General features: G+C 53.0%; 51 protein-coding genes and 5 tRNA genes (2 of these 56 cut by a window edge). 42 read left to right on the forward strand and 14 right to left on the reverse strand.

The genetic code is table 11. From position 1 onward, the window contains the following. The 9 genes from D6M16_RS19305 to wrbA form a co-directional block, all read left to right on the forward strand. Nucleotides 1-391 carry the final stretch of a hydroxymethylglutaryl-CoA synthase gene (locus D6M16_RS19305; RefSeq protein WP_120513550.1) on the forward strand. The gene continues 818 nt to the left of window position 1, outside the view, so the window shows 391 of its 1,209 coding nt (coding positions 819-1,209); its start codon lies beyond the left edge, outside the window; it ends in the stop codon at nt 389-391. Nucleotides 392-455: 64 nt separating this feature from the next. After that, nucleotides 456-2,402 (forward strand): asparagine synthase (glutamine-hydrolyzing), encoded by a 1,947-nt coding sequence (asnB, locus tag D6M16_RS19310; protein WP_120513551.1) that lies wholly within the window; start codon nt 456-458, stop codon nt 2,400-2,402. Then, a complete protein-coding gene (locus D6M16_RS19315; protein ID WP_120513552.1) occupies nt 2,402-3,526 on the forward strand; it encodes an FAD-dependent oxidoreductase in 1,125 nt (374 codons plus the stop codon). The genes asnB and D6M16_RS19315 overlap by 1 nt, the downstream gene beginning before the upstream one ends. Nucleotide 3,527: 1 nt before the next feature. Beyond that, the gene (locus tag D6M16_RS19320; protein WP_120513553.1) at nt 3,528-4,655 is read left to right on the forward strand and encodes an acyl-CoA dehydrogenase family protein; all 1,128 of its coding nucleotides are present in this window, start codon (nt 3,528-3,530) and stop codon (nt 4,653-4,655) included. Nucleotides 4,656-4,664: 9 nt separating this feature from the next. Further along, the gene (locus D6M16_RS19325) at nt 4,665-5,144 is read left to right on the forward strand and encodes a PaaI family thioesterase (RefSeq protein WP_120513554.1); all 480 of its coding nucleotides are present in this window, start codon (nt 4,665-4,667) and stop codon (nt 5,142-5,144) included. After that, entirely contained in the window at nt 5,141-5,491 is a 351-nt protein-coding gene (locus D6M16_RS19330) for a hypothetical protein (RefSeq protein WP_162941112.1), read from the forward strand. The genes D6M16_RS19325 and D6M16_RS19330 overlap by 4 nt, the downstream gene beginning before the upstream one ends. Beyond that, nucleotides 5,491-5,724 carry a hypothetical protein gene (locus tag D6M16_RS19335; protein ID WP_120513556.1) on the forward strand — a complete coding sequence of 78 codons (234 nt, stop codon included), beginning with the start codon at nt 5,491-5,493 and terminating at the stop codon, nt 5,722-5,724. The genes D6M16_RS19330 and D6M16_RS19335 overlap by 1 nt, the downstream gene beginning before the upstream one ends. Nucleotides 5,725-6,257: 533 nt before the next feature. Then, nucleotides 6,258-6,878, forward strand: coding sequence for a DsbA family oxidoreductase (locus D6M16_RS19340; RefSeq protein ID WP_120513557.1), 621 nt, complete (start codon nt 6,258-6,260; stop codon nt 6,876-6,878). Between the two features lie 68 nt (nt 6,879-6,946). Then, nucleotides 6,947-7,549, forward strand: coding sequence for an NAD(P)H:quinone oxidoreductase (wrbA, locus tag D6M16_RS19345; RefSeq protein ID WP_120513558.1), 603 nt, complete (start codon nt 6,947-6,949; stop codon nt 7,547-7,549). Between the two features lie 2 nt (nt 7,550-7,551). Here the strand turns inward: wrbA and D6M16_RS19350 are convergent, their stop codons facing one another. After that, nucleotides 7,552-8,322 carry an enoyl-CoA hydratase-related protein gene (locus tag D6M16_RS19350; protein WP_120513559.1) on the reverse strand — a complete coding sequence of 257 codons (771 nt, stop codon included), beginning with the start codon at nt 8,320-8,322 and terminating at the stop codon, nt 7,552-7,554. Between the two features lie 206 nt (nt 8,323-8,528). On the opposite strand from D6M16_RS19350, the gene D6M16_RS19355 reads away from it, so the two are divergent. After that, complete coding sequence (locus D6M16_RS19355) at nt 8,529-9,437, forward strand: LysR family transcriptional regulator (RefSeq protein ID WP_240435662.1); 909 nt, start codon at nt 8,529-8,531, stop codon at nt 9,435-9,437. 132 nt (nt 9,438-9,569) lie between these two features. After that, on the forward strand, nt 9,570-11,018 hold the full coding sequence (locus tag D6M16_RS19360) for an ATP-binding cassette domain-containing protein (RefSeq protein ID WP_120513560.1): 1,449 nt from the start codon (nt 9,570-9,572) through the stop codon (nt 11,016-11,018). Nucleotides 11,019-11,681: 663 nt separating this feature from the next. On the opposite strand, the gene rimK is transcribed toward D6M16_RS19360, so the two are convergent. The 4 genes from rimK to epmB form a co-directional block, all read right to left on the reverse strand. After that, nucleotides 11,682-12,581: a 30S ribosomal protein S6--L-glutamate ligase gene (gene rimK, locus D6M16_RS19370; protein WP_120513562.1), complete on the reverse strand. Its 900-nt coding sequence runs from the start codon at nt 12,579-12,581 to the stop codon at nt 11,682-11,684. A 238-nt stretch (nt 12,582-12,819) separates the two neighbouring features. Continuing rightward, nucleotides 12,820-14,052 (reverse strand): alanine racemase, encoded by a 1,233-nt coding sequence (gene alr / locus D6M16_RS19375; protein WP_120513563.1) that lies wholly within the window; start codon nt 14,050-14,052, stop codon nt 12,820-12,822. A gap of 25 nt (nt 14,053-14,077) precedes the next feature. After that, nucleotides 14,078-15,706: a methyl-accepting chemotaxis protein gene (locus D6M16_RS19380; protein WP_120513564.1), complete on the reverse strand. Its 1,629-nt coding sequence runs from the start codon at nt 15,704-15,706 to the stop codon at nt 14,078-14,080. A gap of 287 nt (nt 15,707-15,993) precedes the next feature. After that, on the reverse strand, nt 15,994-17,016 hold the full coding sequence (gene epmB / locus D6M16_RS19385; RefSeq protein WP_120513565.1) for an EF-P beta-lysylation protein EpmB: 1,023 nt from the start codon (nt 17,014-17,016) through the stop codon (nt 15,994-15,996). A 33-nt stretch (nt 17,017-17,049) separates the two neighbouring features. On the opposite strand from epmB, the gene efp reads away from it, so the two are divergent. Further along, nucleotides 17,050-17,616 (forward strand): elongation factor P, encoded by a 567-nt coding sequence (gene efp, locus D6M16_RS19390; RefSeq protein ID WP_027254071.1) that lies wholly within the window; start codon nt 17,050-17,052, stop codon nt 17,614-17,616. Between the two features lie 103 nt (nt 17,617-17,719). Then, complete coding sequence (epmA, locus tag D6M16_RS19395; RefSeq protein ID WP_120513566.1) at nt 17,720-18,691, forward strand: elongation factor P--(R)-beta-lysine ligase; 972 nt, start codon at nt 17,720-17,722, stop codon at nt 18,689-18,691. A gap of 22 nt (nt 18,692-18,713) precedes the next feature. On the opposite strand, the gene D6M16_RS19400 is transcribed toward epmA, so the two are convergent. The 5 genes from D6M16_RS19400 to rsgA all read right to left on the reverse strand — a co-directional run bounded on the left by D6M16_RS19400 (nt 18,714) and on the right by rsgA (nt 25,482). Continuing rightward, on the reverse strand, nt 18,714-19,601 hold the full coding sequence (locus D6M16_RS19400) for a DMT family transporter (RefSeq protein ID WP_120513567.1): 888 nt from the start codon (nt 19,599-19,601) through the stop codon (nt 18,714-18,716). Nucleotides 19,602-19,749: 148 nt separating this feature from the next. Then, nucleotides 19,750-21,633, reverse strand: a complete 1,884-nt coding sequence (locus tag D6M16_RS19405) for a methyl-accepting chemotaxis protein (RefSeq protein WP_120513568.1) — start codon at nt 21,631-21,633, stop codon at nt 19,750-19,752. 174 nt (nt 21,634-21,807) lie between these two features. Then, nucleotides 21,808-23,229, reverse strand: a complete 1,422-nt coding sequence (locus D6M16_RS19410) for an SLC13 family permease (RefSeq protein WP_120513612.1) — start codon at nt 23,227-23,229, stop codon at nt 21,808-21,810. A gap of 145 nt (nt 23,230-23,374) precedes the next feature. Continuing rightward, entirely contained in the window at nt 23,375-24,277 is a 903-nt protein-coding gene (asd, locus tag D6M16_RS19415; RefSeq protein WP_120513569.1) for an archaetidylserine decarboxylase, read from the reverse strand. 152 nt (nt 24,278-24,429) lie between these two features. Beyond that, nucleotides 24,430-25,482, reverse strand: coding sequence for a small ribosomal subunit biogenesis GTPase RsgA (gene rsgA / locus D6M16_RS19420; RefSeq protein ID WP_120513570.1), 1,053 nt, complete (start codon nt 25,480-25,482; stop codon nt 24,430-24,432). Between the two features lie 80 nt (nt 25,483-25,562). Here rsgA and orn point away from each other — a divergent pair, with 80 nt between their 5' ends. From orn to D6M16_RS19450, 6 genes are all read left to right on the forward strand, one after another. After that, nucleotides 25,563-26,108, forward strand: a complete 546-nt coding sequence (gene orn / locus D6M16_RS19425; RefSeq protein WP_120513571.1) for an oligoribonuclease — start codon at nt 25,563-25,565, stop codon at nt 26,106-26,108. Between the two features lie 130 nt (nt 26,109-26,238). Continuing rightward, a tRNA-Met gene (locus D6M16_RS19430) sits at nt 26,239-26,315 on the forward strand. 40 nt (nt 26,316-26,355) lie between these two features. Beyond that, a tRNA-Gly gene (locus D6M16_RS19435) sits at nt 26,356-26,431 on the forward strand. 58 nt (nt 26,432-26,489) lie between these two features. Next, a tRNA-Met gene (locus tag D6M16_RS19440) sits at nt 26,490-26,566 on the forward strand. A 22-nt stretch (nt 26,567-26,588) separates the two neighbouring features. After that, nucleotides 26,589-26,664 (forward strand) — tRNA-Gly (locus D6M16_RS19445). A 53-nt stretch (nt 26,665-26,717) separates the two neighbouring features. Further along, nucleotides 26,718-26,808: transfer RNA gene (locus tag D6M16_RS19450), tRNA-Gly, on the forward strand. A gap of 785 nt (nt 26,809-27,593) precedes the next feature. Here D6M16_RS19450 and queG read toward each other — a convergent pair. Beyond that, entirely contained in the window at nt 27,594-28,724 is a 1,131-nt protein-coding gene (gene queG, locus D6M16_RS19455; protein ID WP_120513572.1) for a tRNA epoxyqueuosine(34) reductase QueG, read from the reverse strand. Between the two features lie 195 nt (nt 28,725-28,919). Between queG and D6M16_RS19460 the strand changes: the two genes are divergently transcribed. The 18 genes from D6M16_RS19460 to rplI all read left to right on the forward strand — a co-directional run bounded on the left by D6M16_RS19460 (nt 28,920) and on the right by rplI (nt 47,265). After that, complete coding sequence (locus D6M16_RS19460) at nt 28,920-30,425, forward strand: NAD(P)H-hydrate dehydratase (RefSeq protein WP_120513573.1); 1,506 nt, start codon at nt 28,920-28,922, stop codon at nt 30,423-30,425. Nucleotides 30,426-30,439: 14 nt separating this feature from the next. After that, nucleotides 30,440-30,904 carry a tRNA (adenosine(37)-N6)-threonylcarbamoyltransferase complex ATPase subunit type 1 TsaE gene (gene tsaE / locus D6M16_RS19465; RefSeq protein ID WP_120513574.1) on the forward strand — a complete coding sequence of 155 codons (465 nt, stop codon included), beginning with the start codon at nt 30,440-30,442 and terminating at the stop codon, nt 30,902-30,904. 4 nt (nt 30,905-30,908) lie between these two features. Then, entirely contained in the window at nt 30,909-32,621 is a 1,713-nt protein-coding gene (locus D6M16_RS19470; RefSeq protein ID WP_120513575.1) for an N-acetylmuramoyl-L-alanine amidase, read from the forward strand. A 14-nt stretch (nt 32,622-32,635) separates the two neighbouring features. Continuing rightward, nucleotides 32,636-34,735 carry a DNA mismatch repair endonuclease MutL gene (gene mutL, locus D6M16_RS19475; protein ID WP_120513576.1) on the forward strand — a complete coding sequence of 700 codons (2,100 nt, stop codon included), beginning with the start codon at nt 32,636-32,638 and terminating at the stop codon, nt 34,733-34,735. Then, nucleotides 34,728-35,663, forward strand: coding sequence for a tRNA (adenosine(37)-N6)-dimethylallyltransferase MiaA (miaA, locus tag D6M16_RS19480; RefSeq protein ID WP_120513577.1), 936 nt, complete (start codon nt 34,728-34,730; stop codon nt 35,661-35,663). The genes mutL and miaA overlap by 8 nt, the downstream gene beginning before the upstream one ends. Before the next feature lie 86 nt (nt 35,664-35,749). After that, nucleotides 35,750-36,016: an RNA chaperone Hfq gene (gene hfq / locus D6M16_RS19485; protein ID WP_027254057.1), complete on the forward strand. Its 267-nt coding sequence runs from the start codon at nt 35,750-35,752 to the stop codon at nt 36,014-36,016. 25 nt (nt 36,017-36,041) lie between these two features. Beyond that, nucleotides 36,042-37,331, forward strand: a complete 1,290-nt coding sequence (hflX, locus tag D6M16_RS19490) for a ribosome rescue GTPase HflX (protein WP_120513578.1) — start codon at nt 36,042-36,044, stop codon at nt 37,329-37,331. A gap of 54 nt (nt 37,332-37,385) precedes the next feature. Then, complete coding sequence (gene hflK, locus D6M16_RS19495; RefSeq protein WP_046222547.1) at nt 37,386-38,540, forward strand: FtsH protease activity modulator HflK; 1,155 nt, start codon at nt 37,386-37,388, stop codon at nt 38,538-38,540. Between the two features lie 2 nt (nt 38,541-38,542). Then, nucleotides 38,543-39,541: a protease modulator HflC gene (gene hflC, locus D6M16_RS19500; RefSeq protein ID WP_046222548.1), complete on the forward strand. Its 999-nt coding sequence runs from the start codon at nt 38,543-38,545 to the stop codon at nt 39,539-39,541. A gap of 91 nt (nt 39,542-39,632) precedes the next feature. Continuing rightward, entirely contained in the window at nt 39,633-39,827 is a 195-nt protein-coding gene (locus D6M16_RS19505; RefSeq protein ID WP_120513579.1) for a DUF2065 domain-containing protein, read from the forward strand. A gap of 122 nt (nt 39,828-39,949) precedes the next feature. Beyond that, nucleotides 39,950-41,248, forward strand: coding sequence for an adenylosuccinate synthase (locus D6M16_RS19510; RefSeq protein ID WP_120513580.1), 1,299 nt, complete (start codon nt 39,950-39,952; stop codon nt 41,246-41,248). Nucleotides 41,249-41,435: 187 nt separating this feature from the next. Continuing rightward, entirely contained in the window at nt 41,436-42,062 is a 627-nt protein-coding gene (gene motX, locus D6M16_RS19515; RefSeq protein WP_120513581.1) for a flagellar protein MotX, read from the forward strand. Between the two features lie 259 nt (nt 42,063-42,321). Then, nucleotides 42,322-44,865, forward strand: a complete 2,544-nt coding sequence (gene rnr, locus D6M16_RS19520; protein WP_120513582.1) for a ribonuclease R — start codon at nt 42,322-42,324, stop codon at nt 44,863-44,865. Further along, nucleotides 44,865-45,602: a 23S rRNA (guanosine(2251)-2'-O)-methyltransferase RlmB gene (rlmB, locus tag D6M16_RS19525; RefSeq protein ID WP_120513583.1), complete on the forward strand. Its 738-nt coding sequence runs from the start codon at nt 44,865-44,867 to the stop codon at nt 45,600-45,602. The genes rnr and rlmB overlap by 1 nt, the downstream gene beginning before the upstream one ends. A 230-nt stretch (nt 45,603-45,832) precedes the next feature. Next, the gene (rpsF, locus tag D6M16_RS19530) at nt 45,833-46,222 is read left to right on the forward strand and encodes a 30S ribosomal protein S6 (RefSeq protein WP_120513584.1); all 390 of its coding nucleotides are present in this window, start codon (nt 45,833-45,835) and stop codon (nt 46,220-46,222) included. Nucleotides 46,223-46,229: 7 nt separating this feature from the next. Beyond that, nucleotides 46,230-46,532, forward strand: a complete 303-nt coding sequence (gene priB, locus D6M16_RS19535; RefSeq protein WP_120513585.1) for a primosomal replication protein N — start codon at nt 46,230-46,232, stop codon at nt 46,530-46,532. Nucleotides 46,533-46,548: 16 nt separating this feature from the next. After that, the gene (gene rpsR, locus D6M16_RS19540) at nt 46,549-46,776 is read left to right on the forward strand and encodes a 30S ribosomal protein S18 (protein WP_002539422.1); all 228 of its coding nucleotides are present in this window, start codon (nt 46,549-46,551) and stop codon (nt 46,774-46,776) included. Between the two features lie 36 nt (nt 46,777-46,812). Further along, entirely contained in the window at nt 46,813-47,265 is a 453-nt protein-coding gene (rplI, locus tag D6M16_RS19545) for a 50S ribosomal protein L9 (RefSeq protein WP_027254046.1), read from the forward strand. 87 nt (nt 47,266-47,352) lie between these two features. Here the strand turns inward: rplI and D6M16_RS19550 are convergent, their stop codons facing one another. Further along, nucleotides 47,353-48,120 (reverse strand): DUF481 domain-containing protein, encoded by a 768-nt coding sequence (locus tag D6M16_RS19550; protein WP_240435664.1) that lies wholly within the window; start codon nt 48,118-48,120, stop codon nt 47,353-47,355. Between the two features lie 255 nt (nt 48,121-48,375). Here D6M16_RS19550 and D6M16_RS19555 point away from each other — a divergent pair, with 255 nt between their 5' ends. The 3 genes from D6M16_RS19555 to D6M16_RS19565 are packed head-to-tail and all read left to right on the forward strand — an operon-like array spanning nt 48,376 to nt 52,247. Then, complete coding sequence (locus D6M16_RS19555; protein ID WP_120513586.1) at nt 48,376-49,776, forward strand: replicative DNA helicase; 1,401 nt, start codon at nt 48,376-48,378, stop codon at nt 49,774-49,776. A 25-nt stretch (nt 49,777-49,801) separates the two neighbouring features. Then, entirely contained in the window at nt 49,802-50,881 is a 1,080-nt protein-coding gene (gene alr, locus D6M16_RS19560) for an alanine racemase (protein WP_120513587.1), read from the forward strand. A 16-nt stretch (nt 50,882-50,897) separates the two neighbouring features. Next, nucleotides 50,898-52,247, forward strand: coding sequence for a BamA/TamA family outer membrane protein (locus tag D6M16_RS19565; RefSeq protein WP_120513588.1), 1,350 nt, complete (start codon nt 50,898-50,900; stop codon nt 52,245-52,247). A gap of 210 nt (nt 52,248-52,457) precedes the next feature. On the opposite strand, the gene D6M16_RS19570 is transcribed toward D6M16_RS19565, so the two are convergent. Beyond that, nucleotides 52,458-53,924 (reverse strand): RimK family protein, encoded by a 1,467-nt coding sequence (locus D6M16_RS19570; protein ID WP_120513589.1) that lies wholly within the window; start codon nt 53,922-53,924, stop codon nt 52,458-52,460. Between the two features lie 75 nt (nt 53,925-53,999). On the opposite strand from D6M16_RS19570, the gene D6M16_RS19575 reads away from it, so the two are divergent. After that, nucleotides 54,000-55,085 (forward strand): GNAT family N-acetyltransferase/peptidase C39 family protein, encoded by a 1,086-nt coding sequence (locus D6M16_RS19575; protein ID WP_120513590.1) that lies wholly within the window; start codon nt 54,000-54,002, stop codon nt 55,083-55,085. Nucleotides 55,086-55,142: 57 nt separating this feature from the next. On the opposite strand, the gene D6M16_RS19580 is transcribed toward D6M16_RS19575, so the two are convergent. Next, nucleotides 55,143-55,739: an NADPH-dependent FMN reductase gene (locus D6M16_RS19580; protein WP_120513591.1), complete on the reverse strand. Its 597-nt coding sequence runs from the start codon at nt 55,737-55,739 to the stop codon at nt 55,143-55,145. A gap of 586 nt (nt 55,740-56,325) precedes the next feature. On the opposite strand from D6M16_RS19580, the gene pgi reads away from it, so the two are divergent. Next, on the forward strand, nt 56,326-57,671 hold the 5' portion of the coding sequence (pgi, locus tag D6M16_RS19590; protein ID WP_120513593.1) for a glucose-6-phosphate isomerase. The gene runs 307 nt beyond the window's last position; only the first 1,346 of its 1,653 coding nucleotides appear in the window; it begins with the start codon at nt 56,326-56,328; its stop codon lies off the right edge, out of view.

Here is a 57,671-nt window from a genome sequence, read left to right on the forward strand (position 1 = left end):
CCAGCAATACGGACGTGAAATTGGCAATACCTACACTGCCAGCCTCTACATCGGCCTGTTGTCTCTGCTGGATAACGCTGATCAGGATCTGACGGGACAGACAATCGGTTTCTTCAGCTATGGCTCCGGTGCTGTGGGTGAATTCTTCTCTGGCACAGTGAATAAGCATTACCGCAACGCTATCAATACCCTGGAGAACCAGCAAAAGCTGGCTGCGCGAACAGCGCTCAGCTATGACACCTATTGCCAGTATATGTATCAACTGCGCGACTACGATCAGGCCAACATTCGCTATAACCCGACGTCCGGTTCGAACTTCAGGCTGGCTGCGATTCACGACAACAAGCGTGTCTATGAACGTGTGCTTGAGCCAATGAGCAAAGCGGCTTAAGGCCAGATACCGCTACTTTGAATATCAAACCAATATAACCAATTGTTTAATAAGGAAGAGTAACATGTGCGGCTTTGTAACGGTTTATAGTGCGAATCCTCTTAATCAGATCAAACCTGCTCAGATTGAGCAGGGTCTAAAATCTATCATCCACCGTGGTCCCGATGAAGGGCGGGTCTGGCAGTCCAATGACCAGCGAATGATCATGGGCCATACCCGGCTGAGCATTATCGGCCTGGATAACGGCATTCAGCCTATCCACAGTACCGATGGTGCCCTGCACATTGTGGTGAATGGTGAATTTTATGACTTTGAGAAAATCCGCTATGAGCTGACCCGCCAGGGCTGCAAGTTTGTGACCCAGTCGGACAGCGAGATCGCGCTGCACCTGTATCAGCTTTACGGTACCAAAGGGCTGGAAAAACTGCGGGGTGAGTTCTCTCTGGTGCTGTTTGACCAGCGCCAGAACCTGGTGATTGCGATGCGTGACAGAGCCGGGGTGAAACCTTTGTTTGTGGCTGAAGATCAGGGCCGCTATTATTTTGCCTCTGAAATCAAAGCCATTATAGATTCCGGTGTCCGCGCTGTCTGGGATGAGGCGTCCTACAACACCCGCGCGTTTTATCTCAAGAATAATACTCTGTTCCAGAATGTGCAGTCGGTGCCGGCTGGTCACATGATGACCCTGACGCCTTCCGGCGTGACACAGCAGTGTTACTGGGATATTGATTACCCGACTGCGGATACGCTCAATGCCAGTACCCTGTCAGATGCCGATGCCATCCAGCAGGTACACGATGCGATTGAAGAGTCAGTGAAACTGCGTCTGAGAGCGGACGTACCGATTGGGGTATACCTGAGCGGGGGCGTGGATTCCTCGGCCATCCTGGGGATGGCCACTCAGCTGGCGGGCAAACCGTTTGATGCCTATAACCTGTCTTTTGGTGAAATGGAAGATTACGACGAAAACCGTTTTGCCCGCCTGGCGGCGGAAAAGAACGGTGCCCGTTTCCATACTGTGCCTGTGACACAAAAAGATCTGGCCGATAATTTTGAAAAAGCTGTCTGGCACAACGAAACTCCGTTTTTTAATGCCCACGGCGTAGCGAAATATATCCTCAGCGGCATAGTGCAGGATGCCGGTAATAAAGTGGTGCTGACCGGGGAAGGGGCGGACGAAGTCTTTGGCGGTTACCCGCACTTCAAGCGCGACATGGCGCTGTTTAACACTCAGGGCCAGAACCCGGCCGATGTTCAGGCTATCTTACAGAAAATGAAAGGAAATCAGGCGGGCTATACCCAGCAAGGTATGCCGTCGGACGTTGAGTGGCTGACGCAGCAGCTGGGGCACGGCGTATCTTGGCTGGATAATCAGGCGGGCTGGTTCAAAGAGCTGCAGAACGTCTATGCCGACAGCCAGATCGACCGATTTGGTGATGTTGAACCCTACCGTATCTTCTTCAATCAGCTTGATCACCGCAAGCTGGCAGGGATCGACCCGGTACACCGTTCTATGTATCTGTGGGCCAAGTCTTTCCTGCCGAACTTTGTGCTGACCACGCTGGGTGACCGGATGGAAATGGCCCACAGTGTGGAAGGGCGTGTGCCTTTGCTGGACCACCGGGTGATGGAGCTGGCGGCGACCTTGCCTGTGCATCTGAAAGTGCGCGGTAATACCGAAAAATTTGTGTTCCGTGAAGCCATGAAGCCTTACCTGCCTGAAGAACTGTATAAGCGTAAAAAACATTACTTCCGTGCTCCGCCTTCCACACTGATGCAGCAGGGACCGTTATTTGAACTGGTTAATGACACCCTGAACTCGTCCAGCTTGGATGCACTGCCTTTCTTCGACAGCAAGAAAGTACGCCGCCTGCTGGCAGAGATGCCGAAAATGTCCCCTCAGCGTCTGGCCCTGCTCGACCCTATGCTGATGGAGCTGACCAGCCTGTGCATCTTGCAGCGTAAGTTCAACCTGGCATCGACACCGTCTGTGTATAAGGAAGCGGCATAATGAAGATCGGTATTGTTGGCGCAGGATTGAACGGACTGGCCTGCGCGCTGCTGCTGAAAAAGTTCGGTCATGAGGTCACTGTCTTTGAGCGCAGTGAGCAACCGCGAGATTCAGGCACAGGGATCTACGTCTGGCCGCAAGGAGTACAAATCCTGCGCTTCATTCTCAATGACAACAGCTTCCTCAATGAAGGGCAGCCGATAGATTCGCTGGTGACCCTGGATCGCCACGGTAAAGAAGTGCACCGCCAGCTGGTTCAGATGCCGGGGCATGATTTTCCGGCACCGGCTGTGATGTTTGAACGTCAGCGCCTGTTTAATCTGCTGAAACAGGAGCTGGGCCCGGATGACATCCGCTACGGGGCAGCCTGTACCAGGGTGATCAACACCCGCGAAGAGGCAAAGATTGAAATCAACCACGGTGAGTATGCTTCTTTTGATCTGGTTGTCGGCACCGACGGTATCTCATCCAAGGTCAGGGAATATGTCTGCGACAGCCAGCCGCACTACACCGGGGTGATCGCTTCCCGTGGCGTGACCTGCTTTGACTGCGACATTCTGGAAGAGAACGCGTGCCAGATTTTCGCCCATGATCAGGCCCGGCTGGTGACTTACCCGCTCGATAACAGCACCCGCTTCCGTTACTGGTTCGTGGCGTACCAGCACGACCTGAATCAGCCCACTCTGGACAGAAGCGAAATGGCGCAGCGCCTGGAAGGGCTGCCGGCACCGCTGCTGGAGATGATCGAGAACACGCGGGAAGACAACATACTGACTTTGCCGCTCAACGCCATCACACCTGGCCACCAATGGTACAACGGCCGTTGTGTGCTGCTGGGTGACAGTATTCACGGCATGTTACCGACCTTGGGTTACGGGCTGACACTGGGACTGGAAAACTGCTTCATGCTGGCTCAGGCGCTGAACGGCAGCTGTTTTGATGATATCCAGCCGGCCCTCAAGCGCTATCAGACCCGGGTGGCACAGCGTTCCTGTCAGTTAATCGAGGTAATGGAGCAGCTGACAGACTTGTTTTATTTCCAGAAAGAAACCGTGCAAAAACAGCAGCGTCTTGGCGAAGTGATGGGACGCTTCCACGAACTGGCCCGAACAACGGCATTTTAACATGATGATGAACCAATCTTTTGTCACCGAACTCAACCACTTTGCGGACCACTACATCAAACCCTATATCGGGCAATGGGAAGCCGCAGGTGAGTACCCGCAGGAGTTGCACAGTATGGCGGGCAACGAAGGGCTATTGCGGTTAGGCCATAGCGATACAGACAGCCTCTTTCGCGATACCGACAGTGCCGTGACCCTGGTGGAAACCCTGACCGCCAGCGGCAGCCAGGGCCTGGCCATGGGGTTGGCGTCTTACCTGGTGAGCTTAAGTGCGCTGCACCAGCATAACCATGGCCGGTTTGATGCCGTGATTGAACAGGTACTCAATGGCGACGCGACCATTTCGCTGGCGATTACCGAGCCTCAGGCCGGCTCAGATATTGCTGCGATCACCACTCAGGCGGTGCCGTCGGCGCATTCGGATGAGTACCTGATTACGGGAGAGAAAAGCTATATCTGTGGCGGTTTGCATGCGAACTATTTTGTGGTGCTGGCAAAGTACGGCGAGCGTGAAACAGGCCTGCAGGAGATGGGGTTATTCCTGGCAGAACGGGAGCCCGGCACTGTGTCCGGAGAGCGAATTCCCACTTTGGGTTGGCAATGTCTGGATGTGTCTACCGTCAGACTGGAGATGGCCAGAGGCCGTCTGATCGCCGGCAGTCAGGCCTGCTTCGACACGCTGAAGATGATGCTGAAAAGGGAGCGGGTTAATCTGGCTGTTATGGCAAACAGTGATGCCAGAAGCCTGCTGGATGACAGTCTGATCTTCGCCCACAAACGCCAGGTGCATGGCGCGCCGCTGCACAATAAGCAGGCGATATTGCACCATCTGGCCGAGATGCAATTGCACATTTCAGCCACCAGCGCCCTGGTCGCGCAAAGTGTGGTTGCGCTCAGCCAAGGGCAACTGACGGATGAGGCCGCCTGCATCACCAAAGTCAACGCCACCCGCGCTCTGGATTTGGTGTCCAGCCTGGCAGTGCAGATTTTCGGCGCCCGGGGCTGTGAAAGAGGGTATTTGCCGGAACGGGTTTTTCGCGACGCCAAAATCCTCTCTTTAGGCGGCGGCACCACGGAAGTGTTACAGAACATCATAGGTAAATCACTGATCCACTCTCTGACCAAATAGGAAAGAATCATGACGTATTCTGCACAATCGGCGCCATTGAGTGCCTATTCTCAGCTGTTGACTGAGGCGTTAATTAATCACAACTACCAGCAGTTCTGCGGTATTGAGGTGGTCATACAGACTCCTGAGTACTGCAAAACGCGGCTGACTGTGACCGAACAGATAGATAACCTGAGCCAGACCCTGCACGGTGGGGTGATCTACTCCATGATGGATGTCACCAGCATGCTGGCGACCATCGCCACCCTGGATGACGGAGAGTACGCCATCACCAACAATTTTTCGGCCAATATCATGTCAGCGACACAGCGCGGCGAAACGGTTGAGTTTGAAGCCCGTATCACCCGCAATGGCCGCAACCTGCTGTTCAGCCACTGTGAGGCTTACAAAGTGAACGCATCGGGTGCGCGCAGTCTGATAGCGACGGCCCAGCTCAGCAAGTTCAAGCGTCGTCAGGCTTTGACCACAACAGCAGAGGTGGCGGCATGAAGCAAAGGATTCTCTCTTTGGGCATTCTGGCCGGCGCGCTGGCGGCAACGCTCAGCGCAGGCGTGGTTACCGCTCAGGCTGCGCCACTAGCCTCACCATCTATTGGTGTGATCCAGCTGATCGACCCGCTGGACAGACCGAAAGACGGCTTTTGCCTGGATGTGATCGGCTACAGCCCTTATGAGCGGCTGGATCTGCCTCTGATAGCCCATAACTGCAAAAACGGTTTGTTCAGGGATCAGGCGATGTCATTGCTGAAAAGCGGCGAAATTTTTCTGCCGGCCTATAAAAAGTGCCTCACGGCCATTGCGCCCCCCATACTCAGGCACTGCCGGGCACCGCCCTGATGGCGCGAGATTGCGGCGAACATTCCGATTTCTTACAGGCGCAACCTTTGCAGAAATTTCAGTGGAGCGGCGATGGGGAAGTCCGGCTTAAAGGCTCTGAACTGTGCCTTGCCGTGGGAGAGCAATCCGATCAGACTTCATCTCCACTGCATCGCTGGCGGGCGCTGTCACTGCAGTCCTGTCAGCTCAAAGACACCCGACTGGCCCGCTGGCAGTTTATTGACAAGTCATGAGGCGGCTTCCCCAGTGGTGGCTTGTGCTGTGTCTTATCTTTCTGTCTTCCTTTCTATCTATCTCTCTTTCTACCTTTCCCCGGGCTGGGCTGCGGTTACCTGCAGCGCTGGCCCGATACTGTTTTAACCGCCCATCTAGCCTGTTGCCACGATGTCCTCCCGACTGGCTGAGCTAACCCCGTTCACTCGTCTGTTGCCCTGTGTTTTCTGCCGGCGACAAAGCGCGGCTGACAAAGCAAAATTCGCAAGTCTGACTGGCCGCGAATTAGGTATTTTGGTTGGCCTGCAAGCTCTTTCATGACTTTTTTTGCATTCTTTTTACGCTTGTTTCTGGCAGGGTTGAAAATTTAAACTGTTAAAAATCAGTGATTTATGTTGTTGTTTGAATTAATTCGATATCAATGCGCCACTCTTTTCAATTTTTTTATCAGGCGGGGGCTCCTACTATCAGTGTCGAGCTTAACGAACAGCAAGCAGTGCCTGGCCAGGCTTTAGAGAACAGTTAGCAAAATCACCCAAAAGGAAACAAAGCTATGTCTAAAGTAACGATTGAATTTTTTCACGATGCAGTCTGTGGCTGGTGTTATGTCCTGAGCCCACGGCTTCGCAAGCTGGTTGAACGTGCCGATGTCGAAGTCAAACAGCGCTGCTTTGTCCTGCAACGTAATGATGAGGAAATGGTACAGCGCTTCGGCTCTCTGGCGGCGGCCAAGTCTGAAATTCTCAACCACTGGGTTGCCTGCCAGCAAAGAGCGGATGATCCAACCCGCTTTAATATTGAAGGCATGCGCGCTCAGCCATTTTCTTACCCGAGCGGTTATCTGGCGGCACTGGGCGCCAAAGCGGCCGAGTTGCTGGGTGATTCCGACACCCACTGGGATTACTTCGATGAAATTCAGCGCCTGCACCTGAAAGTGAATGACAACATTGGCGATCGTGACGTCATCATCGCCGCCGCAGGCAATATCGGACTGGATACGGCAGCCTTTACCAAAGCGCTGGACAGCGATGAAGTCCGCCAGGCGGTAGAAGCCGATCTCAAACGTGCCCGGGAGTTTAACCTGCGCAGTATTCCAAGCCTGATTATCAACGGCGAGCACGTGGTGACCGACACCCTGACCAACGAACAAATTGATCAGCTGTTTTTGCAATAACACCAGATGTAGTCCGGATAACCGGAAAACATGACCCATTTCTGATGACATTTAAGTGAGATAACACAATGACGACAAAAGTACTGGTTCTTTATTATTCAAGCTATGGCCATGTTGAAACAATGGCACACGCAGTGGCAGAAGGGGCCAAGAGTGTCAGTGATGTGCAGGTCGATATTAAGCGCGTCCCTGAACTGGTGCCGGAAGAGATTGCCAAGCAATCCGGTATTCAGCTCGATCAGCAGGCCCCGATTGCCGAGCCTGGCGAACTGGCAAATTACGATGCCATTATCTTTGGTACGCCGACCCGTTTCGGTAACATGGCGGCCCAGATGCGTAACTTCCTCGATCAAACCGGCGGGTTATGGTTTGAGAAGAAGCTGGTTGGCAAAGTCGGCAGCGTGTTTACCTCAACCGGTACCGGCGGTGGCAATGAAACCACGTTGCAGTCATTCCATACCACTTTGTTTCACCATGGGATGGTGGTGGTTGGTCTGCCTTACACGGCCTCTGAGCTGACTGACCTGTCGGAAGTCAAAGGCGGTTCTCCGCTGGGTGCGGCCTGTATCGCAGGCGGGGACGGCTCACGTCAGCCTTCGTCCAAGGAACTGTCAATGGCACAATTCCAAGGCCAGCATGTGGCTCAGCTGGCCAAGAAACTCAGCCAGTAATCTTAACTGACCCAGGATGGCGGCCGCTTGTCAAAAAAGGCGGCCAGCCCCTCCTGTCCTTCCTCTGAAACGCGAATTTCGGCAATGCGCTGCGCGGTATCTGCAATCAGTGCAGCATCAATCGGACGGCCGGAAACATCGGAAATCAACTGTTTGGCCGCTATCAATGCCTGAGGTGAATTCTTCAGGATCTGATCCAGCAATTGCTCAGCCACCTGTCCCGGTTCCTCGCTGATCTGGTGAATCAGGCCCAGCCGCAGGGCATCCTCAGCATCAAACACTTCGGCAGTCAGGAAATAACGACGGGCCTGCGATTCCCCCATTGCCCTGATCACATAGGGACTGATCACTGCCGGAATCAGGCCCAGTTTCACTTCACTGAGACAAAAGGAAGCATTGCCGGACGCAATCACAATATCGCTGCAGGCGATCAGTCCCAGTGCGCCGCCGTAGGCTGCGCCCTGTACCACAGTGAGCACCGGCATCGGGGCGCGATTGAGCGCACTCATCAGTGCTGCGAGCTGTGCTGAATCTGCCAGGTTCTCTTCCCGCGTGTTACCGGCCATCGACTTCATCCAGGCGAGATCCGCACCGGCTGAAAAATGTTTGCCCCGGCTGGATAAAACAATGGCTTTTGCCTTTTCCAGCCGGGCCCGCTCAATCAGTGCGATCAGATCGGCAATCACCTGATCGTTCAGGGCATTGTGGACCTGTTCGCGGCTCAGCTGGATGCGGGCACAGCCACGGTGGTCAAGGTTATACTCAATACTCATGTTTTCTCCCTTTTATAATGTTTTTCTTTCCATGTCTTGCCCGCATCAGATGCTGTGGCTGCATAGATCGAGTTCACAATTTCATTTTTATTCATTGTGTTGCTAATCATTAAGTTGCAGTATAACTTAGCTTTTAGTCAATGGTCAGCTTGTGTTCAGCAAATAAAAAAACATATTGAGAGTGTGTAGTTAGAGGGATAACCATCATGTCAGCGCGCGTAACCTTAGAAATGTGGCGGGCTTTTATCGCGATTGCCGAGCAGGGCAGCGCGATGAAAGCGGCCCAGAAATTGAATAAAAGCCAGTCGGCCGTGTGTCACAGCATTAAGAAAATGGAGTCCTTGCTGGGGCATTCACTGTTTATTGTCGAAGGCAGAAAATCTACCTTGACGGATCTGGGGCACAGTCTGTTGCCGCGGGCCCAAAGTTTACATAACAATGCCACCCAGATTGAAGCGCTTGCCTCTAAATACCAGGGACAGCTGATGACAGAAATCAATGTGGCTGTTGATGTATTGCTGCCGTTTGATTTTATTCAGCGCGTGTTTGAGCGCTTTTATCAGGCCTATCCAACGGTGTCGATACGGGTATTTGAAACCTCGTTATCCGGGGCCGGGCAACTGATGGAGTCGGGCAGTGTGTCGCTGGCCATTGCCGGCCGTCTGCCCAAAGAAACCGTGCTGGAACCGTTAGCAGAAATTGAGCTGCTTTGCGTCTGCGCCCCTTCGTTCCCGCTGGCCACTGAAACCCAGGTGTTTCAGCCGGAACTCAAACGTTACCGCCAGGTAGTGATCCGTGATTCGGGCAATCAGAATGTGGACAGCGGCTGGCTGGGATCCCACCAGCGACTGACGGTCAGCAGCCTGACGGCAGCCATGGCGTCGGTCGAGCAGGGACTGGGTTTCGGCTGGTTACCCGCGCACAGTATTGCCGATAAGCTGGAGGACGGTGATTTGGTGCCGGTTGATCTGACAAAGGGTAAAAGCCGGGTTGTCAGGTTGCAGCTGGGGATGAGCCCGGATCAGGCCCATGTGGGGGAAGTGAATACCTTGTTTGAGCTGTTCAGTAGCCTGAAAACCATGGTTGAGTCCCCTCCAAGTCCTGCCTTGGTCTGAGCAGTCGCGGTTTGTGAATAACTGGCTGACGTGCAAACGTCGGCTTTTTTATTGTCTTAACAGTCAGGAACGCATAGAAATCAGACAATAAGTTATGCACTATGGAGGGATGAGAGACTAAGGAAAGTTGATATGCATATTCAGGATTTAAAACACCACACCGAGTCGGCATCACTGTCTATCGAGAGCTGGCACATTGAACCGGGCCAGCACTGGGGGATATTTTCCACCCACAGTCATGCCGCCTCGCTGCTGGTCAGAATTTTCAGTGGCGAACTGGCTCCGGAACAAGGTCAAATTCATGGTCTGCCGCCAGCGATTGCCTGTATCTCATTGCATGAACAGCAACGGCTGCTTGATCTGGAGCTGGACAAAGACGAGACCGATTTTACCGACAGCATAGACTACGGCACGACGGTCGAAGCGCTGGTGCTGGAAGCCGGGTGCAGCCCAGCGGAGCTGGATGCATTGCTGGCAAAGACGGATCTCACCAGGCTCAGACAGCGGGGATTTCGCCAGTTATCGACCGGTGAGACCCGCAGGGTGATGCTGGCTCGCGCGCTGGCGACTCAGCCTGCGTTGCTGATTTTAGATGAGCCCTATGCCGGGCTGGATATTGAGCATCGTCAGGCTTTATCGCTGTTGTTGAATGAGCTGTCGCAACGTATGCAGCTACTGATAGTGACATCCCGTGAAGATGAGCTGCCGCCTTTTATCAGCCATGTCGCTTTGTTTGACGAGAAACAACTGTCGCAGGTGCTCAGCCGTGAAGCGTGGCTGTCGCACCCTGTCATGGCACAGATGAAAGCCCTGTCCGAGCAAAAAAGTGACGCCATGCTGGCCTTATTACAAGCTCATCAGGCGGAGCATGATTACCCCAATCCCCTGGTCTCAATGCGAAATGTCAAAGTGGAATACGTGGGAGCCAGGATCTTTTCCGGGGTCAACTGGCAGATAGAGCAAGGCCAGCACTGGCAGGTCCGTGGCCCGAACGGGTGCGGGAAAAGTACTTTGCTGGGGCTGGTGCTGGGCGATCATCCGCAGTGTTACAGCAACGATGTAACCGTGCTGGGTATGAAGCGCGGCAGTGGCGAGACTATCTGGGACGTCAAAAAGCATATCGGCGTGGTTTCTTCGGCCTTGCACCTGCAATACCGCGTCGGCTGCCCGGCGCTGGACGTGCTGGTGTCGGGGTTTTACGACTCCATCGGCTTATATCAGCAGCCGAGCAAGCGCGAAGTCCAGCTGGCCCGTGAATGGCTGGCGCTGCTTGAAATGGCGGAGTTTGAAAAAGTCAGTTTTCGGGAGCTGGATTATGGCCAGCAAAGATTGCTGCTGATTGGCCGAGCCCTGATCAAACAACCTGCGTTGCTGATATTGGACGAACCGTATCAGGGGCTGGATTACCTCAATCGCAAACTGGTGTATCAGGCCTTAAATCGCATTGCATCGGCGAAGATCAGCCAGTTGCTTTACGTGACTCACCATGAAGAAGACGCTTTAGACGCGATTGAGCATTTTGTGGATTTTGTCGTCGATCCCCAAGGGGGCTACGGGGTGAAAATCTACTCCACCGCATAACTGTGAGATGCCGAACCTTGAAATACCCGAACAGGGTTCAGCGGGAAAATTGCCTGAAAAGCTGTACAGGTTTTTTTGATTAATAAAATCAGTGTCTTATGATTGTTTTCTTTACTTTATCACCCAGGTAGCTTTGATTGATCAGGAAAATGCTGACTGTGATACAAAACGTTGTACCAGGTATTAACTGCACGCTTTTTGTCAGCAAAGAGCCATCGTTATCAGTGAACTGGCTCATCGGATAAAAAGCCGGAAAAGCTGTACATTTAATAAAGACGTTTAAGATCATAATCTTATGTTTAATTAACCGTACCTTAATTAGCTGTCTCTAATTTTGAGCATAAAAAAGCTGTTTTTGAAGGTAAAAGCTGATTTGGCTTAATGGCCTTGCCTGATACAGTGTTGATGGTGAGGTTCTGATGGTTTGGTTGTGATAGTCCGGCTAAGTCCCGTCGCTGATTAAAAAACGGCATCAGCGTCATCTGGAAAATAACTGAAAAAGCTGTACAAAATAAAAAATTGTTTTCTATCAATATCTTATTGGTGTTTTTAGGCAGGTCTTGCTGAAGGGGTTAACAGCGGGCAGGTTATTGGTGTCTTTATTAGGAAATCCTGTACAGACTGCCTCTGGGTATCAGAGGCAGCTTATCGCGATAAAAATGCTTATTGCTGCTGGTGGCGGCGCTTTTTACCCGCGTGTTTTTCGATGTACTCAATGATCATGCCGGCAATGTCTTTGCCTGTGGCATGCTCAATACCTTCCAGGCCCGGAGAAGAGTTCACTTCCATGATCAGCGGCCCGCGGTTGGAGCGCAGCAAATCAACACCTGCCACATTCAGTCCCATGGCTTTTGCCGCGGCTACTGCGGTGCGGCGCTCTTCCGGAGTAATGCGCACCAACGAGGCACTGCCGCCGCGGTGCAGGTTAGAGCGGAATTCCCCTTCGGCGGCCTGACGCTTCATGGACGCGATCACTTTGTCGCCCAGTACGAAGCAGCGGATATCGGCACCGCCGGCTTCAGCTATGTATTCCTGAATCATGATGTTGGCTTTCAGACCCATGAAAGCTTCAATCACGCTTTCAGCGGCTTTCTGGGTTTCAGCCAGTACCACACCTATACCTTGAGTGCCTTCCAGCAATTTGATCACTACAGGCGTGCCGCCGACCATTTTGATCAGATCTTTGACGTCGTCAGGTTTGCTGGCAAAACCGGTGATCGGCATACCGACGCCTTTTCGGCTCAGTAATTGCAGGGAGCGCAGTTTGTCCCGCGAACGCGAAATGGCAATCGACTGGTTGATGGAAAAGACATTCATCATTTCAAACTGACGCAGAACAGAACAGCCGTAAAAGGTGATATCCGCCCCGATGCGTGGAATGATGGCATCAATGCCAACCACATCATGACCTTCAAAATGAATGGAAGGTTGCACAGAATTGATATTCATGTAGCAGCGCAGGGCGTTAATGACCACGGCTTCATGGCCCCGTTGTTCGCAGGCTTCGCGCAGGCGTCGGGTGGAATACAGGTTTGCGTTCTGGGACAAAATGCCAATTTTCATCGTGTTCTCGTCAAAAAGCTGGAGGGATCCGAGCGGAGGGGCTGGCAACCTTAGAATTTCTGCTCGGTAAAACGGACGCAGAATATGCCCTGAAAGTGACCAAGAATCGAGAGGTTGGACCATGATCTCTTTTAATGGTGACGAGAAGAGAATTTACTCAATATCGGGAGGGCAGACGATCAGCGGGCTGGAAAGGTCCCCTGAGACCAAGGGGGAAAGGCCTCAGGGGAAAGCCGAATTATTTCAGCACTTTCGGGTTGGACGTACCCCACAGGGTATAGATTTCAGACAAAATGCGGCCTGAATGGTCTTCTGTTTCGCCAATGGTGATTTCGTCGCGGCCCTGACGGCCGAACAGCACCACTTCCTCACCAGGTTTCACGCCTTTGATATCTGTGATGTCGACCATAGTGGTGTTCATCGAGGTTGATCCCAGCACTTTGGCGCGCTGGCCCTTGATCAGCACTTCACCGACACGGCTCAGCGAGCGAGGGAAAGCATCAGAGTAACCAATGGGCAGGTTGGCCAGCACAGAATCGCGCGCCAGGGTTTCCGTCTTGCTGTAGCCTATGGTTGAGCCTGCCGGCAGGCGGTGAACGGATGCAACCTGAGTTTTGAACGACACAATGCGCTTGTACTCCGGGAATGCCGGCGTGGTGTCACCGTACAGGGCACCACCGGTACGCACCATATCCAGCTGGGCTTCCGGTACCATCAGGGTGGTGAAAGAGTTGGCTACGTGCAGCAGAACCTCATCACGCTCCAGATCCGTATGCGTGAAGATCCACTGGCTGTCCTGCTTGAACTGTTGCAGACCGGCACGGATTTCCTCCAGATCTTCGGTCGGGAAGTGGGTCATGATACCCATCACCTGCAGGTGTTTGGTGTTCACTATCTTTCTGGCTTCTTTTTTGCCGTTCTGGCTGCGCATTTCCAGGCCGTTACGGCCCATGCTGGCAGAGTTGAGCGCCAGATGCACCGGGATCACTGTGCCGTGCTGGCGCGCAATGCGGGAGATGATTTTGGCTTGCTGTTTGGTGCCGATTAACTCTTCAAGCTGAAGGTCAACGGCGCTTTCAATCTCAGAAGGTGTTGCGGCCCGCAGGCGCATCAGGCGGCCATTAAAGCCCATCTCACGAACCAGGCGGGCTTCCGCGTTGCTGGTGATACCAACACAGGGAATGCCGCTTTGCATCACAGAAGGCAGCAGGTTGGCAATGCCGTTGCCGTAGGCATCGGCTTTCATCACGGCACAGATGGCAGTGTTGCTGCCCACATGGTTTTGCAGATGCGCAATGTTCGACTCAAACGCGGTCTTGTCCACTTCCACCCAGGCATTGGCTGTCTGAACGTCTTCCATGGTGCTCGCCTGCTCAATGCCAGGCAGCATAGGCGCAGCCGTGGCCTGCATAGAAGCAGTAGTGGTTCCCATCATGGCGAGGGCAATCAGTGAGTATGTAAAGTTTTTCATTGTAAGTCTCTGTTATTATTAAAAATTACAGGGTGAATTGATTGACGACCTGATGCAGCGCATTGGCGCGGCGTTTGAGTTCGTCAACCCCCTGTTGAGCTTCCAGGGTGGACAGGCGGTTTTCTTCCGCGCTGTCACTCAGAGAAGCGACGTTGCGAGACAGATGATCTGAGGCGTGAGCCTGCTCCTTGACCGAACCGGCGATTTCTTCCATGCCGGAACTGACCGCTGAGATTTCCTGGTTAAAGGAACTGAGGGATGCGTTGGCCTGATCGGCGTGCTGCACACTGCTATCAACCCGATCGACGGCGTGTTGCATGGTTTGGGTGGTGTCGCTGGTGTCAGTCTGAATCGAACGGATCATAGAACTGATTTCCACCGTGGCCTTGGCGGTACGTTCAGACAACTGGCGGACTTCATCGGCGACCACAGCAAAGCCGCGGCCCTGCGCACCGGCGCGAGCAGCTTCAATCGCGGCATTGAGCGCGAGCAGGTTGGTTTGATCGGCGATGTCTTTAATGACTTCGACAATGGAGTTGATTTCACTGGCACGGTTGTCAAGCTGCTGCAGTTTGTCGGCCACGGTATTGGTTTCCAGCTGGACAGACTGCATGCCGCGTACGGCGTTATCAATGGCCTCGACTGTGTTTTGGGTCAGCAGTTCGAACTGGCCCATTTGCTGGTTAGCATTATCGACAATTTCAGTGATGCTTTGTGCGCTGGCCGCCAGCTCTTCAATCGCAGTGGCACTGCTGCCGACATGCTCTGACTGGGTCATGGAGCGGTCGGTCACGGCGCGGATCAGGGTGTCGAGCTGGGCGCTGGTGGCTGCCACACTGTCGGAGGATTGCTGCACTTCCAGCATCCGCTGGCGCAGGGCGGCCATAAAGATATTGAAGGAGTCGGACATTTCGCCGATTTCATCCTGGCTGCGGACTGCCACTCGCTGGTTCAGATCCCAGTTACCGTTCGCCAGTGAGCGCAGCACCTGATTGAGGCCATTGACCGGGGTGACGATCAGGTTGGCAATCATGCGCGCCGCTATCACTGTCAGCACCAGAAATACAGCAGCGATCAGAAAGGTTTTTTTCAGGGCTTCGGTTTTGACTTCTTCGATGTCTGTCAGCTTGACATCAATGCCGATGACATGGAGATCATTATTATCGCCACGAAAAGGCACGAAGATTGAGCGGTACATGCCGTATTCGCCCTGATAACTCTGATATTGGGTTTGCTCGGTACGGAAGGCTTCGTACAGCATCTCCGGCACTTTCAGGTATTGCTCCAGATACCAGTTCTTGTAGCGGCCGCTTTTCCACTCATTCTCATCCCGGTTGATATAGGTGTAGTACACCTGGCCGCCGCGACGCACGGTTGAGTAGGCCCATTCCAGCTTAGCGCCTTGGGTAAAGTGGGTCAGATGGGCTGAAATGTCGTCGTACAGGGCATCATCACGGCCGGCTTCATCATTGGGCAGATCGCCGATGAGCTGTTCTACGGCCTGAGCAGCAGTGTTCAGTTCTGTATCAATACTGCTCATCGCTGAATTGACCAGGGTGTGATAGGAAATCGCAGACAGAGCCGCGATGATAATAAGCGCGATGGCTGTGAACAGCATCGAAAGCTTGGTTTTAAGATTCCAATTGGCAGTCATGACTTTTTCCGAATGCTAGTGAGTGATATGAATCACAAAAATATGCAATACGAGAGTATTCGGCGGCCAGTCTAATGACATTATTAACACTTTCAAATGCTAATAAGTGATTAATTTTATTTGTTTTTGTTTTGTATGATTAATATTTTTCAGTTGTATACTCTATTGATCGTGATGTGAAGAAAAGGTTGTACTTTTTTGAGCGGGGTGTCCCTGCATACACAGGGACTCGTGGATAATCATGGCCAAACCTGACCGGCCAGGGGGAGGGCAAAGCGGCAGAAACGTTATTCCAAATGCAGATCCAACGGGGTTTTGCTGGCACGTCCGCCAATCTCTCGGGTCAGTTTCGGCACTAAATACCCGGACACTTTTGCTATCAGACCTGCCATTAACACGCGGGCTTCGTCATCGCTCACCATGAAATGGGCGGCGCCCTGTACTTTATCCAGCACATGCAGGTAATAAGGCAGGATCCCGGCATCAAACAAGGCTTCACTCAGGTTGACCAGGGCGTCAACCGAGTCGTTCACCCCCCGCAGTAACACACCCTGATTGAGCAAAGTGACGCCGGCATCGCGCAGCGGTGCCAGTGCCGCTCTCAGCTCGTCGTTTATTTCATTGCCGTGGTTGATATGGGTGACCAGAACGACCTGGAGCCGGGTTTGCTGCAGCAGCAGGCGCAGCTCGGGGGTTATCCGGGCCGGGATCACCACAGGCAGACGGGTATGGATCCGCAGCCGTTTGATATGGCTGATGGCGGCAATACCTTCCACTAACCAGCGCAGTTCACTGTCTTTGGCCATCAGCGGATCGCCGCCGGACAGAATGACTTCATTCAGTTCCGGGTGAGCGGCAATGTAATCGAGCGCCTGCTGCCACTGGCGCTTGCCGCCCGGATTGTCCTGATAGGGAAAATGACGGCGAAAGCAGTAGCGGCAGTTAATGGCACAGCCGCCTTTGACGATCAGCAGCACCCGGTTGCGGTATTTGTGCAGCAGGCCGGGCAGGGTATTTTTCTGTTCCTCCAGCGGATCGTGCGAAAAGCCCTCATGCACCTCAAATTCTTCGGCCAGCGGCAAAACCTGGCGCAATAAGGGATCATGCGGGTTGCCCATTTCCATTCTGTCAACAAAGCTTCTTGGTACACGCTGCGCAAACAGCTTTCTGGCTGCCAGCCCGTTTTGCCAGGGGGCAGGGTCGATATCCAGCCGGTGAAGCAGTTCAAGCGGATCCGAGATCGCATCGGCTAATTGTTCGAGCCAGTTTTGCTCAACAGTCGCGACGTTTCGGGTTATGATGTGCGGCATGAAAAATAACTCGAAGATGTTAAGAGGAAAAAAATGGCGTCTTTCAGCACTAATGAATTCCGCGGCGGAATGAAAATTATGCTCGATAATGAACCCTGTGTCATTATCGAAAACGAATTTGTGAAGCCAGGCAAAGGCCAGGCGTTTAACCGGGTCAAAATCCGCAAACTGCTGTCTGGTAAGGTACTGGAAAAAACCTTCAAATCGGGTGATTCCGTTGAAGCCGCAGACGTTGTCGATATTGAACTGGATTACCTGTACAACGACGGTGAATTCTATCACTTCATGAACAATGAAACCTTTGAGCAAATCGCTGCTGATGTGAAAGCAGTAGGCGATAATGCGAAATGGCTGGTAGAAAACAATACCTGTACGCTGACACTGTGGAACGGTAACCCGATTGCCGTCACGCCACCTAACTTTGTTGAGCTGGAAGTGGTTGAGACGGATCCGGGCCTGAAAGGCGATACTCAGGGCACGGGCGGTAAACCTGCTACCCTGTCTACCGGTGCTGTGGTTCGCGTACCGCTGTTCATTCAAATCGGTGAAGTGCTCAAAGTTGACACCCGCTCTGCGGAATACGTCAGCCGCGTGAAGTAATTCTTTCGTGTGAGCAGACAAGGGCCGCATTATGCGGCCTTTGTTGTTTTCATGCCCCGTTTGCTCTTCACCCCTTTCGACTCAGATGAAAAAAGACTCTCCTATGACAATGCATTGGCAACCCACGGCTGATCTGGTGAACCTGCGCCAGCGGGCCGCAATTCTGGCGTCTGTGCGTGAATTTTTCGCACATCGCGGTGTAATGGAGGTGGATACCCCGGCCATGAGCCAGGCCACAGTCACCGACATTCACCTGCATACTTTCCAGACTGAATTTGTCGGCCCCGGCTTTGCCCACGGCCAGACGCTCTATCTGATGACCAGCCCTGAATTTCATATGAAGCGCCTGCTGTCGGCGGGAAGCGGGCCTATCTATCAGATTTGTAAGGCTTTCCGCAACGAAGAGTCCGGCCGTTACCACAACCCGGAATTTACCATGCTGGAGTGGTACCGCCCCGGATTTGACCACCATGCACTGATGGATGAAATGGATGCCCTGCTGCAACGTGTGCTGCAGTGTACTGCCGCCGAACGCATGAGCTATCAGCAGGCCTTTCTACAGGTGCTGAGTGTCTGTCCGCTGACTGCGTCTATGGCCGAGCTGAAAAGTGCGGCTTTGGCGCTGAATCTTGGCGATGTGGCGGCCGCTGAAACTGACAGAGACACCCTGCTGCAACTGATGTTCAGTATGGGGGTGGAACCGGTGATCGGCCAGCAGGTGCCGGCTTTTGTGTATGATTTTCCCGCCTCACAAGCGGCACTGGCGCGGATCAGCCCGTCTGATAAGCGTGTTGCCGAGCGCTTTGAGGTGTATTTTAAAGGTATTGAGCTGGCCAACGGTTTTCATGAGCTGGCCGACGGCGATGAGCAGTTATCCCGCTTTGAAGCGGATAATGCCAAGCGGTTGGCGATGGGTCTGCCGGCACAGCCGATCGATCAGCATCTGGTTGCCGCGCTGAAGGCTGGCTTTCCCGATTGTGCTGGCGTGGCGCTGGGGATTGATCGTCTGGTGATGCTGGCCCTGGGGCAAACACACATAGCGGCAGTGACCGCCTTTCCGGTCACGATCGCCTGACCGACGCTCGGGCCGCCCAGTATCAGATACTGAGAATCAAGCCGGTGCCGATGACAGCCAGCAGTGCGCCAAGCCAGGCGGCGCCCGGCGGTCGGTGCCGGGTGTATATCCACAGCAGCGGCAGAATCATGATAGGGGTGGTGGAGGATAACAGCGCCACCATACCCACATCGCCGTGCTGCAGGGCAAACAGAATCAGCGTCATCCCTACGGCCATGGCCAGAAAACCATTCAGGGCAACCATACCGAAGATCGGCAGGTTGATCGGTTGAAGGGGTTTGGCAAGGCTGGCGCCACTGAGGCGCAGCACACTGTGGGCGCCGAATGCCGTTGCCATGCGCATGGCCGAAGCGGCTACCGGATCCAGCGCGGTTTGCATCGCGGGTTTAGCGATAATCGCGCCCAGTGACTGACACAGTGCCGCCGTCAAGCCCAGCACCACCGCAACGGCTAAACTGCCGGTGATGGCTTCTATCTGATGCTTCTGGCTTTTCTGGCCGAACATAATGGCCGTCACCACACCGGCAAACACCAGCAGCGCCCCGACCAGTTTCCAGCCCAGTAAGGTTTCATCAAACAGCCAGATGCCAAGCAGCGCCGAGAAGACCGCATGGCAGGAAAACAACAGGCCGCCCCGGCGTGGGCCAATCCGGTTGAAGCAGGCAAACAGCGCAGTATCACCGATAAAAATACCAATCAGTCCGGACAATGCCATCACCAACGCCAGATCCAGTGTCAGACTGGCCCAGCCACCATTGATGAGTGCCATAGCGGACAGCATCACTGTGACGCAAGCCATGCGCCAGCGGCTGTAGGCAAAGGCGCCGAGATGGCGTGAAGGTGTGACGGAGATTAAACTGCTGATGGCCCACAACAGAGCGGCGGCCAGCGCCAGCCATTCGTAACCCATGGATATCCTTATTCGAAAGCACTGCGAGGCAGTTTGTTATGCTGAGTGGTCGCATATCATGCAGCAAAGCGGCGGAAAATGGTATCGGCAGATGAGGGCAACGGCGGGCACGGCCAGCCGGAACTGGCTGACCGCGCGCGTGACGGGGTTAAATCTTAAAGCGTGAGGCGTCGTCGCGCATCGCTTTTGCCGCCTGATTCATACCCTGGGCACTTTGGCTGACTTCCTGCGTCTGGATGGCCAGATGATCAGAGACATCGCGGATCGCCTGGGTGTTGCGGCTGATATCTTCACTCACCGCACGCTGCTCTTCTGCCGCGCTGGCAATTTGGGTGGCCATTTCAGAAATCTCGGCGATGGACTGGGTGATCTGGCTCAGGCTGTCGCTGGCGGCCTGGGCGTAATCCACACTTTGCCCGGCCAGCTCTGTACTGGCGCCCATGCTGTCAACGGCCTGGCGGGTATTGCCCTGCAGCGTGTCAATCATGGCCCGGATCTCTTCCGTCGAGTCGTGCGTGCGCTGACTCAGCACTCTGACTTCATCGGCCACCACCGCAAACCCACGGCCCTGTTCACCGGCCCGGGCTGCTTCAATGGCGGCATTGAGCGCCAGCAAGTTAGTCTGCTCGGCAATACCCTGAATGGTGGCCAGTATATGGTTGATGTTCTGCGCATTGGCTTCCAGTGTCTGGATGACAGTGGCGGCATCCTGAACCTGGTTGGCCAGTGACATGATAGCCTGGCGGTTTTGGCTGATCACCGTCTGACCCTGTTCGCATGCACTGGTCGAAGTCTGGGCCGCGGACGCGGTCAGCTCAGCGTGGCTCGCTACTTCGGCAGCTGTGGCCGACATCTGGTGTATGGCGGTGGCAATTTGATTGATTTCATTCTGCTGACCGTGTACCCGCTCTGAGGCCTGACGGGCCTGGTGAAACGACTGCTCAGCCTGTTCGCCCAGGGTGTGTGAGCGGGACACTATACCTTTGATCATCTGCTGCAGCTGGCTGAGGAACAGGTTCATGTTCTCTGCCAGCTCGCCGACCTCATCCATGCGCTGGATCGCAATCCGCTGGGTCAAATCACCATTGCCCTGGGTCAGTGCATGCACCGAGCGATTGAGTTCACTGAGCGGACGCAACAGGCTGTTAATGATCCAGCCTGCCAGCAGTGCGATGACCACATACACCAGCAAGGAGGCGATCAGGGTAAAGGACAGGGTTTTCCCTATGGCCGCATACGCCAGATCTTTATCCTCAATGATACCCACCGACCAGTCAGTACCGGCGATCGGCGAGACAAAGATCAACTTATCTTTGCCGTCTTGATCGAAATGGAACTCTGCGACTTGCTGGCTACCGGTAAGATTGCGGATGAAGCCTGAGGAGAGATCGTTATCTAATTGGGTTAATGGCTGACGGCTCAGCGAAGTATCCTGATAAGCGACCAGCGTATTGTTGCCGTCGACCAGAAAAGCGCTGCCCGCGTTGTCCAGCGTCAGGCTGAGAATTTTGTCGATAATGTGGGTGACGGTAAGGTCGGCGGCCAGTACACCGCGGCGTTCACCGTTGAATGAACGGGCGAAGCTCACCACCAGGCTGCCATCAAAATCCTGATAGGGTTCGGTCAGAATCAGCTGACTGGACTTGCTCGCGTCCTGATACCAGGGGCGGGTGCGGGGATCATAGTCAGCGGGCCAGTCTTCCGTTTTATCGCCATAGGCAATGCTGCCGTCGCTGAAACCGGCATAGACAGACAAAAAGTTGCCGGCGCGTTTGGTCAGCAGCAGCTCTCTGTCGATATTATAATCGGCGGCAATCAGCGGCAGGTTGGCTAATACCATATCGCGGCGGGTAGCCAGCCAGTCGGCAATGTAATCGCTGGTGGCCGCGCCGGCGGCACGCATCTGGGCATTGACTTCGTTGGTGGTTTCGCTGCGAAGCTGGGTGACTGAAATACCAGCCTGGATAGCACTGACAGTGGCTATAATGGCCGCAATGGCCACTTGTATTTTCATTTTTATCGTGAATTTCATACTGCAATCCCGAGTTCGTTCCCTGACTTTGTTTTGCTGTTAAAAGCGTGGGCAGAAGTAAATAGTGAGTCACTCGGAATTATCAGCGAATCTGATGTTTGCTTTATGCCTAATTGTGCAGTCCATTGTTAGGATGTGATCATGATGCCAGAATTATGCTCTTGCTGGGTTGAGTTACACGGATAAAGCCATTAATGCTGCCAGGTACAGAACCGACAGGCCGCTGAGGCCGACCAGTACCCCCACTTTCATCATATCGCGACTATCAATCAGGCCGGTGGAGTAGGCCAGTGAATTGGGTGGGGTTGAAACGGGAAGCACCATGCCTAGCGAGGCAGAGAAAGCCAGCATGATCAGCATGGCAGTCAATCCTCCCGCACCGGCTAACGAGGGAACCGAAGTTGCAATCGCGGCCCCGATGGGCATCAGCAGGTTGGCAGTTGCCGTATTAGACATAAAATTGGCCATCAGCCAGCATAATACCGAGAGCATGATCAGAATCAGCAGGGACGGCAGGCTGGCGTAGTCAATTGCGTGGGCCAGTTGTCCGGCCAGCCCGGTCTGCTCGAGCGCCATGCCAATGGCTATCCCGCCGGCTACCAGCCACAGCACATCCCAGTTAAAGAGTTTCAGCTCTTCTTTGCCTATGATGCCTGTCAGTGCGAAGACTGTCAGCGGGATCAGGGCGACGACATAGGCATTCATACCGTGCCAGGCCGTTGTCAGCCAGAGCACAATGGTCAATCCGAACGTCAGATAGACCACCCAGGCTTGCCAGCCGCGCTGAAACTGCCCTTCCAGCTGTAAATCCAGGGTGTGATGCCGGGTAGGAAAAAGCCGCTGCAGCAGCCACCATGCCAGCGCAAGCTGCACTAAGACAAACGGCAGACCAAACGCCATCCAGCCGAGAAAACTGATGCTGTGTTCATCGCTCAGATATTGTAAGGCAATGGCATTGGGCGGTGTGCCGATCGGGGTGGCAATACCGCCTGTGTTGGCGGCAACCGGTATCGCCAGTACCAGTGCTTTGATGCTGCTGTCTTCTTTGGGAACCGCTGCCAGGATAGGCACCAGCAACGCCAGCATCATGACAGTAGTGGCGGTATTGGACATAAACATGGAAAAGGCCGCTGTGATAAGCATCAGCCCCAGCATGATATAGCGTGGTTGCGAGCCAAAGGGCTTTAACAGAACACGGGCCAGATTGGTGTCCAGCCGATACTTGGCGGCGGCAATCGCCAGGGCAAAGCCACCGAGAAACAGCATGATGATCGGCGACGCAAAGGCGTGGAAAATATCGGTGTAGGCAATGAACTGACCCAGCGGGGTGGCGTCTGCCGGTTGACGGAAAAACAGCAGACTCTGATCGGAGAGCATGACAAGTTGCAGCACAATGATCAGCAGGGAGGTCGCATAGACAGGCACCGGCTCTAATACCCAGAGCAGTGCAGCCATCACGAAAATGGCCAGTAACCTGTGCTGCACCAGCGTCAGCTCACCCAGCGGCAGCGAGGGCGTCGGTACCTGCAGCAGGGCAAAGGGCAGGCCAAAGGCAATCAGTAATTTCAGCAGTAGCGATAGCGATGTTTCCCGCATGTCCGGTGCTCTGTATAAAAAGGGCACGGACAGCATAGCATTCTCAATGAGATGCATATGGCGGGTGAGATCAAAATATCGGATCAAAAAAGGGACGAATCCGTCCCTTTTTTGTCAATCAGCATTAGCGGTATTAGCGGTGCTGTTAAGCGTCGCTGTTGTCAGCCACCGGCTCTGTGACTGACTGTGCAGTCAGACGGGCATAGGCCTCACCCATACGGGTAGCAACATTGGGCGCCAGATTGTCGGCAAAGGTCACCATCTGTTTCGGGAACAGGTTGATGACAGTTGATCCCAGTTTAAAACGGCCCATTTCCTGGCCTTTCTTGAGAGTGACGGCCTGCACGCCTTCAGCCGGGTAATCCCAGCGACGGACAACAGGGCCGCGTGGCGGTGCAATTGTGCCAGCCCATACTGTTTCAATACTGCCAACAATGGTGGCCCCTACCAGAACTTGAGCAACCGGGCCGAATTCCGTATCAAAGATACAGACCACGCGCTCATTACGGGCAAACAGGTTGGGTACATTTTCCGCGGTCAGCGGATTGACAGAAAACAGATCACCCGGAATGTAGATCATCTGGCGCAGGGTGCCGTCACATGGCATGTGTACGCGGTGATAATCTCGCGGAGACAAATACAGAGTGGCGAAACTCCCGTCAGCAAATTCTTCTGCCAGCGCCTGATCGCCGCCCAGCAGTTCAACGGCGTCGTAGTAATGCCCCTTGGCCTGAATCAGCTGGCCTTTTTCAATCGGGCCCAGCTGGCTGACACAGGCATCTGCCGGGTGACAGAATACCGTTGCGTCGTCGTTCAACGGACGGGCATCCTCTTTGAGTTCGCGCACGAAGAAATCGTTGAAAGTGGCGTAAGACGCTGGGTCTTCGTTACGGGCTTCTGCCATATCCACTTTATAGCGGTTGATAAACCAGCGGATCACCGCTGTGGTGACAAAGCCACCTTTCAGGTCGGCAAGTTTACCGGCCAGTCGGGTCAGGGCATGTTTGGGCGCGCAGTATTGCAGGCCAATTTTCAGATTATCGCTCACAATAAGATTCCGATTACTCTATAAATCAATAACTTGGTTCTTCGCCATCAGTGGCGCTGACCCGAGCCGCGGATTCTACCTGATTTCAGAAATGAAGTCAGGTGAGCGCTCGCGAAGAGGGAGCCAGCTCGCAGTTGATGACCCAGGTTCGTTTAATTTTGTTTATTCCGGGAAAACTGGCGGTTAGCAACGTTTTCCGACATGCTTTCAATGATTTTATGGTAGCTGTCGAAGCGTTCCTGACTAATTTTTCCGTCTTGTAATGCTTCGCGCAGTAAGCAACCCGGATCGTCTTTGTGTTTACAGTCGCGGAATTTACAACCGCCCAGGTAACGACGAAATTCGACAAAAGCATTAGTCACCTGCTCTGGCTCCAGGTGCCACAGGCCGAATTCGCGAACCCCGGGTGAATCTATCAGATCTCCGCCCTCAGCAAAGTGGTACAGACGCGCTGCTGTGGTGGTGTGCTGGCCTAATCCCGAGTTCTCCGACACATCGCCGATCTCTGCATCCACGTCCGGCATCAGGGCATTGACCAGGCTGGATTTCCCCACCCCGGATTGACCCGCAAAGATATTGACGTGATCTTTCAGATCCGCTTTCAGTGCCGCTAAACCTTCTCCTGTCATGGTGCTGACATAACGTACTTGATAGCCGATCGCTTGGTACAGCGACAAGGAACGCTCGACCTGCTGACGGGTGGCGTCATCGAGCAAATCGACTTTGTTCAGCACAATCAGTGGCTCGATTTCCACTGTCTCAGCAGCCACCAGATAGCGGTCGATAATGTTCAGTGACAGCTCAGGCAGCACGGAAGAGACGATGATGATGCGGTTAACATTGGCCGCCACCGGCTTAACCCCATCGTAGTAATCCGGGCGGGTCAGCACCGAAGTTCGTTCATGGACTGCCTCGACCACACCGGCGATGCCCTGAAGGGCTTCAACACCGGGCCGCCAGACAACGCGATCTCCAGAAACCAGGCTCTGAATACTGCGACGCAGGTTACAGCGGTGGATGGTGCCTGTTTCCGGATCTTCAATATCGGCATGCTGGCCGAATCGGGTGATCACCAAGCCTTCACGGGCATTCTCCAGCAGGGCTTCATCCCATTGGATATCTTCCATGCCCTTAGTCAGGCGCTTATTTTGGTTAGAGCGGACACGTCGGCTCTGACCTTTAGTTAACTTTTTCTTTTTTGCCACAAGAATATCGTTCTGTTTGGTTGGCTTTCATTTCAGGCTAAGTATGATACATGCTTTAGTCATCAAATAGGCAAATTCCAATGACAATCAGCGATCAGAACCTGATTTGGATCGATCTGGAAATGACAGGTCTGGATCCCGATACACACAAAATCATTGAAATTGCGACCATAGTGACCGATGCCCAGCTCAATATTCTGGCCGAGGGACCGGTACTGGCAATTCATCAGCCGCCAGCGGAACTGGCCAAGATGGACGACTGGTGCACCAATACTCATACCCATAGTGGCCTGGTTACCCGGGTGCAGCAAAGTCAGGTTGATGAGCAGGAAGCCGTACGTCAGACCATCGCATTTCTGGAACAATGGGTGCCTAAGGGCGCATCGCCTATTTGCGGTAACAGCATAGGTCAGGATCGTCGTTTCCTTTATAGGCACATGCCGGAATTAGAACAATACTTCCATTATAGGTATCTGGATGTCAGCACACTGAAAGAGCTGACCCGTCGCTGGAAGCCTGAGCTGTTGGATAACTTCCATAAGCAGGGTTCTCATCTGGCGCTGGATGATATTCGTGAATCGATTGCTGAACTGCGTTTCTATCGTGAGCAGATCTTTAAAATTTGATGCTTTAATGAACGGTTGAGCGGGAAGGCGGAGATTTTTACTCAGAACTATTGCATCCGCCTGTTTTCCTCGTATAATGCGCAGCCTCGAAAGGCAATAATGTTTCAGTTTGCTTTTCAGTGTTTTCGGACGCGGGGTGGAGCAGCTTGGTAGCTCGTCGGGCTCATAACCCGAAGGTCGTTGGTTCAAATCCAGCCCCCGCAACCAAAGATTACAAGATGGCTTGATTACTATCAGGTTATCAAATGCGACACTAGCTCAGTTGGTAGAGCGCAACCTTGCCAAGGTTGAGGTCACGAGTTCGAACCTCGTGTGTCGCTCCAGCTTTCTTTGCTTGAAGAAAAGCGGTTGTCATCGTACCTGACGGTGAAACAATACGGACGCGGGGTGGAGCAGCCTGGTAGCTCGTCGGGCTCATAACCCGAAGGTCGTCGGTTCAAATCCGGCCCCCGCAACCAATTTTCTTTTTTAAGAAAATATGCGACACTAGCTCAGTTGGTAGAGCGCAACCTTGCCAAGGTTGAGGTCACGAGTTCGAACCTCGTGTGTCGCTCCAGATTCTTAGCTTGAAAAAGCGAGTTGTCATCGTACTCAACGATGAAAATTGATGCGACACTAGCTCAGTTGGTAGAGCGCAACCTTGCCAAGGTTGAGGTCACGCCCAGTTCCTTGACGATCAGGAACCTCGTGTGTCGCTCCAAATTTCCTACTTGATAGGAAGATCACAGCTTAGAACATTGAAAGCTGTAGAATCATGCAACCATTACTGTGAAGTAATAGTCTTTGAGGTCAGAGCTTTGCCTCGCGAGGTTCTATCGGACGAAGTCCAGACCACCTCAAGCTTACATAAGTATCAGTAAGCTGAAACCAACATCATCCCAAATCAGTTAAGACAGCCGAAAGGTTGTTTTTTTGTCTGAGAATAAGATGCTCTGTATTCCCATACTGAGAAGTATTGGCGACCATCAATGATGACAGTCAATGTTGTTTAGCCAATATAGGCTACACTACAACCTTGTCTGCACGTCAAATCAGCCCCAGAGCGCATGCGTGTGAATACGCTGGGTCTGCTGCAATTCAAATTAAATTCTGCATTTGCATCATCTAATGCACAGAGTTATCCACATTGTTTTCGTTGTGGATAAGTCGGTTGATTAGTTGTGCTGTCTATCTGTGCATAACTCTGTGCATTTAAATAATTATCCCCATTATCAACAGAAAATTAATCTTTTTTTGATTGTTTAACTTGTTGTTTTGTATGCGTTTAATTGTGGATTTTTCAAAGTTGTGAACAGGGTGATCATATAATGATCATGGTGAATAACATTCTTAAATCAAACAGCTTCAGCTTGTGCTTAATAACCAGTGTTCATAACCAAAATGGTGCAAATGAAATTGTTTTCCACATACAAAAAAGGCTGATCGGGATCGCGTTTTGTAGCCCGTGAATCACCCTCAAAGGGCGGTGGCGCGTGGTGGCTGCTTTCAGGCGTCTCGGGGAAGCCCTTTTTCGACGATACGGATCAGCCGCTTGGTTTTATTGGCCACAACATCGACACGGGCTTCATCCCGGCTGGCTATTTGACGACGGATTGACCAGTCAAGGTGTTCATCCAGCATGCTGTCCAACCCTTTGCGTTCAATCAAGGCGTTAAGCAGTGCCGGTGTGTAGGGAGCATTGCCAATGGCGACACTGATATTACGTAGCCATTTGAGGTGGCCGATGCGCCGAATGGGCGAACCTTCAGTGTTTTTCAGAAATGTGGTTTCATCCCAGAGGAATAATGTCAGTAGATCTTGCTGATAAAGCTGCGGCCTGCAGTGGTAATCCGGTTCATCCGTAATCGCCGATTCTCGGTTGTAAGGGCACACCAATTGGCAGTCATCGCAGCCGTAAATCCGGTTACCCATGGCTTCGCGAAATTCTTCCGGGATAGGGCCATCCAGCTCAATCGTTAGATAGGAAATGCAACGACGTGCATCGACCACACCTTCAGCGACAATGGCCTGAGTCGGGCAACTGGTGATGCAGGCGACACACTTGCCGCATTGATTATCAACAGGTTCATCTGTGGGCAATGGCAAATCAATCAAGAGTTCACCGAGAAAGAACCAGGAACCTGCGTCCTCACTTAATATGAGGGAATGTTTTCCCGTCCAGCCTAAGCCGGCTTTTTCCGCGAGCGGGCGCTCCAGAATGGGGGCTGAATCGACAAAAGGCCGGTAGCCAAAAGCCCCGGCAGCCTGTTCGATTTTCTGGCCCAGCTGTTTGAGGCGGTTACGGACAAGCTTATGATAATCACGGCCGAGGGCATAACGGCTGATATAGGCTTTCTCGGGCTGTTTCAGGGTTTGAGCAAAACCGGCTTCCGGTGGCAGGTAGTTCATCCTGGCACTGATGACTCTGACCGTTCCGGGCAATAATTCAGCCGGGCGGGCCCGCATCATGCCATGGCGGGCCATCCAGTCCATCTCTCCGTGATAACCGGCATCCAGCCAGCGTTGCAGCTGTGCCTCGTGCTTTGACAAATCAACATCGCAGATGCCGACATGCTGAAACCCCAGGTCTTTACCCCATTGTTTTATGTCGTTAGCGAGTTGTTGATAGTCGAGCATGATGTTACTGCCGTCTGATATAGGAATTGGGGGCCGGAGTGTAGCACAGTTCGCACAGTGAAAAATAATTGGCGATGGCGAAAAATACGGCACTGATTGTTGTGCCCAGAAACGCTTTTCGGCACTATTTTAAAGTATATGCCCAGTATGGTGTGCTTTGATAAGCAGACGCAGAGCTAAGGAAATCGTGCCGACATGACAGATTCTTCGTTACCCAGATCCGCTTATCGGGCTGAGCAGGTCAGGCTGGGTGAAAAGCAGGCGGCGCAACAGCTGGGCTGGCCTATGTATCAGCTAATGGAAAACGCAGGGTTAGCGGTATTTGACTGCCTTCAGCATTACTATTCTGCGGCCAAACATGTGCTGGTGTGTTGCGGTGGCGGTAACAATGGCGGTGACGGTTATGTGGTTGCCCGTCTGGCACGTGACGCGGGATTAAACGTCACCGTGTGGCAGTTGGGGGAGACCTCCCGTTTACAGGGAGATGCGGCGCTGGCCCGGGATGCCTGGCTGGCCTGTGGAGGCAAGATAGACACTCCAAAGGCAGATATTGAACTATCGGTTGATGTGATTATTGATGCCATTCTGGGGACGGGGTTGTCCGGTGCCGTGCGTGATAACGCTGCCGCACTGATAAAAACGCTGAACGCTGCCGGTAGACCTGTTATTTCTGTAGATATTCCGTCGGGCTTGTGTGCTGATACTGGCCAGATATTAGGTGAAACGGTGAAAGCCTGGCAGACAGTCACCTTTATTGGCATGAAAAGAGGGTTGCTGACCGGGCAGGCCGCCTTGTACCGGGGGGAGTTACTCTTTGCCGGGCTGGGCGTAGCCAGGATGCTGGAGCAACTGCAACCGGCCGGTACCAGAGTGATTGATCAACATGACATCGCCGCCATGTTGCCTCCGCGCATGCGGACAGCCCATAAAGGCAGTTACGGCCGGGTACTGTGCCTGGGAGGCGAACAGGGCATGGGCGGTGCGATTCGTCTGGCATCTGAAGCCTGTGCCAGAGTGGGCGCTGGCCTGACGGCGGCCGTCACACATACTGACAATGTGCTGGCAATTGTCGCTGCGCGTCCTGAGATAATGGCTCAGGGCTGGCAACCGGGCCTTGACCAGGCTCATCAGCAGCTCAACAGCCGAATTGGCTGGGCCGATGTTGTAGTATTAGGTCCCGGCCTCGGTCAGGGCGGATGGGGACAAGCACTCTATGCCAGCCACAGTGTGGTGCGACAGGATCAGTCACTGGTGCTGGATGCAGATGGATTGAACTTATTGGCTCAGACACCAGACTATAAAGAGAACCGTATTTTGACGCCTCACCCTGGTGAAGCCGCCCGATTACTCAATCTGACAGTTGCAGACGTCGAAGCCGATCGTTTTGCGGCTGCGGAACAGATCCAAGGTCGTTATGGCGGGGTTGTGGTGCTGAAAGGCGCTGGCACTGTGGTGTATGATGGCCGGCAGCATTATGTCTGCCTGGCCGGAAATCCCGGTATGGCGACGGGTGGAATGGGGGATGTGCTGGCAGGACTGATTGGTGGACTGCTGGCGCAGGGACTGACGCTATCGCAAGCTGGCCGGGCTGGAGTGTGGATTCACAGCCGGGCGGCGGATCTGGCTGCAGAGTCAGGGGAACGTGGCTTGCTGGCCGGTGATCTCTTTGCGTATATTCGACAATTGATAAATCTAAGATAAAGATAACGACAACAATGCAGACATTGAATATTGTGTTGGCCGATGAAGCGGCAACGGTGGCCTTTGGTCAACAACTGGCTCAGGCCTGTGAGCGGCAGACGACGATTTACCTTCACGGTGATTTAGGTGCAGGTAAAACGACCTTTTGCCGGGGCTTTATCCGTGCGCTGGGCCATCAGGGTAATGTAAAAAGCCCGACCTATACCCTAGTGGAACCTTATGAACTGCCGCCCTGGCAGGTTTACCATTTTGACCTTTACCGTCTGGCCGATCCGGAAGAGCTGGAATTTATGGGTATCCGTGACTATTTCACCCCGGATGCCATCTGTCTGGTCGAATGGCCGGAAAAAGGCACCGGATTATTGCCGGCGCCGGATCTGGATATTGAACTTCGCTACGTAGATCAGCACCGTCAGGTTGAAGTGACGGCGAACAACGGCTACGGGATGGCATTGTTAAAGAAACTGGAGCAGAGTTGATTCAATGGGGTGGCGCAGAAGTTTTTCTTTGACGGTTTTTCTGGCCGGGGCAGTGAGCGGCTCAGCTCTGGCTAATGAGGTAGAAGGGATTCGTGTATGGCCAGCCCCGGATGAAACCCGGGTTGTACTGGACATGGAGGAAGAGCCGACTTTTACCTACTTTACGCTGACTAAACCTGATCGTCTGGTGATTGATCTGAAGGATACTTCGTTGAAATCGTCGCTGCCGGTTGTGGTCAAAGACAGCGATGTATTGACGAAAATTCGCAGCAGCAGCCCCCCGGAAACCGGGACATCCCGTCTGGTGTTTGAAACCCGCTCCACCACATCCCCCAAGATTTTTAAACTGCCGCCAACACCTGATGGGCATTACAGCCACCGTCTGGTACTGGATCTGCCGCATGCTGCTAAAACCGAAACCGTCAAATCGGCGGCCACGGGCAGTCAGGCAAAAGCGGTCGACAGTATTCATCTGCCTTACGGCAATGATGATATTATTGTGGCTATCGATGCCGGCCATGGTGGGGAAGACCCCGGCTCTATCGGGCCGAGCCGGAAATATGAAAAAAATGTCACTTTGCTCATTGCCCGTAAGGTGGCTGATCGTATTAATGCCACACCAGGCATGAAAGCGGTTATGACCCGTCGCGGGGATTACTTCGTCAATCTGAACAAACGATCGGAAATCGCCCGCAAGAATAAAGCGCATTTGCTGGTTTCTATCCATGCGGACGGCTTTCATAAACCGCAGCCGCAAGGGGCCTCTGTCTGGGTATTGAATACCCGCCGTGCCAATACAGAAATCGGCCGCTGGCTCGAACAGCACGAGAAGCAGTCTGAGTTGCTGGGTGGCGGCGATGTGCTGTCCGGCGGGCAGGACGATCAGTACCTCAGCATGGCGGTGCTGGATTTGCAGTTCAGCCATTCGCAAAAAGAAGGGTATGACGTTGCCAGCCGGGTACTGAACGAAATGGCCAAAGTGACTAAGCTGCATAAGTCGAAGCCCGAACATGCCAGCCTGGCGGTACTGAAATCGCCGGATATCCCTTCCCTGCTGGTTGAAACCGGGTTTATCACCAATCCGCGCGAAGAGCGTTTGCTCAACAGCACCAGCCACCAGAACAAGCTCTCAGAGGCGGTGTACAAGGGAGTGTTGTCCTATTTCAATGATAAACCACCGGAAGGGACATTGTTTGCAGCACGCAAACACGGTATCAAGCACAAAGTCGCCGGTGGCGAGTCATTGAGCGTGATCGCCGATAAATACAACTCGTCTGTACAGGCCATTCGTCAGATGAACCAACTGTCATCCAATGTGGTGAAAGTGGGCCAGATATTGCGCATTCCTGCCGGTAAAGCAGCCAGCCACAGCAGCGGCACCACGAACAGCAGTGCCGCCGTGGCCAGCATCACGCAAAGCACTGTGGTGCATACCGTGCAGCGGGGTGAGTTTTTGGGTAAGATCGCCAGCAAGTATAAAGTAACGGTCGACAGCATTCGTCAGGCTAACGCTTTGCGCTCAGATGAACTGGCCGTCGGTCAGAAGCTGAAAATTGCGGTTCAGCGCAAGCTGGTTGAGCATACTGTACGCCGCGGTGAGTTCCTCGGTAAAATTGCTGCCCATTATGGGGTCAGCGTCAGTAGTATCCGGCAAGCGAATCAGCTAAGCTCAGATACTCTGGCTGTGGGCCAGAAACTTAAAATTCCAAGCACTTAATTGCAGACCTGATTATGCCCATTCAGATATTACCTGCCAGGCTGGCTAACCAGATCGCCGCTGGTGAAGTAGTGGAACGCCCTGCTTCTGTAGTGAAAGAGCTGGTGGAAAACAGTCTGGATGCTGGCGCAACCCGAATTGAAATCGACATTGATAAAGGCGGCAGCCGCACCATTCGTATCCGTGATAACGGAGCGGGGATAGTGAAAGAAGAGCTGCAACTCGCGCTCAGCCGTCACGCCACGTCAAAAATCACGACGCTGGATGATCTGGAAGCGATCGCCAGTCTGGGTTTCAGGGGCGAGGCACTGGCCAGTATCAGCTCGGTTTCCCGTCTGACGCTGACCTCCCGTACTGAGGCGCAGCCGGAAGCCTGGTCGGCCTATGCCGAGGGGCGTGACATGACGGTGCAGCTCAAACCGGCTGCCCACCCGGTCGGGACGACAGTGGAAGTGCTGGATCTGTTTTTCAACACCCCGGCCCGCCGTAAATTTCTCCGCACCGAAAAAACCGAATTTGCCCATATTGATGAACTGCTCAAGCGCATTGCACTGAGTCGGTTTGATGCCAGTATACTGCTGCGTCATAACGGTAAACTGATCCGCCAATATCGTGCCGCAGAGACACAGGCGCAAAAAGAGCGTCGGCTGGCCGCCGTGTGCGGGCAGGGTTTTCTGCAACATGCGCTGTCACTGGAGCTGGGCCATGGCGATCTGCGCCTGTCTGGTTGGATCTGCACCCCGCAAGGGGCGCGGGCGCAGAACGATATTCAGTACTGTTACGTCAATGGCCGGATGATGAAGGATAAGCTGATCAATCATGCTATCCGTCAGGCCTTTGAAGGCGCCCTGGCCGCAGAACAGTACGCGGCTTACGTGCTGTTTATTGAGGTCGACCCGCACCAGGTGGATGTCAACGTTCACCCGGCAAAGCACGAGGTCCGCTTTCACCATGCCCGTCTGGTGCATGATTTTATCTATCAGGGCGTGCAAAGTGCATTGCAGCAGAGCGCGGATGAAACCTGCCAGTACTCGGCACCAGAGCGAGCATCGGCTCGTGGCGATGCCAGCCAGCCAGATGCTTATCAGATCAAGGAGCCAGCGCCGCTTGGCAGGCAGCCGGATCCGGAACTGGATGCTGACAGCTCGCGCGTCCCTTCTGCCAACGCCCTGGATGCTATTGCCAACACTCCGGCCTACCCGCGACAAGCGCCGGCAAAAGAATGGCGACTGAGTGATGAGTCTGTCACCTCAGCCCGCCCGGCCGGTCGCCCTGAGCAGGAGAGGGCCGCTGCTTCCTCAGCGTCACCCCGTCCTGCTGCCAGTGCGCGGAATCACTCGCCTCGGCAGTATGGCGGCGAACCGCCTTCCAAAGCGGAAGTCGCGGCCTATCAGGCATTGATGCAAACACAGGTCTCAGCGGCAGAACCTGAGCAGATACCACGGCAGCCGCAGAATACGCAACCAGACAACGCCTGGCGTGAAACGCCGCAAGCGGTCAAACGCGATCCGGTACTCAACAGCCAGCCGGAGCACGGACTGGGTAAAGCGCTGACCGTGATTGCTGAGCGTTATCTGCTGGTCAGTCATGGTGCTGATGTCGCTTTGTTATCGCTCTCAGAGGCAGATCAGCTGCGCATTAAAGGGCAGCTGCAATTTGCCCGTCATGACGGCCTTAAACCTCAGCCATTGCTGATCCCGCTCGTGATCCCAACCACGCAGCTGTTAAGCCAAAGCGCCGGACAGCACAGCGCGGTATTGCAGAAGCTGGGTATCCAGATCCGGGCAAAAGGGCAGGATAAACTGGTGATCCTGGCGGTGAGCCTGCCGCTTCGCCAACAGAACCTGCAAGTGTTGATCCCTGCGTTACTCGAGCAACTCAGCACGCTGTCAGAGGCCGGGGAACATCTGAGTCATACTGACTACTGGGACTCTTTACTGGACTGGTTATCCGCCGAACTGTCGGCTCACAGTGAACGCTTCAGCCTGTCTCAGGCCATAACTTTACTGGGTGAGCTTGAACAACTCTGGGGGAGTACCCTGGAATCTTATTATTCCCGGTTGCTGCGTCCGGTCGATTTGCAGCCGGCATTAGAAGCGTTTAAACATGACTAAATCTCTTCCACAGGCCATTTTTCTGATGGGGCCTACCGCGTCGGGAAAAACCGACCTGGCAATCCGTTTGCGTCAGCAGTTGCCTGTTGAATTAATCAGTGTCGACTCTGCACTGATTTACCGTGATATGAATATTGGTACCGCTAAACCGGATGCCGCTGAGCTGGCTCAGGCGCCGCATCGGCTGATCGATATTCGTGATCCGTCACAAAGTTATTCAGCCGCCGATTTTCGTGAAGATGCCCTCAAAGAAATGGCAGATATCGTGGCGGCTGGTCGCATTCCATTATTGGTTGGCGGCACTATGCTCTATTTTAAGGCTTTGCTGGAGGGGCTTTCGCCACTGCCTCAGGCAGATCCGGCTATTCGTGCTGAGATTGAGCAGCAAGCCCAGGAACAGGGTTGGCTGGCTTTGCATCAAGAATTGCAACAAATTGATCCCGTCTCTGCGACACGGATCCATCCAAATGATCCACAACGATTGTCGCGGGCATTGGAAGTTTTCCGAATTTCAGGTAAAACTTTAACTGAGTTGACCCAAACGCAGGGGGAAACATTACCTTACCAGGTACACCAATTTGCGATAACACCCATGGATAGGGCTATTCTGCATCAGAGGATCGAACAGCGCTTTGACAAGATGATCAAAGCAGGCTTTGAACAGGAAGTTCGAGCCTTGTATGAGCGGGGGGATCTGCATCCGGATCTCCCGTCGGTGCGCTGTGTTGGATACCGACAGATGTGGGATTACTTTGACGGTAATTGCACGTTGGATGACGCGGTTTTTCGCGGAATCTGTGCAACCCGTCAGTTAGCCAAGCGGCAGATTACCTGGCTTCGCAGCTGGAAAGCGCTGACTTGGTTGGATAGCAGTGATGTAGAGAAAGCGTTACAAACAGTCACAAACTCCGTTAGCCGTGAGGTTTGATTAACGTGTATACTCATCTCTGCTTTGCGTATTGTTTATTTTGTTCATTGAAACATACAACTACAAACAAATAAGGAAAAGAAAGAATGGCTAAGGGGCAATCTCTACAAGACCCGTTTTTGAATGCGCTGCGTCGTGAAAGAATCCCGGTTTCTATTTACTTGGTCAATGGTATTAAGCTCCAGGGGCAGATTGAGTCATTTGACCAGTTCGTTATCCTGCTGAAAAACACTGTCAACCAAATGGTGTACAAGCACGCTATCTCTACTGTCGTGCCGGCTCGCCCGGTCAATCATCACCATTCAGGTGATCGTCCGACAACAGAACGTGGCCAGGAAAAAACAGAAGAATAATATTCTTCGATAAGGAGTTGATTGCTTGTTTGACCGTTATGAAGCCGGTGAACAGGCAATTCTTGTTCATATCAACTTCACGCAAGAAGGGGAATGGGAAGATCTCAGCGAGTTTGAAATGCTGGTCTCCTCGGCGGGAGTCAATAAGCTGCGTGTGATTACAGGCAGCCGACAGTCTCCCCACCCTAAGTATTACGTGGGAGAAGGTAAAGCACAGGAAATTGCCGATGCGGTCAGAGCGGAAAACGCCGAGATCGTCATTTTTAACCATTCACTCTCGCCAGCCCAGGAGCGAAACCTGGAGCGGCTGTGCAAATGCCGGGTTCTGGACAGAACCGGATTGATCTTGGATATCTTCGCTCAGCGTGCGCGAACCCATGAGGGTAAGCTGCAAGTCGAGCTGGCGCAGTTACGTCATATTTCTACCCGTTTGATCCGCGGCTGGACCCACCTTGAACGACAGAAAGGCGGGATAGGTCTGCGCGGACCGGGTGAAACTCAGCTTGAAACTGACCGTCGTTTACTGCGCGAAAGGATCAAGGCGATTCTGCGCCGTCTGGATAAAGTATCCAAACAGCGGGATCAGGGTCGTCGCGCCAGAAGCCGGGCAGATATTCCGACAATTTCGTTAGTCGGTTATACCAACGCCGGTAAGTCTACCCTGTTTAACCGGGTGACGGATGCCGGGGTGTATGCCGCGGATCAGCTGTTTGCCACCTTGGATCCGACGTTGCGGAAAATCGATGTAGAGGATGTGGGAACCAGTATTCTGGCCGATACGGTCGGATTTATCCGCCATCTTCCTCATGATTTGGTGGCTGCGTTTAAAGCGACACTGAAAGAAACCCAGGAAGCCGCGTTGTTGTTACATGTGGTGGATGCCAGTGATGAGCGTTATCGGGAAAATATCGATGCGGTTAACACTGTACTGGAAGAAATCGATGCCAGTGATGTTCCGGTATTGGTGGTCATGAATAAGATTGACAACCTGGAAGAGGCTGAGCCGCGTATTGAGCGCGACGAAGACGGTATTCCACGGTGTGTCTGGGTTTCTGCCCGTGAAGGAACCGGTATTGACCTGCTCTTCACGGCACTGACGGAACGGCTGTCCGGGACTATGGTCACCCATACTCTGTGCCTGCCGCCGGCAGTGATCGGTCGCTTCCGGAGCAAGTTTTATCAGCTTGGGGCGATTGTCAGGGAAGAGTATGAAGAAAATGGTAACCTGATACTGGATGTACGTTTACCCATCGCAGAATGGGCTCGACTGCAAAAAAGAGAGCACCAGGGGCTGGATGACTTTATCCTTGCCTGATGGACTGCTAGAGTAATAAAAACTGTCGTCATATCATATTGATGGAGTTCTATAATGGCGTGGAATGAGCCTGGAAACAACGGTGGCCGCGATAAGGACCCTTGGGGGAACAATAATCGTGGTGGTCGTGAACAAGGGCCGCCTGATCTCGATGAAGTGTTTGCAAAACTGAGTCGTAAGTTTGGTGGTATTTTTGGGAATAAGCGTGGACCTTCGAGCGGTGGCGGTGCTGTCGGCTTAGGTGTTATTGCTGTTATCGCGGCTGCGATTTGGGGCTTTTCAGGGTTTTATACTGTTGGCGAAGCTGAGCGTGGCGTCGTACTTCGGTTTGGTAAATTCTATGAAATGGTCGATCCTGGTCTGAACTGGAAACCTACCTTCATCGATGATGTTGAGCTGGTCAACGTACAGGCGATTCGTTCTCTGCGCAGCTCAGGTCTGATGCTGACGAAGGATGAAAACGTACTGAGAGTTGAAATGGAAGTGCAGTACAGGGTTTCTGATGCACAGAAGTACCTGTTCAGTGTGACCAATGCGGACGACAGTCTGCGTCAGGCAACGGATTCTGCTCTGCGTGCGGTGATCGGTGACTCCACTATGGATGAAGCCCTGACCCGTGGCCGTCAGACCATTCGTGCCAATACCCAGACGGATATCGATAAGATTACCGATAAATATGACATGGGTATTCTGGTTGTGGACGTGAACTTCCAGTCAGCCCGTCCGCCGGAAGCTGTGAAAGATGCATTTGATGATGCGATCGCGGCCCGAGAGGATGAGGAGCGCTTTGTGCGCGAAGCGGAAGCCTACAGCAACGATATCCTGCCGAAAGCAACAGGTCGTGCTGAACGTCTGAAGAAAGAAGCGGAAGGTTATACCGAGAAAGTGGTTAACGGCGCACTGGGTGAAGTGGCTCAGTTCGAGAAACTGTTACCTGAGTACAATGCAGCGAAAGAAGTAACCCGTAATCGCTTGTATCTGGACACCATGGAACGCGTTTACTCCAACACCAGCAAAGTGATGGTGGACTCGAAATCCGGTGGCAATCTGCTTTATCTGCCTTTGGACAAGCTGATGAATCAGGCGGAAGGCAGTAAACAGCAAATGAGCCCATCCAGCTCGTACGGTATTGAACTGGAGAAGACGGAAAATGTGAATCCTACTCCAGCGGCACCGCGTGCTGATTCTGGTCGTCAGGGGAGATATTAATTATGCGTAAGTTAATTATCCCGCTCGTAGTCATTCTCATCGCTCTGGTGTTGATGTCCGTCTTCGTCGTCAAAGAGGGCGAGCGTGGTATTGTGGTTCGTTTCGGTCGAATCATTAAAGATGACACCAGCAACATGACTCGTGTGTATGAGCCGGGCCTGCACTTCAAAGTACCGGTATTTGACCGTGTTCGTAAGCTGGATGCCCGTATTCAGACCATGGATGATCAGGCTGACCGTTTTGTCACCTCTGAGAAAAAAGACGTGATCATCGACACTTATGTGAAGTGGCGTATTCAGGACTTCGGTCAGTATTACCTGACAACCGGTGGCGGTAATACCGCAACGGCGGAAGGACTGCTGAAACGCAAAGTGGTTGACAGTCTGCGTGCACAGATCGGTGCGAAAGAGATCAAACAGATAGTGTCTGGTCCGGATCGTGGCAACAACGTGGATGCCGGCGCTGCTGCACCCGTTGATGAAAGCGTGGCCATTGCGTCTGAAATTGTGCAGGAAGTCGCTCCCAGAAGAGAACTGGAAGGCGAGCGTGACAAGATCATGGCCGATGTACTGGCTGAAACTCAGATCAGTGCCCGTGACCTTGGTATCGAAGTGGTTGATTTCCGCATGAAGAAAATCAACCTGCCGGATGAGATCAGCGAGTCTATCTATCGCCGTATGCGTGCTGAACGTGAATCGGTGGCTCGTAAGCATCGTTCTCAGGGTCGAGAAAAAGCCGAGGTTATCCGTGCTCAGTCTGAGCTGGAAGTCGCCAAGATTATTTCTGAAGCCGAACGTATTGCCCGCATCCAGCGCGGTGATGCTGAAGCAAAAGCGGCTGAAATCTATGCGACTGCGTTTAACAAGGATCCGGAGTTTTATAACTTCCTGCGTTCTTTGAAAGCGTACGAGAACAGCTTCAGTTCCAAACAGGATATTCTGGTAGTTGATCCGAACAGTGATTTCTTCAAATACATGAAAGAATCAAACGGCCTGAACTAAGCGGGTTCAGTGCTGACAAAAAGACAAGGCATGGCCTTGTCTTTTTTTTTGTCCGATACCGGGGATGGTAAGTCGAGAGCGGGGTAAAACGATGAGTCAAACATTCTGGCTGGCCGTCGGGCTGGTACTGATTCTGGAAGGTTTGGGGCCGTTACTGGCACCCAGAGGCTGGCGCGAACTGATCCGTCAGTTGAGCAGCCAGAATGATCAGACATTGCGCCGGATAGGGGGTTGTTTAGTCGTCGCTGGCAGCGTGATTGCTTATATCATGTTCACCCAGCTGTAAATCCTGACGTAGGGTATTCGTGAAGCCTGCCTTTCGATTTTCTGGGTCATGGTCAAAAAATGACTGCAAGCAAATTTGTAAGGTGCTAGAATCCATTTTTAACTACTGATAGACGAAGAAAGATGGCAAACAATGTAGTCGTTCTCGGCACCCAGTGGGGTGACGAAGGTAAGGGCAAGATCGTTGATCTGCTGACTGAAGATGCACAATATGTGGTTCGCTACCAGGGCGGTCACAATGCAGGTCACACCCTTGTCATAGATGGTGAAAAAACTGTCCTGCACTTAATCCCTTCAGGCATCCTGCGTAACAACGTGAAATGCATTATCGGTAACGGTGTCGTCCTTTCTCCTGATGCTCTGCTGAAAGAAATGGAACCACTGGAAGCGCGTGGTATTCCAGTTCGTGAGCGTTTATACCTGTCAGAAGCTTGTCCGCTAATTCTTCCGTATCACATTGCTCTGGACCAGGCTCGTGAACTGGCTCGTGGTAAGAAAGCAATCGGTACGACTGGCCGTGGTATCGGTCCTGCCTATGAAGATAAAGTTGCTCGTCGCGGTCTGCGAGTTGGCGATTTGTTCGATAAAGAGGCATTTGCCGAGAAGCTTAAGGAAGTAATGGCTTACCATAACTTCCAGCTGGAGCATTATTACAATGTTGAGCCTGTAAGCTACGAAGAAGTACTGGAAACTGTGCTGGCTCAGGCGGACATCCTGACATCTATGGTTATTGATGTAACCCAGGAGCTGGATGACGCACGCAAGCGCGGCGATAAGATCATGTTCGAAGGTGCACAAGGCACATTGCTGGACATTGACCACGGTACTTACCCGTATGTGACTTCTTCTAACACGACGGCGGGCGGTGTTGCTGCCGGTTCTGGTTTCGGTCCCCGCTACCTGGGTTACATTCTGGGTATCGCCAAAGCATACTGCACACGTGTTGGTGCTGGCCCGTTCCCGACTGAGCTTAATGATGCTGTCGGTGAGCACCTGGGTGTGAAAGGTAATGAGTTTGGTGCAACCACAGGCCGTAAGCGTCGTTGTGGCTGGTTTGATGCCGTTGCAATGCGCCGTGCTGTGCAAATCAACTCAGTGTCTGGTTTCTGTCTGACTAAGCTGGATGTTCTGGATGGTCTGGAAGAAATCAAGATCTGTACCGGTTACAAACTGCCGGATGGCAAAGTCCTGACTGTGTCTCCAATGGCGGCTGATGCATTCGAAAATGTAGAGCCTATCTACGAAACGATGCCAGGCTGGACTGAGACTACCTTCGGTGTGAAAACTCTGGAAGAGTTACCGCAGGCGGCACTGAATTACATTGCGCGTCTGGAAGAGTTGACAGGTGTACCTGTCGATCTGATCTCTACCGGCCCTGATCGTAATGAAACCATCATCAAGGTTCATCCTTACGCAAGCTGATAGCGTAGCGATTTGACCTGATGCTCAAAAGCCAACCTTAGGGTTGGCTTTTTGTTGTCCGCTTTCTGAAATTTTGGCTAAAGTCTGCTTGCCTCTGGTCGATAAGGTTCATACCGCCGTGTTTTATCGTTTTCAGCGAAGAAATAGGGTTGAGTCCAGTCGTCATGTTTCAATAAGAGAGAGCGGAATGGTTCTGCGTGCAATAGTGCTTTCAGCTTTAATGGCAGCGATGCCGGCTAAAGCGATTACAGATGTTGGGGATGCTGTGCCTTTGTATTCAGAGGCGGAACTGATCCATCTGTTTGAAAGCAACCAGCAGCTACAGCGCGTGAAAGCCGATGAGTGCCAGTTGGTTCAGGATATTGAAGTGCGGGCAGAGCGTGTGGAGCTGCCGGCGTATCAGTTTCTGTATGGCGACATGCTGGCCTGGGGCGTGTGTGTGGAGCGTGACGTTGAGCTGGGTCTCTATTACATGGAAACGGCAGCTCGCCAGGGTTTACCTTCGGCGCTGGAACAACTGGGCCGTTATTATGCCAGAGGTACGCTGGTGCAGCAGGATCGGGAACGTGCGATTCCTTATTTGCGTGAAGCGGCAGCTATGGGGCATCTGGCGGCGCGTATTCAGCTCGCCGAGTTGCTAGTTAATGATTATGGCAGTCCGCTTGATTACGAAGATGCATACCGCTGGCTGTACCAGTCCGTCACCGCAGACGGCCGGACCCACAGAAAGATTACTCAGCTACGCCGCAATTTAGAGCAGCGTATGCCCTCCAATGTGATTGCTCGCGCCAAGCGACGAGAGAGCTTCTGGTAACCTCCCCCTGACCGTGGTGATTTTTGGCCTGCGGTATCTTTTCAGGCAGTTAGCGCTTAGAATGTGATCTGAGCGGCATATAACTTGTCGCGTTGCTTGAGCTGCCGGTGACAGGCAGGCTCACAAAAAAAGCGTGTAAGCGACTGATTCACACGCAGATATTATCTTCATTTATTGGAGCGGAATTTGACCTGCTCCCAACTAATTATTGATGGCAGGGATATACTTAGGGTATCTGGCTGCCAATACGGATTATTTTATGTCCAAAGGTACAACTGATTTACCCGTCGATCCTTTCCGCGAGCGGGAAGCTCAAAACTACGAAAACCCAATCCCAAGTCGTGAATTCATTCTGGAAGTGGTTCGCGGCTTTAATACACCTGTTAATCGCGATCAGCTGTTTACCGAGCTGAAATTGCAGGGCGAAGACCAGTACGAAGGCCTTCGCCGCCGATTGCGCGCCATGGAGCGCGACGGTCAGCTGGTGTACACCCGCCGCCAGTGTTACGCACTGCCGGAAAGACTGGATCTGATTAAAGGTCATGTCATCGGCCATAAAGACGGCTTTGGTTTTGTACGCCCTGAAGGCAGCGGCATGGCCCGTCAAGATGACCTGCTGTTGCCGTCTCATCAGATGCGCGGTGTTATCCATGGTGATTACGTTCTGGTTCAGGTGGCTGGCGTTGATAAACGCGGCCGCCGTGAAGGGCGAATTGTCCGTGTTCTCAAGGAATACAGCGGCCAGATTGTCGGTCGTTATTTTATTGAAGACGGTATGGGCTTCGTTGTGCCGGATGATTCACGTATCTCGCAGGATATCGTGATCCCTCAGGAAGAGCGCCAGGGGGCCCGCATGGGTAACGTCGTGGTGGTGGAAATCACCCAGCGTGCCACCCGTCAGTACAATGCTGTCGGTAAAATTATCGAAGTCCTGGGCGAGAACATGGCGCCGGGGATGGAAATTGAAATTGCCCTGCGAACTTATGATATTCCTCATGTCTGGCCGGCAGAAGTTGAGAAGCAGGTCGCGACACTGAAAGAAGAAGTGCCGGAAGAAGCCAAAAAAGGCCGTGTTGATCTGCGGGATTTGCCTTTGGTGACTATCGACGGCGAAGACGCCCGTGATTTCGATGATGCGGTGTTCTGTGAAAAGAAAAAATCCGGCGGCTGGCGTTTATGGGTGGCTATCGCTGATGTCAGCTATTATGTACGCCCTGACAGCGCGCTGGATAAAGAAGCGATAAACCGTGGTAACTCGGTCTACTTCCCGGCTCAGGTGATCCCTATGTTGCCTGAAGTGCTGTCTAACGGTCTGTGCTCGCTCAACCCTCAGGTTGACCGCCTGTGTATGGTCTGCGAAATGACCATTTCGGCGTCAGGTAAACTGTCAGGCTACCGGCATTACGAAGCCGTGATGAACTCCCATGCCCGTCTGACGTACACCAAAGTCAGCAAGATGCTGGAAGGAGACGAGGAGCTGCGTCAGCGTTATGCGCCTTTGGTACCGCATCTGGAAGAACTGTACAGCATGTACAAAGTGCTGAAGCTTGCGCGCGAGCAGCGCGGTGCCATTGAGTTTGAAACGCTGGAAACCCAGTTTATTTTCAATGCGGACCGTAAGATTGATCGTATTGTGCCGTCAGAGCGTAACGATGCCCACAAGATCATCGAAGAATGTATGATCATGGCGAACGTGGCTTCTGCCAAGCTGGTGGAAAAAGCCAAAGAGCCGGCACTGTACCGGGTGCATGACACCCCGGGTGAAGAGCGCCTGACGGGCTTTAGGGATTTCCTCGGCGAGCTGGGTCTGAATCTGACCGGTGGTCTGGAGCCGGCTCCGAGTGATTATGCTCATCTGGCCGCGGCGATCCAGGATCGTCCGGACAAAGAACTGATCCAGACTATGCTGTTGCGCTCCATGAAGCAGGCTGTGTATCAGGCGGAAAACCTGGGCCACTTTGGCCTGGCACTAAACTCGTATGCGCACTTTACGTCACCGATTCGCCGCTATCCAGATCTGGCCCTGCATCGTGCCATTAAATACTTGATAGCCAAAGAGAACGGCACCAACAAAGATCGCTGGACCCCGACAGGTGGCTACCACTATTCCTTTGATGATATGGATGTGCTGGGTGAACAATGCTCCATGACAGAGCGTCGGGCCGATGATGCCACGCGTGATGTGGCAGACTGGCTGAAATGTGAATACATGCAGGATCATGTCGGTGATGAGTTTGACGGTGTGATTGCCAATGTCACTGGCTTTGGCTTCTTTGTTCGCCTCAATGAGCTTAATATTGACGGCCTGGTTCATATCTCCAATCTCGACAATGATTACTACCAGTATGATCCTATCGGTCAGCGCCTGGTGGGAGATGCATCCGGCAAAATTTACCGCCTGGGTGATACGGTTCAGGTGAAAGTCGCAGCGATCAACCTCAACGACCGTCAGATTGATTTCGAACTGGTGGGAGGCGGCAGAAAGGCCCGCCGCCCGGGTAAAACCGCCCAGACCCGTGAGAAGCAGCAACGGATGCGTAAAGCGGAAGGGTTGCAGCGGCAGAGCCTGAAAGCGTACCGCGTAGAAAACGGTGAAGCGCAGCAGGAGCACAAAGCGGAAGCGAAGAAAGAGCGCAGTTCTGTCCGTCAGCAACTGAAAGCCGGCGTAATCGCCAAACCTGGCAGCGAAGACGACAAGAAAGGCAAAAAAGCCAAGAAAAAAGACAAGGCAAAAAAGAAATCGGTCAAGGCGCGCAAGCCGCGGGCCGGTAAGAAAGAACGAGCGGCGAAGAAGAATAAGTAATGCGTAATGATATGATTTTCGGCATTCATGCCGTCAGCGCTGTGCTGGGTTCCGACCCGGCACGTTTCATTGAAGTCTTTGTGCTGAAAGGGCGCCAGGACGAGCGTGTATTGCCGCTGCTAAATGAATTGCAGCGATTAGGGGTAACTATCCAACAGGCCGGTCGTAAGGCACTGGACGATAAAGCTGACGGCGGTAGCCATCAGGGTATTGTGGCGCGGGTCAAACCGGGCAAGCAGTACAATGAACAGGATCTGGATGACCTGTTGGATGGCAAAGACAATCCGCTGCTGTTGATACTGGACGGTGTTACCGATCCGCATAACCTGGGCGCATGTCTGCGTAATGCCGATGCCGCCGGTGTGGTCGCGATTATCGTGCCGAAAGACAGGGCCGCTCAGTTGAACGCCACCGCATCTAAAGTGGCCTGTGGGGCTGCTGAAGTGGTCCCGCTGATTCGTGTGACCAATCTGGCCCGTACCATGCGTGCATTGCAGGAGAAAGGGATTTGGATTGTCGGTACTGCCGGTGAAGCGACACATGACCTCTATCAAAGCAAACTGACCGGGCCGCTGGCGATAGTCATGGGTGCGGAAGGGGAAGGAATGCGCCGTCTTACCCGCGAGACCTGTGATGATCTGATTAAGATCCCGATGGCAGGCACTGTTTCCAGCCTGAATGTGTCTGTTGCAACGGGGATCTGCCTGTTTGAAGCGGTGCGCCAGCGTCAGGGCTGAACCAAAAATACCCGTAAAATCAAATGAAATGTCATCCGCCCGGATGGCATTTCTGTCTGTGGCGAAAATAAACGTCAGGACAAGGCGATATAACAGTACTTTTAGTTGCGCTGAGCGGTGTAATTCTGTACTATCTCGCGCCTAAATTCTCGGTTTTATTTTTTCGTTCCTTGCTTCCCCAGGATAACCGAGCTGAACAGGGAAGCTGAATAATCCGTAAGGAGCAACCCATGCGTCATTACGAAATCGTATTTATGGTGCACCCTGATCAAAGCGAGCAAGTTGCTGGCATGGTCGAGCGTTACACTGGTGCTATCAAAGATTCTGGCGGTCAAATCCACCGTCTGGAAGATTGGGGCCGTCGTCAACTGGCTTACCCAATCAACAAACTGCACAAAGCTCACTACGTTCTGATGAACGTTGAAGCCGAGCAGTCTGTGATCGACGAGCTGGAGTCAAGCTTCCGCTTCAACGATGCTGTGATCCGTAACATGATCATGCGCACTAAAGGCGCTATCACTGAGCCATCTCCAATGATGAAGGCTAAAGAAGAGCGTGCCCCACGTCGTGAAGATCGTGCAGATGCACAATCTGAAGGTCTAATGGCCGACGCTGAGTAATCATTGCATGACCAATCGTCTGGAGCTGTCTGGCACTGTTGCCAAGCATCCCAAACGAAGCCAGTCCCCTGCGGGCGTTCCTCATTGCCATTTTGTGCTTGAGCATCGTTCCAACCAGGTGGAAGCCGATTTAACCCGACAGGTGTATTGTTACATCAATGTGGTGGTCAGCGGTAAAGGTCAACAAGTACTCACTCATGATTTAGCTGTCGGAAGCAACATTAAAGCCGGGGGATTTATCTCGTGGCAAACCGGCCGGAATGGCATAGGTAAGTTAGTGTTGCATGCCGATCATATTGAAAAAATTTAGTTCAGGAGATAAGCCCATGGCACGTTTCTTCCGTCGTCGTAAGTTCTGCCGTTTTACTGCAGAAGGCGTACAAGAGATTGACTACAAAGATGTAGCAACTCTGAAAAACTACATCACTGAAGCTGGTAAAATCGTACCAAGCCGTATCACAGGTACTCGCGCTAAGTACCAGCGTCAGCTGGCTCGCGCTATCAAGCGTTCACGTTACCTGGCTCTGCTGCCATATACTGACAAGCATCAGTAATAGGCCCGGTTTAATTAAGTTTAAGAGGACAAGATAATGCAAGTTATTCTACTTGATAAAATCGGTAACCTGGGCAGCCTTGGTGATCAGGTAAGCGTTAAAGCTGGTTATGCTCGTAACTTCCTGATCCCTCAGGGTAAAGCAGTTATGGCTACTAAATCTAACGTTGAAATGTTTGAAGCTCGTCGTGCTGAGCTGGAAGCCAAAGTTGCAGAGCAACTGTCAGCTGCTCAAGCTCGCGCTGAGAAAGTTAACGCTCTGGAAGCTGTTGTTATTGCTTCTAAAGCGGGTGACGAAGGCAAACTGTTCGGTTCAATCGGTACTCGTGATATCGCTGATGCAGTAACTGCTGCTGGCGTTGAAGTAGCGAAAAGCGAAGTACGTCTGCCAGAAGGTGCTCTGCGCACTACTGGTGAATATGAGATCAGCCTGCAGCTGCACTCTGACGTATTTGCAACAGTTAAGCTGGAAGTTGTTGCTGCTGAATAATCAGCACCGGCACTTCTGCGAAAAAACCAGCCTTAGGGCTGGTTTTTTTATGTCCGTAGAACCGTGCTATCGGCGGGATAACTCAGATCAGTAATGGAAGAGCAGGTTGATTGTCATGGTGCCGTCGCGCTTTTGCAGGCCGTCCGGTACCCAGCTGTTGAACTTCTGAGTGTTGCTGAGCTTAATGGCGATATGTTCTGAGATCGCACTGGTGAGCGATACCTGTGTTTCCAGCGTGCTGTTACTGTTACCGGCTATGCCTGTCAGCCGGACATTCAGCTCGACATCTTTGGACGGTTTCCATATCCAGCGGGTACTGCCACGCAGAATCAGCTCGTCAACGGTTTCAGGGACTATGATGTCATCATCGTCAATTTCGTCGATGTTTGGCTCCTGATGACGGTAACCCGGACCGGCTTCTATTTCCATCATCATGTTTTCCAGCCGGATGACCCGGTAGCCGATACCGGTTGCCAGGGTGAAATCCCTGAAATAGGGGCCATATTTGTCATCGATATAGCTGGTATTGCCCAGTACATACGCCCGTTCATTGATGATGAAGTCGCTCTGCAATTCGAGCTGGCCTTTACGTTTTTCTTCCTCACCGTCTTCTTCAGCCAGCAGGTATTTGGCTTCGACCTGCTGACGGAACTGATCTTTGACATAGGTCAGCCCCAGCCGGGTATTGAGCGATTTGGTATTCGAATTGCCGGAAAGCGACTGGTATCCCAGTTCCAGTTCACTGGACCAGGGCGAGGTGATAGGCGGGAGCTCTGGCACCTCTTCTGCGCCAGCCTCAGCCATGATGAGCAGGCCGGATGTCAGCACAGGAAGCAGTATGCATTTATTTGCCACGTGCCCTCCCAACTACAGACACAAGAAACGACGGCTAACACAAAAAAGTGCAGAAAAGGTGTAGGCGGCGCAGTGTAGCTGAAAAATGTCAGATGATCGTCAGGATGTTGCGCTATTAGACATAAATTTTGCTGAAGTGCCGTAAGATTGGGCAGCGCAGCGTTTACCGGGTCTTTTTTGTCTGGATGGCTGCCAGCTCGCAGGAATGTTCAGGTATACTAACAGGCCGGATTCAGGTCAAACGTGCAAGTGGTTATGGCAGAGAAAAGTAAACCCAATCGTCCTAAAGACAGTCAGATGGATGCGCTCAAAATGCCGCCTCATTCGCTGGAGGCAGAGCAGTCAGTGCTTGGCGGCTTGTTGCTGGATAACGAGCGCTGGGACAGCGTTGCAGAAAAAGTGGTCGCGCGTGATTTTTACAGCCGTCCGCACCGGATGATTTTTGAGTCAGCTGCCGGGTTGCTGGAATCCGGCCAGCCGCTGGATCTGATCACCTTGTCAGAGCGTCTTGAGCTGCATGACCAGCTTGATGATGTCGGTGGCTTTGCCTATCTGGCCGAGTTAGCCAAAAACACACCTTCTGCGGCCAATATTACTGCCTATGCTGAGATTGTCAGGGAGCGTGCGCTGATCCGCGACATGATTGGGGTCGCCAACGAGATTGCCGATGCCGGTTATGACCCTCAGGGCAGAACCAGCGTCGACCTGCTCGATATGGCAGAAAGCAAGGTGTTTGCCATTGCCGAGCAGCGGACCAATGAGAATGAAGGTCCGCAAAATGTCGATACCATTCTGGAAAAAACCCTGGAACGTATCGAACTGTTGTATCAGTCACCTCAGGATGGTGTCACCGGGGTCTCGACCGGCTTTACCGATCTGAACAAGAAAACAGCGGGCCTGCAGGGCTCGGATCTGATTATTGTGGCAGCGCGTCCGTCTATGGGTAAAACGACGTTCGCGATGAACCTGTGTGAAAACGCGGCGATGGAGCAGGAAAAACCTGTGCTGATTTTCTCGCTGGAGATGCCCGCCGAACAGATCATGATGCGTATGCTGGCGTCGCTGTCGCGGGTGGACCAGACCAAGATCCGTACCGGACAGCTGGACGATGAAGACTGGGCGCGTATTTCGTCGACCATGGGCATACTGATGGAAAAGAAGAACATGTACATTGATGACAGTTCTGGTCTGACGCCGACCGATGTCCGCTCGCGTGCCCGCCGTATTGCCCGTGAACATGGTGGTCTTAGCATGATCATGGTCGACTACCTTCAGCTGATGCGTGTGCCTGGCTTACAGGATAACCGTACGCTGGAAATTGCCGAGATTTCCCGCTCGCTGAAAGCCCTGGCGAAAGAGCTGAATGTGCCTGTGGTCGCGCTGTCTCAGCTTAACCGCTCGCTCGAGCAGCGTGCCGATAAGCGTCCGGTTAACTCGGACTTGCGTGAATCCGGTGCCATCGAGCAGGATGCGGACTTGATCATGTTCATCTACCGTGATGAGGTGTATCACGAAGACAGTGCACTGAAAGGCATTGCAGAAATTATCATAGGTAAGCAGCGTAACGGACCGATTGGTAGCGTGCGCCTGACTTTCCAGGGCCAGTTTTCCCGCTTTGATAACTATGCCGGCCCGGCTTTTGATGATGAGTATTAGTGTTAACCCAGCAGCAGGACAATGAATGAAAGCAGCGACCGCCTATATTGATACCGAGGCTTTGCGCCGGAACATGGCTCAGATCAGACAGCAGGCGCCCGGCTGCAAGTTGCTCGCCATGGTCAAAGCCAATGGTTACGGACACGGTCTGGAGCAGGTCGCGACCGGATTGCCGGATGCAGACGGCTTTGGTGTCGCGAGGATTGAGGAAGCCCTGTCGTTGCGTGCCTGCGGCGTGGTCAAACCTATTCTCCTGATGGAAGGCTTTTACTCGCCCTCGGATTTGCCTGTGCTGGTAACCAATAATATTCAGACTGTGGTTCACACTATAGAGCAGCTGGAGGCGCTGGAGCAGGCGTCGCTGGAGATGCCGGTGAAAGTCTGGCTGAAAATCGACAGCGGAATGCACCGTCTGGGTGTCCGGCCCGAGGAGTTTCAGCAGTTTGTCGATCGCTTGCACGCCAGCGAGAATGTAGCACAGCCACTGCGCTATATGAGTCATTTTGCCTGTGCCGATGAGCTGGACAGTCCGGTGACAGACAGCCAGATCCAAACTTTTATGTCCCTGACACAAGGTTGTCGGGGGGAGCGCTCTCTGGCCAATTCCGCCGGAATTCTGGCCTGGCCGGACAGCCATCTGGAATGGATTCGTCCCGGTATTATCATGTACGGTATTTCGCCGTTCGCTGATAGGACGCATTCTGCCGAGGCGTTTGGCATGCAGCCTGTCATGACACTGACCTCCAGTGTGATTGCGGTGCGGACGGTCAAGCAAGGGGAAGCGGTCGGCTATGGCGGCACCTGGGTCAGCGAGCGAGATACCAAAGTCGGTGTAGTGGCCATAGGTTATGGCGACGGTTATCCGCGCACAGCCCCGAACGGTACGCCTGTGCTGATCAACGGCCGCAGGGTGCCGATTGCAGGTCGGGTATCTATGGATATGCTGACGGTCGATCTGGGGCCGGATGCCACCGATCGGGTGGGCGATGAAGCGGTATTATGGGGGCAGGGATTACCTGCCGAGGTGGTAGCCGAACATGTCGGTACCATAGCATACGAGCTGGTCACCAAGCTGACATCGCGTGTGACCATGGCGTACCGGTGACAATGAAGAGATTGTTATGCTGATCTCCTTATACTGCCGGGCATTATCCCCTACCAGTATCTTCCATCCCAGACAAGCCGTGGCTCATACCACGGCTTGGTTGTTTTCAGCCTTGCTCTGGACAGGCTATCCTGCGGTTGCCTGTGCCTCTGATGACGGTATTAAGATCAATACCGGCGGTTATGATGACGAGGGCGAACTGAGTTGGGCACAAGATTATGCCGTGGTGCCCTTTGCTTTTTATACCGACAACATTGGCTTTGCTTTAGGCATGGCCGGGGTGGTCAAAGGTGTTATTCAGCCGCAGGCTTCACTGTTTGGTGCCGGGCTGAAAGGAAACAAGGGCACCTGGCTGACTTACATGCGCGGCGATAATTTTCGGGTGAGCAACGACAGCCGCTGGCTGTTCGGTGCCGAGATCTACAACGCCGATTTTCAGCAGACCGATTTTTATCTCGGCGAGGCAGCCAGCAATGACTCTGCTGCGCTCGATGCCTTTAATGCCAATGCCTATGATGCCAGATACCGGCTGTTTGCCCGCTATATCTTTCCGCTGGGCTCTGCAACGGCCAATCCTCTGGCTGCCCTGGCGCTGGAGCGCCCGCTGACCGGCAGTACCCCGTGGCAAAGCGGGATTACTTCTCTTGAATTTCGCCCTTATTATCAGAGCCGACGTTTTCACGACTCTCCGCCTTTGCCCGACACGAAATTTGCCGACACGGATGAAGTCTGGGCGCTGGAAACCCGTCTGGAGTGGGATAACCTCAACAGTGAACATAACCCGAGCCAGGGGTCACACAGCCTGCTGACGGTGACCACAGATCCCGGCGGCAGCGAGCGGGAAAGCTGGTGGCAGTGGGAGCTGAGCCAGAGCTGGTTCTGGGATATCGGGCCTGCCGGCGATTGGTTTGATCAGCAGGTGATCGCCTTCAATGCCTATGTGTCGGATGTGCCGAGCTGGAATCAGAGTGAGCAGGTCAATGGGCAAACCCGTTATCACCGGCCACCGGAGTTTGCCCGCGCCAGCCTGGGCGGGCTGTTTCGCCTGCGCAGTTATCCCGGCGGGCGTTTTTCTGATCGCAGTGCGCTCAGCTACAGCATGGAATACCGGGTCATGCCTGAGTGGCAACCGCTGAGTGGCTGGCCGGTGTTCGATTGGTACGATGTCCCTTGGTGGCAATGGGTACTATTTACCGATCTGGGCCGGGTGGCTGACGAGTTCGATCTTGCTGAACTGAACCGGGACATGCGCTGGAGTGCCGGCGGCGCAGTGCGTTTTCAGGTGGAAGGAGTGGTGGTACGGGCTGAAATGGCCTGGGGAGAAGAGCAAAGCAGCTTTAATGTCATGGTGAATCAGCCGTTCTGAGAGCGGTGCTTTCGCTGTTCGTCCTCCTTGTGAAGGGGGGAGCTAGGCGGGGGTTACCGGGCACTAACGCCAAATCCATGCCCGTCATACGAACCCCACCCTGACCCTCCCCTTGCCAAGGGGAGGGGAAACGCAAGACTCGCAGCAAACTCAATCAGTCCCTCCCCTATTTGAAGGGGGAGGCTAGGCGGGGGTTAATGGGGCCCAGATTCAAAATCCGCGCAGCTGAATGCGGCGCAGAAATTCTGTCATCACCCGATCGTAGAGTAGATCGCCGAGGAAGGCATCTTCGACTTTATGATCGATACTCGGATTGTCGTTCACTTCAATGACCACCACCTGACCATTCACTTCCTTCAGATCGACGCCGTACAGACCAGAGCCAATCTGGTTGGCCGCTTTGAGTGCGACATCGATAACATTCTTCGGCACCTGTTTTAAATCCAGCGTTTCAAAGCCGCCCGAGGTGACCCGGCCGCTGTTGTGGTGCTGGTATATCTGCCAGTGGCCACGGCTCATATAGTATTTACAGGCAAACAGCGGCTGACGGTTGAGAATACCAATCCGCCAGTCAAAATCTGTCGGCAGAAATTCCTGCGCCAGAATCAGTGTGCTGCGCGCAAACAGGGTATCCATTTGGGTCAGCAGCTCTTCACGGTTTTTGACTTTTACCACGCCGACGGAAAAAGCACCGTCCGGCACTTTCAGCACCATAGGAAAACCTATGTCGTTTTCGGCCTGCTCAAGCCAGTTAGGATCAAAGCTTTTCAGCACCACACTTTTCGGGGTCGGCACTTTATGCAAGCGCAGCAATTCAGTGAGAAACACCTTGTTGGTGCATTTCATGATGGATTCCGGATCGTCCATTACGATCAAACCCAGCTTCTCGGCCGTTTTGGCAAAGCGGTAAGTGAAGTTGCCGATATTGGTAGTGGCGCGAATGAACAGGCCATCAAACTCACCCAGCCGGGAGAGGTCATCCGGCGTAATAGGCTGCAGCCGCATGCCCAGGCGCTTGGCGGCTTTCTTAAAGTTATGCAGTGCCGCACTGTCTGACGGCGGCATCTTTTCGTTCGGATCGATCAGCAAGGCCAGATCGTAGCGCGCATTCTTGCTGGGCTTGGGTGAGCGCCATACCTTGTTAGAGAAACGTTCCAGCGCGTCGGCAAATAAATCCTGCTCAGGATCCGTCAAATCCTGAAACGGGAACGGCGTGATTTGATCAACCTGCCAGTGCGAATCGGAGCGGCGGATGATCACTTTAATCACAGGCACCATGAAGTGCTCGAACAGGCGGCGAGCCATTTTTTCAAAGCCAGGCACTTTGGACTGGCCAAAGTATATTTTTTCTTCGAGCTGATCCCCAGACGACTGCAGCTGATGAGCAAAAGCTTTCTCCAGCTGGTCTGACGGTACCGACAACAAGAAGGGCTGAGACAAGTCATTGATTGTCATTACACGGGGAATCACCCTGTGCCCGCGGGCTTCGGCCATCAGCGAGCAGTAATAACCGCTGCTCATGTAGCCGTAGTCCCGGCACAGGTTAATGACCTGAGTGGCTTTGTTTTCACAAAACGCGCCCTGCTGCAAATAGGTATCGACAGTGACAACCCTGTCAGAGGGAAAGTACTGCCGCCAGTCACTGTCGTTGTCGGTAATAATGAGGACTTTTGTCATCTTTTTCTTCACCTATAGCCTTACGGCTAATTTTGGGATTAAATCGAACTAGTCCACTCAAGCGTGAATAAGTCCATGATAGTCCGTATTGCACAGCTTTATGATCTAGATAGTTTAAATGCTCTGGAGGCTCAGCTTTTTGACGGGGATCGTATTTCTCCCCGTCAGATGCGGCGGTTTATTAAATCACCCCAGAGCGTGCTGTATGTCGCGGAAGATGAAGGCCGGATAGCTGGCTATGGACTGGTGTTGTTTCACCGGGGCACCCAGCTGGCGCGGTTGTATTCCCTTGCCGTCGATCCCGTTTATCGCGGCAGGCACATTGCTCAGCAGTTATTGTCTGCCTGTGAAGCGGCGGCGCTGGAAAACGGTTTCAATACATTAAGGCTGGAAGTGCGTAATGACAATGTCGCAGCGCGAAATCTTTATGAAAAATGCGGTTATAAACCATTAAAAATTTTAATCCATTATTACGATGATCTGGCTGATGGCGTCAGGATGCAAAAACGTCTGAGCCCTATGGAAGCTAAGCATTTGCTACCGCTTCCTTTGTATGTGCAGACCACGCCATTTACCTGTGGTCCGGCATGCTTAATGATGAGTCTGTCTTATCTGGATTCTGAATTTCAGCCCAGTCGCCAGCTGGAAATGCAGTTGTGGCGAGAGGCCACCACTATCTTCATGGCATCGGGTCACGGCGGGTGCAGCGGACAGGGGCTGGCGCTGGCGGCTTACCGGCGCGGGTGCAAGGTGGAATTGTGGGCACAGTCACTCTCCACACCTTTTATCGACAGTGTCCGCGATCCCAAGAAAAAGGACATTATCGAACTGGTCCATCAGGATTTTTGTCAGCAACTGGATGAGGCTGGGGTGCCAGTGGTGGACGCTATGCCGGCGGTCAGCCAGATAGAAGAGTGGCTGAAACAGGGCTGCTGCTTGCTGATGTTGATCAGTACCTACCGTTTCAATGGCTGCAAAGAGCCGCACTGGATTGTGCTGAGCGGCGTCAGCGATCAATTCTTTTTCTTTCATGATCCCTTTGCCGAAGACAAGGCCGACAGCAGCCATCGTGCTCATATTCCGCTCAATAAAGCCGGCCTGAACCAGATCCTCGGTTTTGGCCGCCAGAAGCAGACGGCCTGTGTGGTGATTAAGCCTTAGCAAGTGTCGTCTTGGGCGTTGGCCTTGTCATTATCGTCAGGGGCAGCATGCGGAGTGTTACATGCCGAACGGGAAATCTTTCATCCCTTGCTGCAGCGCTTCTCGTACCGGGCCTAAAGCTCTGGCATAGGCTGCCAGGGATTGGACGGTATATTTCGCCCGGGCGTGGAACCGCTCATCACTGACAGCCTTGTCGGCAGACAGCAGGGTTTCACAGTCGCGGAAGATCAGGTGATCCGGAATAAAACAGGCATGGTTATTTTTACTCCCCGTCATGCGCAGCTCGCTGATGGGGTAGACCCCGTTCACACTGGCTGAAACACTGGCCAGCAGCACGGGTTTGTGGCCCAGTTCTGCTGAGGTGCATAACAACAGGAAATTCTTCAGCGCAGGTGTTGCCATGCCATGCCATTCCGGCGTGATGAGCACAAAAGCATCCGACGTTTTCAGATCGTCGGCGAGGCGTCTCCATCCGCTCCATTCCTCGCTGCCACTCCAGACTCCGTCATTCCAGAGCGGAAAATCAAGGACACTCAGATCTACAATATCGGCCTCCAGAAAACCCTCACTGTGAGCAAGGTGTTGCAGATATGCCGCCGCTTTAGCACTGTATGAATGTTGACGATGGCTGCCTGAAATAATGCTGAGTTTCATGGTTCTTTTCCTTTTGTCATTTCTGCGGACGTGTTTACTAATGGAAAGCAGATAGCTTCTTTAAAAGTATCTTCAATAAAAGATATATAGTTAAAGATAAGCCTGACAAATCTTTTTATCAAGTATCTTTGCATCAAAATAAATGGTTGTGTTTCTGTAAACTGATGAATCAGCGCCATGGCGGGTTCTCTGACAACCCAGGTAGCTGGATTAAGATGGATGTTGATACGGCAGAATCATTGTTAATCTGTTGTTCAATTTCATCAGCCATGAGCAGGAAATCAGGTCACGATAACGCTGGGTGCTGCTGTCTCAGCTGAAGCATGTCGCTTTTCTCTCTTTATTTCTTTCAGACTGCAGGATAATTTCCTATAGTTTAGCGGCTGTACACGATTCACCGAAAGCGTGACCTGGAGCAAGGCAGGTAGGGCGTTGGCGGCGGCATAATTAACAATAAGTTGTAAAATTACCAAAATGTCGCCATGCTTATGGCCAGTTTGGCTGTGCAAACGCCGTTGAATTGGATATTCACTGCAGTGCCACCGGTTGTGCTGTAGTGAAAAAATAACACATCAGGAACGTCATTATGTTGAAAAACATTAACCCCACGCAAACAACTGCCTGGCAGGCACTGACTGCCCATTTCGAACAGGCACAGGATCTTCAGCTCAGTGAGCTGTTTGCTAAAGACTCATCACGTTTCGAGACTTTTTCCGCGGCGTTCGGCAACGATATCCTGCTGGATTATTCAAAGAACCTTATCACTGAAGAAACGCTGGCCAAGCTGTTTGATCTGGCCGAACAGACCGAGCTGAAAACGGCCATAGCGTCTATGTTCAGCGGTGAAAAAATTAACCGTACAGAAGATCGTGCCGTTCTGCACGTTGCGCTGCGTAATCGCAGCAACACACCAGTGCTGGTGGACGGCGAAGACGTGATGCCGCATGTGAATGCCGTGCTGGCGAAAATGAAGCAGTTCTCCGACCGTATCATCGGCGGTGACTGGAAAGGGTACACAGGTCAAGCGATTACTGATGTGGTCAATATCGGCATCGGTGGTTCAGATCTGGGGCCTTATATGGTGTCTGAAGCATTGGCGCCGTACAAAACTCGTCTTAACCTGCATTTTGTTTCTAACGTGGACGGTACCCATATCGCCGAAACCCTCAAGGGGCTGAACCCGGCAACGACCCTGTTCCTGGTGGCGTCAAAAACCTTCACCACTCAGGAAACCATGACCAACGCCCATTCGGCGCGTGACTGGTTCCTGGCAGAAGCCCAGGATCAAGCGCATGTGGCGAAGCACTTTGCGGCCCTGTCGACCAATGCTGAGGCAGTATCCGCTTTTGGTATTGATACCGCCAATATGTTTGAGTTCTGGGACTGGGTCGGTGGCCGTTACTCGCTGTGGTCAGCGATTGGTTTGTCGATCTGCCTGGCTGTGGGTTATGAGCGTTTCGAAGAGCTGCTGGCCGGCGCCCATGCGATGGATCAGCATTTTGCCCAAGCACCGCTGACCGAGAATCTCCCGGTTATTCTGGCACTGATTGGCCTGTGGTATAACAACTTCTTCGGTGCCGAATCTGAAGCCATTCTGCCTTACGATCAGTACATGCACCGTTTTGCGGCTTACTTCCAGCAAGGCAACATGGAATCGAACGGTAAGTCTGTTGACCGTGGCGGTAATCCGGTGGATTATCAAACCGGGCCGATTATCTGGGGGGAGCCGGGCACCAATGGTCAGCATGCGTTTTATCAGCTGATCCATCAGGGCACTAAATTGATCCCTTGTGATTTTATTGCCCCGGCAATCAGCCACAATCAGCTGGGTGATCACCATCCTAAACTGATGGCAAACTTCTTTGCACAGACTGAAGCGCTGGCATTTGGTAAAACCCGCGAGCAAGTCGAAGCTGAGTTCATCGCAGCAGG

The organism is Photobacterium salinisoli (assembly GCF_003614885.1).
GTDB lineage: Bacteria > Pseudomonadota > Gammaproteobacteria > Enterobacterales > Vibrionaceae > Photobacterium > Photobacterium salinisoli.

Excerpts from the sequence above, each read along its gene's own strand:
- motX (WP_120513581.1), top strand. The coding sequence starts at position 41,436 with ATGGTTCTGCGTGCAATAGTGCTTTCAGCTTTAATGGCAGCGATGCCG.
- D6M16_RS19460 (WP_120513573.1), top strand. The coding sequence starts at position 28,920 with ATGACAGATTCTTCGTTACCCAGATCCGCTTATCGGGCTGAGCAGGTC.
- rplI (WP_027254046.1), top strand. The coding sequence starts at position 46,813 with ATGCAAGTTATTCTACTTGATAAAATCGGTAACCTGGGCAGCCTTGGT.
- alr (WP_120513587.1), top strand. The coding sequence starts at position 49,802 with ATGAAAGCAGCGACCGCCTATATTGATACCGAGGCTTTGCGCCGGAAC.
- D6M16_RS19315 (WP_120513552.1), top strand. The coding sequence starts at position 2,402 with ATGAAGATCGGTATTGTTGGCGCAGGATTGAACGGACTGGCCTGCGCG.
- rpsF (WP_120513584.1), top strand. The coding sequence starts at position 45,833 with ATGCGTCATTACGAAATCGTATTTATGGTGCACCCTGATCAAAGCGAG.
- D6M16_RS19580 (WP_120513591.1), bottom strand. The coding sequence starts at position 55,739 with ATGAAACTCAGCATTATTTCAGGCAGCCATCGTCAACATTCATACAGT.
- wrbA (WP_120513558.1), top strand. The coding sequence starts at position 6,947 with ATGACGACAAAAGTACTGGTTCTTTATTATTCAAGCTATGGCCATGTT.
- rnr (WP_120513582.1), top strand. The coding sequence starts at position 42,322 with ATGTCCAAAGGTACAACTGATTTACCCGTCGATCCTTTCCGCGAGCGG.
- D6M16_RS19410 (WP_120513612.1), bottom strand. The coding sequence starts at position 23,229 with ATGCGGGAAACATCGCTATCGCTACTGCTGAAATTACTGATTGCCTTT.
- rimK (WP_120513562.1), bottom strand. The coding sequence starts at position 12,581 with ATGAAAATTGGCATTTTGTCCCAGAACGCAAACCTGTATTCCACCCGA.
- D6M16_RS19380 (WP_120513564.1), bottom strand. The coding sequence starts at position 15,706 with ATGACTGCCAATTGGAATCTTAAAACCAAGCTTTCGATGCTGTTCACA.
- rpsR (WP_002539422.1), top strand. The coding sequence starts at position 46,549 with ATGGCACGTTTCTTCCGTCGTCGTAAGTTCTGCCGTTTTACTGCAGAA.
- priB (WP_120513585.1), top strand. The coding sequence starts at position 46,230 with ATGACCAATCGTCTGGAGCTGTCTGGCACTGTTGCCAAGCATCCCAAA.
- D6M16_RS19570 (WP_120513589.1), bottom strand. The coding sequence starts at position 53,924 with ATGACAAAAGTCCTCATTATTACCGACAACGACAGTGACTGGCGGCAG.
- epmB (WP_120513565.1), bottom strand. The coding sequence starts at position 17,016 with ATGCCGCACATCATAACCCGAAACGTCGCGACTGTTGAGCAAAACTGG.
- queG (WP_120513572.1), bottom strand. The coding sequence starts at position 28,724 with ATGCTCGACTATCAACAACTCGCTAACGACATAAAACAATGGGGTAAA.
- miaA (WP_120513577.1), top strand. The coding sequence starts at position 34,728 with ATGACTAAATCTCTTCCACAGGCCATTTTTCTGATGGGGCCTACCGCG.
- D6M16_RS19325 (WP_120513554.1), top strand. The coding sequence starts at position 4,665 with ATGACGTATTCTGCACAATCGGCGCCATTGAGTGCCTATTCTCAGCTG.
- D6M16_RS19335 (WP_120513556.1), top strand. The coding sequence starts at position 5,491 with ATGGCGCGAGATTGCGGCGAACATTCCGATTTCTTACAGGCGCAACCT.
- hflC (WP_046222548.1), top strand. The coding sequence starts at position 38,543 with ATGCGTAAGTTAATTATCCCGCTCGTAGTCATTCTCATCGCTCTGGTG.
- D6M16_RS19575 (WP_120513590.1), top strand. The coding sequence starts at position 54,000 with ATGATAGTCCGTATTGCACAGCTTTATGATCTAGATAGTTTAAATGCT.
- D6M16_RS19330 (WP_162941112.1), top strand. The coding sequence starts at position 5,141 with ATGAAGCAAAGGATTCTCTCTTTGGGCATTCTGGCCGGCGCGCTGGCG.
- D6M16_RS19505 (WP_120513579.1), top strand. The coding sequence starts at position 39,633 with ATGAGTCAAACATTCTGGCTGGCCGTCGGGCTGGTACTGATTCTGGAA.
- D6M16_RS19320 (WP_120513553.1), top strand. The coding sequence starts at position 3,528 with ATGATGATGAACCAATCTTTTGTCACCGAACTCAACCACTTTGCGGAC.
- rlmB (WP_120513583.1), top strand. The coding sequence starts at position 44,865 with ATGCGTAATGATATGATTTTCGGCATTCATGCCGTCAGCGCTGTGCTG.
- D6M16_RS19355 (WP_240435662.1), top strand. The coding sequence starts at position 8,529 with ATGTCAGCGCGCGTAACCTTAGAAATGTGGCGGGCTTTTATCGCGATT.
- D6M16_RS19400 (WP_120513567.1), bottom strand. The coding sequence starts at position 19,601 with ATGGGTTACGAATGGCTGGCGCTGGCCGCCGCTCTGTTGTGGGCCATC.
- D6M16_RS19555 (WP_120513586.1), top strand. The coding sequence starts at position 48,376 with ATGGCAGAGAAAAGTAAACCCAATCGTCCTAAAGACAGTCAGATGGAT.
- hfq (WP_027254057.1), top strand. The coding sequence starts at position 35,750 with ATGGCTAAGGGGCAATCTCTACAAGACCCGTTTTTGAATGCGCTGCGT.
- D6M16_RS19360 (WP_120513560.1), top strand. The coding sequence starts at position 9,570 with ATGCATATTCAGGATTTAAAACACCACACCGAGTCGGCATCACTGTCT.
- D6M16_RS19350 (WP_120513559.1), bottom strand. The coding sequence starts at position 8,322 with ATGAGTATTGAGTATAACCTTGACCACCGTGGCTGTGCCCGCATCCAG.
- epmA (WP_120513566.1), top strand. The coding sequence starts at position 17,720 with ATGACAATGCATTGGCAACCCACGGCTGATCTGGTGAACCTGCGCCAG.
- efp (WP_027254071.1), top strand. The coding sequence starts at position 17,050 with ATGGCGTCTTTCAGCACTAATGAATTCCGCGGCGGAATGAAAATTATG.
- asnB (WP_120513551.1), top strand. The coding sequence starts at position 456 with ATGTGCGGCTTTGTAACGGTTTATAGTGCGAATCCTCTTAATCAGATC.
- hflK (WP_046222547.1), top strand. The coding sequence starts at position 37,386 with ATGGCGTGGAATGAGCCTGGAAACAACGGTGGCCGCGATAAGGACCCT.
- D6M16_RS19470 (WP_120513575.1), top strand. The coding sequence starts at position 30,909 with ATGGGGTGGCGCAGAAGTTTTTCTTTGACGGTTTTTCTGGCCGGGGCA.
- D6M16_RS19565 (WP_120513588.1), top strand. The coding sequence starts at position 50,898 with ATGCTGATCTCCTTATACTGCCGGGCATTATCCCCTACCAGTATCTTC.
- orn (WP_120513571.1), top strand. The coding sequence starts at position 25,563 with ATGACAATCAGCGATCAGAACCTGATTTGGATCGATCTGGAAATGACA.
- D6M16_RS19510 (WP_120513580.1), top strand. The coding sequence starts at position 39,950 with ATGGCAAACAATGTAGTCGTTCTCGGCACCCAGTGGGGTGACGAAGGT.
- D6M16_RS19340 (WP_120513557.1), top strand. The coding sequence starts at position 6,258 with ATGTCTAAAGTAACGATTGAATTTTTTCACGATGCAGTCTGTGGCTGG.
- D6M16_RS19405 (WP_120513568.1), bottom strand. The coding sequence starts at position 21,633 with ATGAAATTCACGATAAAAATGAAAATACAAGTGGCCATTGCGGCCATT.
- alr (WP_120513563.1), bottom strand. The coding sequence starts at position 14,052 with ATGAAAAACTTTACATACTCACTGATTGCCCTCGCCATGATGGGAACC.
- tsaE (WP_120513574.1), top strand. The coding sequence starts at position 30,440 with ATGCAGACATTGAATATTGTGTTGGCCGATGAAGCGGCAACGGTGGCC.
- mutL (WP_120513576.1), top strand. The coding sequence starts at position 32,636 with ATGCCCATTCAGATATTACCTGCCAGGCTGGCTAACCAGATCGCCGCT.